This is a genomic window from Mycoplana ramosa (assembly GCF_041930185.1).
In the GTDB taxonomy this organism is placed as follows: Bacteria; Pseudomonadota; Alphaproteobacteria; order Rhizobiales; family Rhizobiaceae; genus Mycoplana; species Mycoplana ramosa.
This window is the reverse complement of record NZ_JBHEEW010000016.1, coordinates 55828-112587: the sequence shown is the minus strand read 5'-3', so window position 1 is coordinate 112587 and position 56760 is coordinate 55828. Positions and strand designations below refer to the sequence as shown.

At 63.6% G+C, this 56760-nt stretch carries 55 protein-coding genes and 1 pseudogene (2 of these 56 cut by a window edge); 34 read left to right on the top strand and 22 right to left on the bottom strand.

Annotated elements, in window-relative coordinates; genetic code table 11:
- From tdh to dnaG, 6 genes are all read right to left on the bottom strand, one after another.
- Positions 1–410: the 5' portion of an L-threonine 3-dehydrogenase gene (gene tdh, locus JNC62_RS18900; protein WP_374840762.1), read on the bottom strand. Its footprint begins 628 nt before the window's first position; 410 of the gene's 1038 nt are visible here — the first part of the coding sequence; the start codon lies at positions 408–410; its stop codon lies off the left edge, out of view.
- 33 nt (positions 411–443) lie between these two features.
- Positions 444–1646 (bottom strand): glycine C-acetyltransferase, encoded by a 1203-nt coding sequence (locus JNC62_RS18895; RefSeq protein WP_374840760.1) that lies wholly within the window; start codon positions 1644–1646, stop codon positions 444–446.
- 289 nt (positions 1647–1935) lie between these two features.
- Positions 1936–3804, bottom strand: a complete 1869-nt coding sequence (gene recQ, locus JNC62_RS18890) for a DNA helicase RecQ (protein WP_374840758.1) — start codon at positions 3802–3804, stop codon at positions 1936–1938.
- Between the two features lie 134 nt (positions 3805–3938).
- A complete protein-coding gene (locus JNC62_RS18885) occupies positions 3939–4412 on the bottom strand; it encodes a VOC family protein (protein ID WP_374840756.1) in 474 nt (157 codons plus the stop codon).
- A gap of 318 nt (positions 4413–4730) precedes the next feature.
- Entirely contained in the window at positions 4731–5021 is a 291-nt protein-coding gene (locus tag JNC62_RS18880; protein WP_374840754.1) for an HdeA/HdeB family chaperone, read from the bottom strand.
- A gap of 336 nt (positions 5022–5357) precedes the next feature.
- Entirely contained in the window at positions 5358–7367 is a 2010-nt protein-coding gene (gene dnaG, locus JNC62_RS18875) for a DNA primase (RefSeq protein ID WP_374840753.1), read from the bottom strand.
- Positions 7368–7548: 181 nt separating this feature from the next.
- Here dnaG and JNC62_RS18870 point away from each other — a divergent pair, with 181 nt between their 5' ends.
- Positions 7549–8442 (top strand): hypothetical protein, encoded by an 894-nt coding sequence (locus JNC62_RS18870; RefSeq protein WP_374840751.1) that lies wholly within the window; start codon positions 7549–7551, stop codon positions 8440–8442.
- A 99-nt stretch (positions 8443–8541) separates the two neighbouring features.
- Here JNC62_RS18870 and JNC62_RS18865 read toward each other — a convergent pair whose 3' ends face one another.
- A complete protein-coding gene (locus JNC62_RS18865) occupies positions 8542–8991 on the bottom strand; it encodes a GatB/YqeY domain-containing protein (RefSeq protein WP_374840749.1) in 450 nt (149 codons plus the stop codon).
- A gap of 336 nt (positions 8992–9327) precedes the next feature.
- Here JNC62_RS18865 and carA point away from each other — a divergent pair, with 336 nt between their 5' ends.
- On the top strand, positions 9328–10536 hold the full coding sequence (gene carA / locus JNC62_RS18860) for a glutamine-hydrolyzing carbamoyl-phosphate synthase small subunit (protein WP_374840747.1): 1209 nt from the start codon (positions 9328–9330) through the stop codon (positions 10534–10536).
- Between the two features lie 166 nt (positions 10537–10702).
- Here carA and JNC62_RS18855 read toward each other — a convergent pair whose 3' ends face one another.
- The 3 genes from JNC62_RS18855 to ypfJ all read right to left on the bottom strand — a co-directional run bounded on the left by JNC62_RS18855 (position 10703) and on the right by ypfJ (position 14579).
- A complete protein-coding gene (locus JNC62_RS18855) occupies positions 10703–12073 on the bottom strand; it encodes an MATE family efflux transporter (protein WP_374840745.1) in 1371 nt (456 codons plus the stop codon).
- A 183-nt stretch (positions 12074–12256) separates the two neighbouring features.
- Positions 12257–13507, bottom strand: coding sequence for an MFS transporter (locus JNC62_RS18850; protein WP_374840743.1), 1251 nt, complete (start codon positions 13505–13507; stop codon positions 12257–12259).
- 136 nt (positions 13508–13643) lie between these two features.
- Complete coding sequence (ypfJ, locus tag JNC62_RS18845; RefSeq protein ID WP_374840805.1) at positions 13644–14579, bottom strand: KPN_02809 family neutral zinc metallopeptidase; 936 nt, start codon at positions 14577–14579, stop codon at positions 13644–13646.
- Between the two features lie 354 nt (positions 14580–14933).
- Here ypfJ and carB point away from each other — a divergent pair, with 354 nt between their 5' ends.
- From carB to JNC62_RS18830, 3 genes are all read left to right on the top strand, one after another.
- Positions 14934–18416, top strand: a complete 3483-nt coding sequence (gene carB / locus JNC62_RS18840) for a carbamoyl-phosphate synthase large subunit (RefSeq protein ID WP_374840741.1) — start codon at positions 14934–14936, stop codon at positions 18414–18416.
- A 315-nt stretch (positions 18417–18731) separates the two neighbouring features.
- Positions 18732–19208, top strand: coding sequence for a transcription elongation factor GreA (gene greA, locus JNC62_RS18835; protein ID WP_374840739.1), 477 nt, complete (start codon positions 18732–18734; stop codon positions 19206–19208).
- A 10-nt stretch (positions 19209–19218) separates the two neighbouring features.
- Positions 19219–20313: a glycosyltransferase family 4 protein gene (locus JNC62_RS18830; RefSeq protein WP_374840737.1), complete on the top strand. Its 1095-nt coding sequence runs from the start codon at positions 19219–19221 to the stop codon at positions 20311–20313.
- A 15-nt stretch (positions 20314–20328) separates the two neighbouring features.
- On the opposite strand, the gene JNC62_RS18825 is transcribed toward JNC62_RS18830, so the two are convergent.
- The 3 genes from JNC62_RS18825 to JNC62_RS18815 all read right to left on the bottom strand — a co-directional run bounded on the left by JNC62_RS18825 (position 20329) and on the right by JNC62_RS18815 (position 22808).
- The gene (locus tag JNC62_RS18825; RefSeq protein WP_374840735.1) at positions 20329–21285 is read right to left on the bottom strand and encodes a glycosyltransferase family 92 protein; all 957 of its coding nucleotides are present in this window, start codon (positions 21283–21285) and stop codon (positions 20329–20331) included.
- Between the two features lie 100 nt (positions 21286–21385).
- Positions 21386–22294, bottom strand: coding sequence for a glycosyl transferase (locus JNC62_RS18820; protein WP_374840733.1), 909 nt, complete (start codon positions 22292–22294; stop codon positions 21386–21388).
- A gap of 46 nt (positions 22295–22340) precedes the next feature.
- Positions 22341–22808 carry an Lrp/AsnC family transcriptional regulator gene (locus JNC62_RS18815; RefSeq protein ID WP_108004002.1) on the bottom strand — a complete coding sequence of 156 codons (468 nt, stop codon included), beginning with the start codon at positions 22806–22808 and terminating at the stop codon, positions 22341–22343.
- Between the two features lie 232 nt (positions 22809–23040).
- Here JNC62_RS18815 and trxB point away from each other — a divergent pair, with 232 nt between their 5' ends.
- The 8 genes from trxB (at position 23041) to JNC62_RS18775 (ending at position 30587) form a co-directional block, all read left to right on the top strand.
- Positions 23041–24015 (top strand): thioredoxin-disulfide reductase, encoded by a 975-nt coding sequence (gene trxB, locus JNC62_RS18810; RefSeq protein WP_374840731.1) that lies wholly within the window; start codon positions 23041–23043, stop codon positions 24013–24015.
- A 120-nt stretch (positions 24016–24135) separates the two neighbouring features.
- Positions 24136–25032: a LysR family transcriptional regulator VtlR gene (locus JNC62_RS18805; RefSeq protein ID WP_192246320.1), complete on the top strand. Its 897-nt coding sequence runs from the start codon at positions 24136–24138 to the stop codon at positions 25030–25032.
- A 553-nt stretch (positions 25033–25585) separates the two neighbouring features.
- A complete protein-coding gene (locus JNC62_RS18800) occupies positions 25586–26041 on the top strand; it encodes a DUF6455 family protein (RefSeq protein WP_374840729.1) in 456 nt (151 codons plus the stop codon).
- A gap of 160 nt (positions 26042–26201) precedes the next feature.
- Positions 26202–26495, top strand: a complete 294-nt coding sequence (locus tag JNC62_RS18795) for an ArsR/SmtB family transcription factor (RefSeq protein WP_374840727.1) — start codon at positions 26202–26204, stop codon at positions 26493–26495.
- A gap of 47 nt (positions 26496–26542) precedes the next feature.
- Positions 26543–27661 carry an alkene reductase gene (locus JNC62_RS18790; protein ID WP_374840725.1) on the top strand — a complete coding sequence of 373 codons (1119 nt, stop codon included), beginning with the start codon at positions 26543–26545 and terminating at the stop codon, positions 27659–27661.
- Positions 27662–27804: 143 nt separating this feature from the next.
- The gene (locus JNC62_RS18785) at positions 27805–28773 is read left to right on the top strand and encodes a lytic transglycosylase domain-containing protein (RefSeq protein ID WP_374840723.1); all 969 of its coding nucleotides are present in this window, start codon (positions 27805–27807) and stop codon (positions 28771–28773) included.
- Between the two features lie 205 nt (positions 28774–28978).
- Positions 28979–29317 carry a hypothetical protein gene (locus JNC62_RS18780; protein WP_374840721.1) on the top strand — a complete coding sequence of 113 codons (339 nt, stop codon included), beginning with the start codon at positions 28979–28981 and terminating at the stop codon, positions 29315–29317.
- A 172-nt stretch (positions 29318–29489) separates the two neighbouring features.
- Positions 29490–30587: a calcium:cation antiporter gene (locus JNC62_RS18775; RefSeq protein WP_374840719.1), complete on the top strand. Its 1098-nt coding sequence runs from the start codon at positions 29490–29492 to the stop codon at positions 30585–30587.
- A 173-nt stretch (positions 30588–30760) separates the two neighbouring features.
- On the opposite strand, the gene JNC62_RS18770 is transcribed toward JNC62_RS18775, so the two are convergent.
- Positions 30761–31963, bottom strand: coding sequence for a pyridoxal phosphate-dependent aminotransferase (locus JNC62_RS18770; protein WP_374840717.1), 1203 nt, complete (start codon positions 31961–31963; stop codon positions 30761–30763).
- Between the two features lie 341 nt (positions 31964–32304).
- Here JNC62_RS18770 and JNC62_RS18765 point away from each other — a divergent pair, with 341 nt between their 5' ends.
- From JNC62_RS18765 to JNC62_RS18740, 6 genes are all read left to right on the top strand, one after another.
- Entirely contained in the window at positions 32305–33201 is an 897-nt protein-coding gene (locus tag JNC62_RS18765) for an EAL domain-containing protein (protein ID WP_374840715.1), read from the top strand.
- A gap of 240 nt (positions 33202–33441) precedes the next feature.
- Positions 33442–33879 (top strand): hypothetical protein, encoded by a 438-nt coding sequence (locus tag JNC62_RS18760; RefSeq protein WP_374840713.1) that lies wholly within the window; start codon positions 33442–33444, stop codon positions 33877–33879.
- A gap of 85 nt (positions 33880–33964) precedes the next feature.
- Positions 33965–35143 (top strand): PQQ-dependent sugar dehydrogenase, encoded by a 1179-nt coding sequence (locus JNC62_RS18755; protein ID WP_374840804.1) that lies wholly within the window; start codon positions 33965–33967, stop codon positions 35141–35143.
- Positions 35144–35316: 173 nt separating this feature from the next.
- Entirely contained in the window at positions 35317–36216 is a 900-nt protein-coding gene (locus JNC62_RS18750) for a DMT family transporter (protein ID WP_374840712.1), read from the top strand.
- 456 nt (positions 36217–36672) lie between these two features.
- Entirely contained in the window at positions 36673–36888 is a 216-nt protein-coding gene (locus tag JNC62_RS18745) for a cold-shock protein (RefSeq protein WP_374840710.1), read from the top strand.
- A 137-nt stretch (positions 36889–37025) separates the two neighbouring features.
- Positions 37026–37439, top strand: a complete 414-nt coding sequence (locus JNC62_RS18740; RefSeq protein ID WP_374840709.1) for a BA14K family protein — start codon at positions 37026–37028, stop codon at positions 37437–37439.
- A gap of 84 nt (positions 37440–37523) precedes the next feature.
- Here the strand turns inward: JNC62_RS18740 and JNC62_RS18735 are convergent, their stop codons facing one another.
- From JNC62_RS18735 to JNC62_RS18725, 3 genes are all read right to left on the bottom strand, one after another.
- The gene (locus tag JNC62_RS18735; RefSeq protein ID WP_374840802.1) at positions 37524–38165 is read right to left on the bottom strand and encodes an MBL fold metallo-hydrolase; all 642 of its coding nucleotides are present in this window, start codon (positions 38163–38165) and stop codon (positions 37524–37526) included.
- 115 nt (positions 38166–38280) lie between these two features.
- Positions 38281–38454: a hypothetical protein gene (locus tag JNC62_RS18730; protein ID WP_374840707.1), complete on the bottom strand. Its 174-nt coding sequence runs from the start codon at positions 38452–38454 to the stop codon at positions 38281–38283.
- A 138-nt stretch (positions 38455–38592) separates the two neighbouring features.
- On the bottom strand, positions 38593–39051 hold the full coding sequence (locus JNC62_RS18725) for an Lrp/AsnC family transcriptional regulator (RefSeq protein WP_374840705.1): 459 nt from the start codon (positions 39049–39051) through the stop codon (positions 38593–38595).
- Positions 39052–39183: 132 nt separating this feature from the next.
- On the opposite strand from JNC62_RS18725, the gene hppD reads away from it, so the two are divergent.
- The gene (gene hppD, locus JNC62_RS18720) at positions 39184–40293 is read left to right on the top strand and encodes a 4-hydroxyphenylpyruvate dioxygenase (RefSeq protein WP_374840703.1); all 1110 of its coding nucleotides are present in this window, start codon (positions 39184–39186) and stop codon (positions 40291–40293) included.
- A gap of 257 nt (positions 40294–40550) precedes the next feature.
- Complete coding sequence (locus JNC62_RS18715) at positions 40551–40820, top strand: hypothetical protein (protein ID WP_374840701.1); 270 nt, start codon at positions 40551–40553, stop codon at positions 40818–40820.
- A 52-nt stretch (positions 40821–40872) separates the two neighbouring features.
- On the opposite strand, the gene JNC62_RS18710 is transcribed toward JNC62_RS18715, so the two are convergent.
- Positions 40873–41760 carry a branched-chain amino acid aminotransferase gene (locus tag JNC62_RS18710; RefSeq protein ID WP_374840699.1) on the bottom strand — a complete coding sequence of 296 codons (888 nt, stop codon included), beginning with the start codon at positions 41758–41760 and terminating at the stop codon, positions 40873–40875.
- Between the two features lie 306 nt (positions 41761–42066).
- Here JNC62_RS18710 and JNC62_RS18705 point away from each other — a divergent pair, with 306 nt between their 5' ends.
- From JNC62_RS18705 to JNC62_RS18695, 3 genes are all read left to right on the top strand, one after another.
- Positions 42067–42501 (top strand): MarR family winged helix-turn-helix transcriptional regulator, encoded by a 435-nt coding sequence (locus JNC62_RS18705; RefSeq protein WP_374840697.1) that lies wholly within the window; start codon positions 42067–42069, stop codon positions 42499–42501.
- Positions 42502–42526: 25 nt separating this feature from the next.
- Positions 42527–43228: a response regulator gene (locus JNC62_RS18700; protein WP_374840695.1), complete on the top strand. Its 702-nt coding sequence runs from the start codon at positions 42527–42529 to the stop codon at positions 43226–43228.
- A 139-nt stretch (positions 43229–43367) separates the two neighbouring features.
- On the top strand, positions 43368–44753 hold the full coding sequence (locus tag JNC62_RS18695; RefSeq protein ID WP_374840693.1) for an ATP-binding protein: 1386 nt from the start codon (positions 43368–43370) through the stop codon (positions 44751–44753).
- Positions 44754–44845: 92 nt separating this feature from the next.
- Here the strand turns inward: JNC62_RS18695 and JNC62_RS18690 are convergent, their stop codons facing one another.
- From JNC62_RS18690 to JNC62_RS18675, 4 genes are all read right to left on the bottom strand, one after another.
- A complete protein-coding gene (locus JNC62_RS18690; protein ID WP_374840691.1) occupies positions 44846–45187 on the bottom strand; it encodes a tRNA-binding protein in 342 nt (113 codons plus the stop codon).
- Positions 45188–45315: 128 nt separating this feature from the next.
- Positions 45316–46134: a pyrroline-5-carboxylate reductase gene (gene proC, locus JNC62_RS18685; protein WP_374840689.1), complete on the bottom strand. Its 819-nt coding sequence runs from the start codon at positions 46132–46134 to the stop codon at positions 45316–45318.
- A gap of 2 nt (positions 46135–46136) precedes the next feature.
- Positions 46137–46637, bottom strand: a complete 501-nt coding sequence (locus JNC62_RS18680) for a type III secretion system chaperone family protein (protein ID WP_374840687.1) — start codon at positions 46635–46637, stop codon at positions 46137–46139.
- 391 nt (positions 46638–47028) lie between these two features.
- Positions 47029–47289: an accessory factor UbiK family protein gene (locus JNC62_RS18675; RefSeq protein WP_374840685.1), complete on the bottom strand. Its 261-nt coding sequence runs from the start codon at positions 47287–47289 to the stop codon at positions 47029–47031.
- Between the two features lie 233 nt (positions 47290–47522).
- Between JNC62_RS18675 and lgt the strand changes: the two genes are divergently transcribed.
- The 10 genes and pseudogenes from lgt to JNC62_RS18625 all read left to right on the top strand — a co-directional run.
- On the top strand, positions 47523–48338 hold the full coding sequence (lgt, locus tag JNC62_RS18670) for a prolipoprotein diacylglyceryl transferase (RefSeq protein ID WP_374840800.1): 816 nt from the start codon (positions 47523–47525) through the stop codon (positions 48336–48338).
- 1 nt (position 48339) lies between these two features.
- Positions 48340–49440 carry a class I SAM-dependent methyltransferase gene (locus tag JNC62_RS18665; RefSeq protein ID WP_374840683.1) on the top strand — a complete coding sequence of 367 codons (1101 nt, stop codon included), beginning with the start codon at positions 48340–48342 and terminating at the stop codon, positions 49438–49440.
- Positions 49441–49561: 121 nt separating this feature from the next.
- Positions 49562–50353, top strand: coding sequence for a peptidoglycan editing factor PgeF (pgeF, locus tag JNC62_RS18660; protein WP_374840681.1), 792 nt, complete (start codon positions 49562–49564; stop codon positions 50351–50353).
- Between the two features lie 9 nt (positions 50354–50362).
- On the top strand, positions 50363–51514 hold the full coding sequence (locus JNC62_RS18655; protein WP_374840679.1) for a M24 family metallopeptidase: 1152 nt from the start codon (positions 50363–50365) through the stop codon (positions 51512–51514).
- 109 nt (positions 51515–51623) lie between these two features.
- Positions 51624–52361, top strand: a complete 738-nt coding sequence (locus tag JNC62_RS18650; RefSeq protein WP_374840678.1) for a hypothetical protein — start codon at positions 51624–51626, stop codon at positions 52359–52361.
- A 172-nt stretch (positions 52362–52533) separates the two neighbouring features.
- Positions 52534–53466, top strand: a complete 933-nt coding sequence (locus JNC62_RS18645; RefSeq protein WP_374840676.1) for a ribose-phosphate pyrophosphokinase — start codon at positions 52534–52536, stop codon at positions 53464–53466.
- Positions 53467–53775: 309 nt separating this feature from the next.
- A pseudogene (locus JNC62_RS18640) lies at positions 53776–54276 on the top strand (Kazal-type serine protease inhibitor domain-containing protein); the annotation flags it as partial.
- Positions 54277–54529: 253 nt separating this feature from the next.
- On the top strand, positions 54530–55723 hold the full coding sequence (locus JNC62_RS18635) for a benzoate/H(+) symporter BenE family transporter (protein WP_374840674.1): 1194 nt from the start codon (positions 54530–54532) through the stop codon (positions 55721–55723).
- A gap of 192 nt (positions 55724–55915) precedes the next feature.
- Complete coding sequence (locus tag JNC62_RS18630; protein ID WP_374840672.1) at positions 55916–56530, top strand: 50S ribosomal protein L25/general stress protein Ctc; 615 nt, start codon at positions 55916–55918, stop codon at positions 56528–56530.
- A 173-nt stretch (positions 56531–56703) separates the two neighbouring features.
- Positions 56704–56760: the start of a putative bifunctional diguanylate cyclase/phosphodiesterase gene (locus tag JNC62_RS18625; RefSeq protein ID WP_374840670.1), read on the top strand. The gene runs 2328 nt beyond the window's last position; the window shows 57 of its 2385 coding nt (coding positions 1–57); its start codon is at positions 56704–56706; its stop codon lies off the right edge, out of view.

The window sequence follows — 56760 nt, the reverse complement described above, 5'->3', positions numbered from 1 at the left end:
ACGACGTTGTATTCGGGGATACAGACGAACTCGGCGAAGGAACCCGGGCGATTGACGCCGACGCCCTGGGTATAGTGGCAGAGGTGCCCGCGCCCGGCGCGGCAGTTGCGGCACTTGCCGCAGACGATGTGGCCCTCGCCCGAAACCCGCTCGCCGACGTGGTACTTGGTCACGGCCGAACCGATCTCGGCGATCTCGCCGACGAACTCATGGCCGACCACCATCGGCACGGGAATGGTCTTTTGCGCCCACTGGTCCCAGTTCCAGATGTGCACGTCGGTGCCGCAGATGGCGGACTTTTTCACCCGGATGAGGACATCGTTGGGGCCGGGTTCCGGCACCGGCACATTTTCCATCCACAACCCGACTTCAGGTTTGGATTTGACCAGCGCACGCATCATGTTCGACATCGAAAAATCTCCGCAAGGGATTCAGATGACTCTTCAAATCACGCCCAGTTCACGTCCGACTTCAGCAAAGACGGAAATTGCTTTCCTTACGTCAGCCTCGCCGTGTGCCGCCGACATCTGGGTGCGGATGCGGGCCTGGCCTTTCGGCACGACGGGGAAGGAAAAGCCGATAACGTAGACGCCCTGCTCCAGCATTCTTGCCGCCATCGCCTGCGCCAGCGCTGCATCGCCCAGCATGACCGGGATGATCGGATGACCGTCGCCCGCAAGCGTGAAGCCGAGCTTCGTCATCTCGGAGCGGAAGAGGTCGGCGTTCGCATAGAGGCGAGCGCGCAGCGCATCACCGTTCTCGATCAGGTCGAAAACTTTAAGCGATGCAGCGGCGATGACTGGCGCCAGCGTGTTGGAAAATAGATAGGGGCGCGAGCGCTGGCGGAGCCACTCGACCACCTCGGCGCTCGCCGACGTGTAGCCGCCGGAGGCGCCGCCGAGCGCCTTTCCGAGCGTGCCGGTGATGATGTCGATGCGGCCCTCGACGCCGCAATGCTCAGCCGAGCCGCGGCCGTGCTTGCCGACGAAGCCGACGGCATGGCTGTCGTCGACCATGACCATGGCGCCATGCTTCTCGGCAAGGTCGCAGACGCCCTGAAGGTTGGCGATGATGCCGTCCATCGAGAAGACGCCGTCGGTGGCGATCAGCTTGAAGCGGCTTCCTTCGGCCTTTTTCAGTTCCTCCTCCAGTGCCGTCATGTCGTTGTTGGCATAGCGGAAGCGCCTGGCCTTGGAGAGACGCACGCCGTCGATGATCGAGGCGTGGTTCAGCGCGTCGGAAATGATCGCGTCGTCCTCGCCGAGCAGCGTCTCGAACAGCCCGCCATTGGCATCGAAACAGGAGGAGTAGAGGATCGTGTCCTCCATGCCGAGGAAGGACGAAATCTTCGCCTCCAGCTGCTTGTGCTCCTCTTGCGTGCCGCAGATGAAGCGCACCGAGGCCATGCCGTAGCCGTAGCGGTCGAGCGCCTTCTTGGCGGCGTCCGCCAGTTCCTCGCTGTCGGCGAGGCCGAGATAGTTGTTGGCGCAGAAGTTGAGGACGCGCTGGCCATCACCTCCAGGGGGTCCGGCGACCTCGATCGTGCCCGCCTGCTTCGACGTGATGACCCGCTCGGACTTATAGAGGCCGGCAGCCTTCAAGCCTTCGAGTTCGGCGCGCAGGTGCGAAAGAAAGGCGGCGGTCATCGGTGGCTTCTCCGATAAGACAAGGTACCGTCGACGTCTTAGCACGGCGATTGCCGTCTTGCAGCCCCGACCAATAACGTCGTGGCCGCGCGAGGCCGGGTGTATCCGGCCCTCATCCGCTGGTCGAGGTGCAATTGCCCCTCATCCGCCTGCCGGCACCTTCTCCCCGAAGCGGGGAGAAGAAAAAACGCCGCGCGGCCTCCGTCCCCTCTCCCCGCTCGCGGGGAGAGGGTTAGGGTGAGGGGCAATCGCCACTATACCAGCGAGCGCCGCAACGCATGAGGTCGTGTTATAGCTCGACGTATTCTTCGATCACCCGCAGAAATGCCTTGCCGAACCGCTCGCGTTTGCTCTGGCCGATGCCGGGGATGTCCAGAAGTTCGTCCCAATCGCCCGGCCGCTCCTTGGCGAGCGCGATCAGCGTGGCGTCGGGGAAGACGACGTAGGGCGGGACGTCGAGGTCCTTGGCGATCGACAGGCGCTCGGCGCGCAGCTTTTCGAACAGTTCGAGATCGGAGCCGGCGAGATCGGCGCGCTCGCGGGCCGCCGCCGATCTCTGGTTTCGTGCCGCCTTGACCGAGACCGGCCGGTCCTTGCGGAAGCGCACCTCGCGCTCGCGGCGGAAGACGGCGCGCGCCTCGGGCTCCAGCTTCATCGCCCCGTAGGCCGTGTGGTCGATGCGGATCAGGCCCATGGCCAGCAACTGGCGGAAGACCGATTGCCAGGTGCGGGCCGCAATGTCCTTGCCGGCGCCGAAGACCGGCATGTCGACATGGCCAAAGCGCTCGGTCTTCTCATTGACGGTACCCATCAGCACATCGATGACATGGCCGGCACCAAAACGCTCGCCGGTGCGGTAGACTGCCGCGAGCGCGGTGATCGCCGCCTCCGTGCCGTCCCAGGTCTCGACCGGGTTGCGGCAGGTGTCGCAGTTGCCACAGCCGCCCGGATGGCCCTCGCCGAAATGGGCCAGGATCGCCTGCCGGCGGCAGGAGGCGGTCTCGCAGATGGCGAGCAGCGCGTTCAGCTTGGCGCGCTCGACGCGCTTGACCTCCTCGGCAGCGTCGCCTTCGTCGATCATCCGGCGGCGCTGCAGCACGTCCGCCATGCCGTAGGCCATCCAGACCTCGGACGGCTGGCCGTCGCGTCCGGCGCGGCCGGTTTCCTGGTAATAGGCCTCGACCGAGCCCGGCAGGTCGAGATGGGCGACATAGCGCACGTCCGGCTTGTCGATGCCCATGCCGAAGGCGACGGTGGCGACGAGGCAGAGGTTTTCGTCCTTGAGGAAGGCATCCTGGTGGGCGTCGCGAACGGCGCGGTCCAGTCCGGCATGGTACGGCAGCGCCCGAATCCCCTGCTTGTCCAGCCACTCGGCGGTGTCCTCCACCTTGGCGCGCGACAGGCAGTAGACGATGCCGCTGGCGTCCTTGTGGCGCGAGAGGAAACGAAGCAACTGCTGGCGCGGCTGGTCGCGCTCGACGATATCGTAGGAAATGTTCGGCCGGTCGAAGGAGGTGGTGAACACCCGCGCCGTTCCGAGCGACAGCCGCTCGATGATGTCGTCGCGGGTGTGCGGGTCGGCGGTCGCCGTCAGCGCGATCCGCGGCACGCCGGGGTAGCGCTCCGCAAGGCAGTCGAGCGCGCGGTACTCGGGGCGGAAGTCATGACCCCATTGGGAAACGCAATGCGCCTCGTCGATGGCAAAGAGCGCGATGCGGGCATTGCCGATCAACTCGGCAAAACCTTCGGTAACGAGGCGCTCGGGCGTGACGTAGAGAAGGTCGAGCTCGCCGGTGCGGACTGCGCGCATCACGGCGATCGCCTCGTCGCGCGACAGCGAGGAATTCAGGGCAGCGGCGCGCACGCCGAGCTGCTTCAGCGCTTCCACCTGGTCGCGCATCAAGGCGATCAGCGGCGAGACGACGATGCCGACGCCGTCGCGGCAGAGCGAGGGAATCTGGAAGCACAGCGACTTGCCGGCCCCGGTCGGGAACAGCACGACGGCATCGCCGCCGGCCGTCACATGCTCCACCACCTCCTGCTGCTTGCCGCGAAAGGCATCATAGCCGTAGACGCGCTTGAGCACGTCGAGCGGCGTGCGCCCAGCATCGAACAGGCGGTCTGTGGAGAATGGCGGGTCGGGTCTGTCGGGCGGCATCGGTCTCTTTCGGGGAATCGCCCGCGCATCATGGCCAGACGGCGCAGTGGCGCAAGAGGTGACGGCGTCTTCTGCCTCCTGATCCGGTCATGACCGTTCTGGCAGCGATTCAGGCCGCAAGACCCGATGGCGCGTCAACCGCGCCGCGCCGCCTCGATCGCGGCGACATCGATCTTCTTCATGGTCATCATGGCCTCGAACGCGCGCTTTGCCTCGGCGCCGCCGATCGCCAGCGCGTCCGTCAGGACGCGCGGCGTGATCTGCCAGGAAATTCCCCACTTGTCCTTGCACCAGCCACACGCGCTCTCCTGGCCGCCGTTGCCGACGATGGCATTCCAGTAGCGGTCTGTCTCTTCCTGATCATCGGTGGCGATCTGGAACGAGAAGGCTTCGTTGTGTGAGAATGCGGGCCCGCCGTTCAGGCCAAGACAGGGAATGCCCGCAACCGTGAATTCCACCGTCAGCACGTCGCCCTCCTTGCCGGACGGGTAATCGCTGGGCGCGCGGTGCACCGCCCCCATTCTGCTGTCCGGAAAGATCCCGCAGTAAAAGCGAGCGGCAGCCTCGGCGTCCTTGTCGAACCAGAGGCAAATCGTATTCTTCGCCATTGCCTGTTCCTTTCGGTAAACCTCGTACTGAAATTTTCCCAGAAGTACATGATGCATCTGGAATTCAAAACTTGCCTTGCGCTGGGTAGAAGGTACTCGCGCTTATATACGCGGGCCAATATGAGTGCCGCCAAGGCTGAAGAAGAAGTCTAGGCAAGCGATACCCCGCCTCAGAGCGAATACTCGGGGGCGGGGCCAATCATCAACAAGAAGGTGTTTGCGTCATTTGCGCTGGTTGCGTTTCCGGGGAAACATGCCGGAGGTTTACCAATGCGACGCCAGCGACATGTCGCCTAGACCATGCCTTCGCAGCTTCCGCTACGATTTTCCCATCGCCTCGAGTGCCTCCGCCATGGTGGCTCCGGGGTTGCTCTTGCAATAGGTGATAGCCTTTTCTGCGTTGGCGTGGGCCTTTTCGCCGTCAATCTTGGGATTGCCCGCTTTGCCGTGAACGTAGCCGCTCACCCACATGGCTACGGCAACCGTTCTGGCGGCAGGCATTGCTTCGACCTCCTTGCAGGTGAGCTTGGACATGTCCATCTCCGCGGCCAGTAACTGGCCAGAGAGACCGAAACCTACTGCGATTGCGATTGCGAGAAGGCGTTTCATAGTCGTCCTCCATAGGAAAACTCACCCACAGGTGGGGCAAATGGTTGCGCTTATTGGAGTTCGCTTCGAAGAATTGAACATGACAAGAACAACTCTTGCCAAAGTAATGCACCTTGCAAGTCAAAAGACTAGCACGATACTGCAGCAAAAGCTCGCCAAAACACCCGTGTTACGACAAATGTGATGCAGTCAGAATTGCTGCTTTGCTGCCACGCGGCGATCGGCTTTCTCCGTGCGTCTGGTCTCTGGCGCCAGATATCAGGCAATTGCCGTCTCGGGACAGGCATACGGTGCCCTTTTGCGCCAAAAGCGTGGTCGTGCAGGGGCCGTTGGCCGCTATCCCTTCGCCGGTCCCTTCACCCGGCCGGACATGACGCCGAAGCCGTCGATGATGGCCTCCTGGTTCTCCAGACGCGTGGTTTCCATCTGCACCTCCTGCAGCGCGCGCAGGATCTGCGGCACGCGCTCGCCGTCGCCATCTTCGGTCGCTTGCGCCAGTTCGCGTTCCAGTTCGCGGCGCTGCCAGAGCAGCGCGCGCGTGCGCTTGTGCAAGGCAAGCGCCTGAAGGTAGCCCTCGCGCGCGTCGGTGGCTGCGGCCTCCGCCGTCGCCGTCCACAGGCGGGAATTGCGGATCTGCTGGTCGAGCGCCTTCAGCATGGCGCCGAAGTCAGCCGCTTCCAGTTCCTCGACGAGACGGTCGCGGGTGAGGCGGTCGCCCGCCGACGCGGCGATGCCAAGCACCTCCGACCAGCAGCGTTGCAGATCGCGATTGTCGAATTCGATCGCAGCGACCTCGTCATATTCCTCGAACAGCAGTTGAGGATGATTGACGATCGTCAGCGCCAGAACGCTTTCGCGAAGCGCGGGAAGCTCCTGCGCGCCACCGCGCACCAGTGTCGACCGCGCCAGCCGGTCGGAGATCGTCGCAGGCGTGGAGGATTGCGTTCCGACCGCACCGCGTCCGCCCTCGCGGCGCTGCTGGCGGCCGCCAAAGCCGCGGCGCTCGCCGCCCTGGCGGGCCGCGGGTTGGAAGAAGGCGTTCAGCCGGTCGCGCATGTCCTGCTGGTAATGACGGCGCACGTTCTCGTCGGCGATCACCGAGACGATCTGCTTCAGCCGCGCCTCCAGTTCGGCGCGGCTTTCCGGCGTTTCGTAGCTTCCGCCAGCGGCCTCGCGGCTCCAGATCATTTCGGCCAGTGGCCGGGCGGAGGCGAGAACCGCATCGAAGGGCTCGCGCCCCTCGTGCCGCACTAGGTCGTCCGGGTCCTTGCCGTCGGGAAGAAGTGCGAAGCGCACGGTACGGCCGGGCTTGATATGCGGCAGCGCCAGTTCGGCGGCGCGGTTGGCGGCGCGGATGCCCGCCCCGTCGCCGTCGAAGCAGAGGATGGGCTGCGGGGTCATCTTCCAGAGCAACTCCAGCTGGTTCTCGGTGAGCGCGGTGCCGAGCGGCGCCACCGCGTTTTCGATGCCGGCCTGGTGCAGGGCGATCACGTCCATGTAGCCCTCGACGGCGATGATCGTGCCTGTCCCTCTTTCCTCCTGCGCGGCGTTGCCTGCGCGGCTGCCACCCTGCGCCGCCCTGCGGGCGCGGGCGAAGTTGTAGAGCACGTTGCCTTTGTGGAAGAGCTCGGTCTCGTTCGAGTTCAGGTACTTTGCCGGTGCATCCGGCGACATCGCGCGGCCGCCGAACGCGATCACCTTCTCCCGCGACGACAGGATCGGGAACATGATGCGGTCGCGGAAGCGGTCGTAGGACACCGGAATCTCCGGGCCGTGCACGACGAGACCACAGGCCTCGATCTGTTCCTTCGGCACGCCTTTGCCGGCCAGATGTTCCTTCAGCGCGTTGCGGCCGTCGGTCGCGTAGCCGAGCCGGAACGTCTCGATCGTCCGCCCTGTCAGCCCGCGGTCGCGCAAATAGGCGCGGGCGCGCGCCCCGGCAGCCGATTGCAACTGCTCCTGGAAATAGACCGTCGCCATCTCCATGACGTCGAGAAGCGAGGTGCGCTCCCTTTCGCGCCGCTCGGCCTGTGCATCGGGCTGGGGCATCGGCACGCCGGCCAGGTCGGCGATCTGCTGCACCGCTTCCGGGAAATTCAGGCCGTCAAGCTCGGTGAGGAAACGGAAGTGGTCACCCGAGACGCCGCAGCCGAAGCAGTGGTAGCGCCCCTTGCGATCCTCGCAGTGAAAACTCGGCGACTTCTCGCCGTGGAACGGGCAGCAGGCCCAGTAGTCGCCGCGCGAGACATTGGTCTTCTTCCGGTCCCAGGTGACGCGCCGGCCGACCACGGCCGATATCGGCACGCGATCGCGAAGCTCGTCGAGGAAGGAAGGGGAAAAGCGCATGATGAACCGTTGTCTCCGTCGCCGGGTGGGGGCAGCCCTCTATAGTGGGAAGGATGCGGAGGCAACAATAGGACAAGTTCCCGACCGGCGACAGTGCGAGGACGGAGCGATCAGCGCCAGTAGAATTGACAGAGGCGCCACACGCGGGCGATGAGAGGGCAACCTTGCCGTCAGGACCGCTATGCCGATCCCTTCTCCAGCGCTCGCCGCCGACTCGCGCTTTTTCTTCATCGTCCAGCAGGGAGCGCAGGCCCTCCTGCGGCTCCATGACCAGGATCCGCGCGTCGGTGCCCTCTTCTCTTCGCAGCAGCGCTGGCTAATGTGCCATGCGGGCTACGCCCTCGCCTGCACGAGCGAAGCGCTGCAGCCGGCCTTCAGTCTCTATGCCGCACGCTTCATCGATCTGATCACTGAAAACAACGTGGCGAGCCGCAACACGGCCGCCGATTTCATCAAAGAGATCATCGACATCGGCTTCGCGCGCCCTGTCGAGCAGCATGGCGATCGCCGCAAGCGGTTGCTGCAACTGACCGAGGTCACGCATCGATCGATGTCGCACTGGCTCGAACTGCACCTGTCGCTGCTGGACGGCATCGACGGGGGAAACCGCGCCGACAGCTTCCGCTCCGAACCGGCCATGATCCGTCGCCTGCAGCCGATGGTCGCCGGGAAGCTGCTTCAAGCACTCGGAGTGCGCACCCAGGGTCCCGCCTTCGACCTGTTCACCTGGACCAATGCCGGCGGGATGGTCATGGACCAACTGATTGCATCGATCGAGACGGGCGGTGAAGTCGAAAGTTTCGCGCCGGACCGCCTCCCCGCCGGTACCGTCTCGATCAACGGTATCGCGCGCCGTTTCAACATATCTCGGACCCATGTGAGGCGGCTGTTCGACAAGGCGACCGAGATGGGCGACTTCGGTTGGAACGCAGACCATGGAGAAAACGCCGCCTGGGTGTCCCGGCGACTGGTGCAGGAATACGTGCAGTATCAGGCGGAAAAGTGCGCGATCGTGGACTTAGCCTATCACGACGCCATGAACGGGACCGAGAACACGCAGACCCGATTGTCGTAACTGTGAGCCGATCCGGACAAAACGAAAACCGGCTGCCCACGGAGAGCAGCCGGCGAAAGCGCAATTGGTTTTGACCACGCCATAGGTCCGGATGGACAGTTACTTCAGCAGGTCCTTCACGATACCCGACGCCTTAGCGAAATCCATCTGCCCAGGATAACGTTCTTTCAGGACGCTCATGCACTTGCCCATGTCGCGCAACCCGTGTGCGCCGGTTTCGCTGATGACCTTTGCGCAGACTTCCTTCACCTTTTCCTCAGAGAACTGCTCGGGCAGAAAACCGTTGATGACGGCGATTTCTTCCCGCTCCTGCGCGGCGAGTTCCGGTCGGCCGTTGTCCTCGTAGATCTTCGCCGACTCCTCGCGCTGCTTGATCATCTTCGCCAGGATCTGCTTGATCCCATCGTCATCGACCGGATCCTTGCCGGCGCCGCGGTTGGCGATGTCCCGGTCCTTGATCGCCGCCTGGATCAGGCGCACCGTCGAAATGCGGCGCGTGTCCTTGGCCTTCAGCGCATCCTTGAGGCATTCTGCGAATTGCTCGCGCATCGTTTTCTCCGCTGGACGGTCACGCCCGCAGCCGGTCATGGCGGTCGGTTGTCGTCCGGTTAATTCTGTCGTTCGGGCGCTCTCATAGACCAGCAACATCCAAACAATCAAACTGATTGCCTAAGGCATTGAATTAAATGGATTTATATTTCCAATCAATTCACAGGGGGCGGTTGACCCCGCGACCCGCTTTGTCTATTTTCCGGCACCTGCACGAAATTTGCATGTGGTGGCCCTTCCGCGGTACGTCCGCGCGCCCACGCTTGCGACATTAAATGGCGGCTGACCCAACGCCTTTCAAGGCAGACCGGTCCGCCCGCCCGAAAAGGGATGACCATGACTTCAACCGCCCCCTGGACCACCGAAAAGCCGACAGCCCTGCTCGTTCTCGCCGATGGTACCGTGATCGAAGGCAAGGGCATCGGCGCGACCGGCAAGGTCCAGGCCGAGGTGTGCTTCAACACGGCGCTGACCGGCTACGAGGAGATCCTTACGGACCCCTCCTATCTCGGCCAGATCGTCACCTTCACCTTTCCCCACATCGGCAATGTCGGAACCAACGACGAGGACATCGAAGACCTGACGCCTGCGGCGCGCCACGGTGCGGTCGGGGTTATCTTCAAGGCCTACATCACCGATCCCTCGAACTACCGGGCCGTGAAGCACCTCGACGCGTGGCTCAAGGCGCGCGGCATCATCGGCCTGTGCGGCATCGACACGCGCGCGCTGACCGCCTGGATCCGCGAAAACGGCGCACCGAACGCCGTGATCGCCCACGACCCGGCCGGCGTCTTCGACATCGAGACGCTGAAGGCCGAAGCCAAGGCCTGGAGCGGCCTCGTCGGCCTGGATCTGGCCAAGGTCGCCTCCTCCGGCCAGTCCTCGCGCTGGAGTGAAGGGCCTTGGGTCTGGAACGAAGGTTTCGACGAGATGGCGGAAGGCGACGCCGGCTACAATATCGTCGCGCTCGACTTCGGCGTGAAGCGCAATATCCTGCGCCTGTTCGCCGGTCTCGGCTGCAAGGTGACGGTGATGCCGGCGACCTCCTCCAGCGAAGAGGTGCTGGCGCAGAAGCCGGACGGTATCTTTCTTTCCAATGGCCCCGGCGATCCGGCCGCGACCGGCGAATATGCGGTTCCCGTGATCCAGGACCTGATCAAGACCGGCATTCCCATGTTCGGCATCTGCCTCGGCCACCAGATGCTGGGCCTCGCGCTTGGCGCCAAGACCGAGAAGATGCACCAGGGCCACCACGGCGCGAACCATCCGGTGAAGGACCACACCACCGGCAAGGTCGAGATCGTGTCGATGAACCACGGCTTTGCGGTTTCCTCCGACTCCCTGCCGGAAGGCGTCGAGGAAACGCACGTTTCCCTCTTCGACGGTTCCAACTGCGGCCTTCGGCTCAGCGGCAAGCCGGTGTTTTCCGTTCAGCATCACCCCGAGGCTTCGCCCGGCCCGCAGGACAGCCACTACCTTTTCCGCCGCTTCATCAACCTCGTGCGTGAGAAGAAGGGTGAAGAGGCGATCCCCGAGCGGGCATAAGCGCATCGAGCTGCGCAGGAATTTTGAAAGGCCCGGAGTCAATGCTTCCGGGCCTTTCTCGTTCTTCGCGTCGACGAGACGGCCCCCCATCCTGCCGGTTGGGGGGCAATGGCGCCAAACGCTGTCCGGCGGGCGATCGGGTGGGGCTTGCGGACGCCCCTGCCCCTCAGCCCTGCCGAGCCAACATGCGGAAGTAGCGCCAGTTGAGCAGGATGGCCGCGGCGGCGAGGCCGCAGAGGAAGCCGAGCCAGACGCCGATGCCGCCGAGACCGAGCGGGAAGGCGAAGGTCCAGGCGCAGGCGAAGCCGATCGGCCAGTAGGCGATCAACGCCAGGATCATCGGCACGCGCGTGTCCTTCAATCCGCGCAAGAGGCCCGAGGCGATCGCCTGCAGGCCGTCGACGAGCTGGAAGATGCCGGCGATGACGACGAGCGGCCCGGCATAGGCGAGCACCTGCGCCGCCTCGGCCGAATGGCGGTCGAGGAAGATGCCGGCCAGCGCCGTCGGCGCGAGCGCGAAGAGGATCCCGCCCGACAGCGAGATCAGCGATGCGACGCCGATGACCGCCACCGAGGCCCGCTTGACGCTCTGATGGTCGCCCTTGCCGTGCGCCACGCCGACGCGCACCGTCGCCGCCTGCGCGAGGCCATAGGGGAACATGAAGGCGATCGAGGTGAGCTGGAGGGCGATGCCATGGGCGGCGAGTTCGATCGTGCCGATCGATCCCATCAGCAGCGAGGCGACGGTAAACAGGCTCACCTCGGCCAAAATGGTGAGGCTGATCGGCAGGCCGAGATGCAGCACCTCGAAGAAGGCCGGCCAGTCGGGGCGCCAGAAGCGGACGAACAGCTCGTAGCGGCGCATCTCCGGCCGGCTCTGGACGTAGACGACGATCAGCACGAACGACAGCAGGTTCACGCCGAAGGAGACGATCGCAGCCCCCTCCATGCCCAGCGCCGGCAGGCCGAAATGGCCGAGCACCAGCGCATAGGCGAAAATGGCATTGACCAAGAGGACGACGAGGGTGATCCAGAGGATGATGCCCGCCTTGCCATGCGCGCTGACCAGTCCGCGCAAGGTCATGAACAGTAGCGCCGGCGGCAGGCCCCAGTGGGCGATCGCCAGATATCGGTGCGCCAGGGCGGCGACCTCGGGCTTCTGGTCGGCGTAGAGCAGGATCTGCTCGGCGTACGAGAAGATCGGCACCGTCAGCAGCGAGTAGAGCAGCACGACCCACATGCCCATGCGCACCGATCGCCGCACCGAGACGACGTCGCCGCGGCCATAGGCCTGCGCCACCATCGGGATCACGGCGGTCGCGAACCCGGACCCGAAGATGAAGATCGTGAAGAAAAACTGCCCGGCAAGCACGATGGCCGCCAGGTGGGCCGCGCCCAGCCGTCCGAGAATGACGACGTCGGTCGTGTGGATGCCAAGTTGCGCCAGTTGCGCGCCGATCAGCGGGATGCCGAGGGCGAGCGTCGCGCGGACATGGGTCGCCCAGGAATTGTTTTCGCGCGCGGTGATTGCGTGCATGATTCTGCTACCTTTCGGTCGCTTCCGATCGCTTCGACGGGCCGATCGATCGAATAGCGTTGGTTCATCGACCAAAGGAAAGCAGCGCGAAAGCGCGCTCTTCCGATATCGACTTCGGTGGATTCAGGCAAAACGCACCTTCCGTTCCAATTTCTAGAGAAGAACGGGTGTGCGGGTGATGGCTCAGGTGGTCACTTCAGCGGCTTTCGCTCCTTCGCTCGGCCGCCGCCGCACCTTCAGCACGAACACCGCGACCCCCGAAAGCAGAATCATCGCGGCAAGCGCATAGGGTGCTCCAGCAAAGGTGACCGGGGCGTCAGGTTTCGTGAAATAGCCGAAAGTCTGGGTGAAGATCAACGCCCCTGCGATCGTGGTGATGCTCGAGAGGCTCGAGAGCGCCCCCTGCAGTTCGCCCTGAGCCGAGGGCGGAACCTTCGCTGCGGCAATCGAACGGAGTGGCGGGTCGGCCAGGTTCTCGATGGTCGTGAGCAGGATCACCGCGTAAACCATCCAGCCCTGCCAGGCGGCCGCATATCCGGCGAGCCCCAGCACCGAGAAGGAAAGGCCAAGCACCGCGGTGCGCCACTCGCCGAGCACCGGCACGACGCGCGGCAGCACGACCGCCATCACCAGAGCGGCGCCAATGCCGAAAATCCCGAGCGACAGACCGATCTGGCCCTCCGACCAGCCGTAACGATAGGCGCCGACAAAGGCCCAGACGGCGGGATAGACGGAATGGGCGAGCCAGTAGAGGAGGAAAACCAGCAGCACCCACAAGATACCGGGATAGATGCGCATCTGCTGCAAGGCGCCGAGCGGGTTGGCACGCGCAAGCTCGAAGCGGCGGCGATGCCTTGTCTCCAGGCTTTCCGGCAGCAAGGCCCAGGCGATCGCAAAGTTCAGGAAGGCGAGAGCTGCCGCACCGAAGAACGGGACGCGTGGCCCGAGTTCGCCGAGCAGCCCGCCGATGACCGGCCCGAGCGCAAAGCCGGTGCCGAAGGCGATGCCGATCAGGCCGAAATTCCTCGCCCGCGTTGCGTCGGTGGAGACGTCGGCGATGTAGGCGGCCGCCGTCCCGAAGCTCGCGCCGCTGATGCCGGCCAGCACCCGGCCGACGAACAGCATCCAGAAGCTCGTGGCGAGCGCGCAGATGAGATTGTCGATCGCAAAGGTGAAAACCGAAACGAGCAGGACCGGCCGGCGTCCGAAACGGTCGGACAGATTGCCGATGAGGGGCGCAAACAGGAATTGCATGGCGGAATAGACGAGCAGCAGCCATCCGCCATCGACCGCCGCCGTGCCGATGTCGTCGCCGGTCAGTTGGCCAAGATAGGCCGGCAGCACCGGCACGATGATGGCAATGCCGATGACATCGAGGAACATGACCATGAAGACGAGGGCAAGGCCCCGGCGGACGGCTTTTTCATCGTTCATCGGAGGTGTCCCGGCGGAAAACCGCGCGTAGAATTGGAAGTCTGCGTTCTAAAACAGGCGGGTACGAACCAATACGTGAATATTGCAAATTCCTGATGACGCGGACGCCCGTACCGGAAAGCATCAGGGCGTCGGGCTAGGGATTGGCGGTCTGGAACGTGTCGCAGTCCTGGACGCGGCCGCTGTCGAAACCACGCTTGAACCAGCGCTGGCGCTGCTCGGACGTGCCGTGGTTGAAGCTTTCCGGAACGACATAGCCCTGCATGCGCTTCTGGATCGTGTCGTCGCCGATCTGGACGGCGGCATTCAACGCTTCCTCGATGTCACCGGTCTCGAGCAGCCCCTTCTGCTCGGTGTATTTGCCCCAGATGCCGGCATAGCAGTCGGCCTGCAGTTCGACGCGAATCGACATCTGGTTGGCCTCCGCTTCGCTCATCGACTGGCGGGCGCGGTTGAACTTCGGCAGCACGCCGGTGAGGTTCTGGACATGATGCCCGACTTCGTGGGCAACCACATAGGCCTGCGCGAAGTCGCCGCTGGCGTCGAAGCGCTTGGCGAGCTCGTCGAAGAAGTTCATGTCCAGATAGACCTTGCGGTCGCCGGGGCAGTAGAACGGTCCGGTCGCTGCCGAGGCAAAGCCGCAGGCCGAATTGATGCTGCCGGAGAACAGCACGAGCTTGGGTTCCTCGTACTGGACGCCGTTCGCCTGGAAGATGCCGTTCCAGGTGTCTTCGGTCTCCGCCAGCACGGTCGCCATGAACTGTTTCGTTTCCTCCTGTTTCGGGGAATTGGCGCGGCTGGCGCTGTCCGTCTGCTCGAAGCCCGGCAGATTCACCTGGCCGCCGCCGCCCTCGCCCAGCACCTGCAAGAGATCCACACCCATCATCCGGAGAATGAAATAGAGCGCGACGAGGAAGATGATCGTGCCGAAGCTCAGCCCTCCGCCGGCGCGGCCCGGACCGCCGCCCATCGGGATGCGAAAGCCTCCGCCCCGGCCGAAGCCGCCCTGCTGCCCGCCGCTGCCGCGTTGATCCTCGACGTTGCTGGACTGACGGCGGCCCTTCCACTCCATGATCAGCTCCCTTGCCGCAACGGCATCCGCAATTTCGCGATTCATAGTATAGCGTCTTTACAGAACGCAAAAGTCCGCCATTGGTTGCCCGCACCGATCAGGCAGCGCCCTGTTCGCTGCCTTGGCGAACCGACGGCCGGCCAGCCACGGCGCAACGCGGTGTCGGTTGGGCGCTCAGGCAACGGTGGAAAGCGTTCATAGATTCTGCCATTTCCATCATTTTCGGGGTTTCGCTCGGTGCGGCATTTGCCTATAAGCCGCTTCTAGCCTTTAAAGACCATGCCTTTCGCGCCCCGGCCGGTGACCCTCCCACCCTGGCCGGTTTTTCGCGCAGGTACAAGAACGGATAGAGCCATGCCCAAGCGCCAAGACATTAAATCGGTCCTCATCATCGGCGCGGGGCCGATCGTCATCGGGCAGGCCTGCGAGTTCGACTATTCCGGAACGCAAGCATGCAAGGCGCTGAAGGAAGAAGGCTACCGCGTCATCCTCGTCAACTCCAACCCGGCGACGATCATGACCGATCCGGGGCTGGCGGATGCCACCTACATCGAGCCGATCACCCCGGAAGTCGTCGCCAAGATCATCGCCAAGGAGCGCCCGGACGCACTTCTGCCGACCATGGGCGGCCAGACGGCGCTGAACACCGCCCTCTCCCTCAAGCGCATGGGCGTGCTCGAGCGCTACAACGTCGAGATGATCGGCGCCAAGCCGGAGGCGATCGACAAGGCCGAGGACCGGGCGCTGTTCCGCGAGGCCATGGCAAAGATCGGACTCGAGACACCGAAGTCGATGCTGGCCAACGCCACCGACATCAAGGACGCCGACCGCAAGAAGCATGAGGCCGAGCGGGCCAAGCTGAAAGCGGAACTTTCCGGCGACGCGCTCGACAAGGCGCTCGACGAGCTGGAGAACCAGTGGAACCTCGGCGAGACCGACCGCAAGCAGCGCTACATGAGCCATGCGATGGCGATCGCCGCCACCGCGCTCGACGAGATCGGCCTGCCCGCCATCATCCGCCCGTCCTTCACCCTCGGCGGCACCGGCGGCGGCATTGCCTACAACCGCTCCGAATTCTTCGACATCGTCTCGGGCGGCCTCGACGCCTCGCCGACGACGGAAGTGCTGATCGAAGAAAGCGTGCTCGGCTGGAAGGAGTATGAAATGGAGGTCGTCCGCGACAAGGCGGACAACTGCATCATCATCTGCTCGATCGAGAACATCGATCCGATGGGCGTCCACACGGGCGACTCGATCACCGTCGCGCCGGCGCTGACCCTGACGGACAAGGAATATCAGATCATGCGCAACGCCTCGATCGCGGTGCTGCGCGAGATCGGGGTCGAGACGGGCGGCTCGAACGTGCAGTTCGCCGTCAACCCGGCCAACGGCCGTCTCGTCGTGATCGAGATGAACCCGCGCGTCTCGCGTTCGTCTGCTCTGGCATCGAAGGCCACCGGCTTCCCGATCGCCAAGATCGCCGCCAAGCTCGCGATTGGCTACACGCTGGACGAACTGGAAAACGATATCACCGGCGGCGCGACGCCGGCCTCCTTCGAGCCGTCGATCGACTACGTCGTCACCAAGATCCCGCGCTTCGCCTTCGAAAAATTCCCCGGCGCCGAGCCGACGCTGACGACCGCGATGAAGTCGGTCGGCGAGGTCATGGCGATCGGCCGCACCTTCGCCGAAAGCCTGCAGAAGGCGCTGCGGGGCCTCGAGACCGGGCTGACCGGGCTCGACGAGATCGAGATCCCCGGCTACGAGGACGGCGACGGCAGGAACGCCGTGCGTGCCGCAATCTCCACCCCGACGCCTGACCGCCTGCGCATGGTCGCCCAGGCGCTGCGCATGGGCTTTACGCCGGAAGAGGTGCACGAGGGGTCGAAGATCGACCCGTGGTTCATCGCCCAGTTCAAGGCGATCGTCGACATGGAGGCGCGCATCCGCGAGCACGGCCTGCCGACCGATCCGCAGAACCTGCGCATGCTGAAGGCGATGGGCTTCTCCGACGCCCGCCTCGCCACGCTTTCCGGCAAGCGGCCGAAGGAAGTGGCCGAACTGCGCAACAGCCTCGACGTCCGCCCCGTCTTCAAGCGCATCGACACCTGCGCGGCCGAGTTCGCCTCGCCGACCGCCTACATGTACTCGACCTACGAAGAGCCCTTTGCCGGCCAGACGCGCTCGGAAGCCGGCATTTCCGATCGCAAGAAGGTCGTCATCCTCGGCGGCGGCCCGAACCGCATCGGCCAGGGCATCGAGTTCGACTATTGCTGCTGCCATGCCGCCTTCGCCCTCAAGGATGCCGGCTATGAAGCGATCATGGTCAACTGCAACCCGGAGACCGTCTCCACCGACTACGACACCTCCGATCGCCTCTATTTCGAGCCGCTGACCGCCGAGGACGTCATCGAAATCCTGAAAGCGGAGCAGACCAACGGCACGCTCGTCGGCGTCATCGTCCAGTTCGGCGGCCAGACGCCGCTGAAGCTCGCCGAAGCCCTGGAAAAGAACGGCATACCGATTCTCGGCACCGCGCCCGACATGATCGACCTTGCCGAGGACCGCGACCGCTTCCAGAAGCTGCTGCAGAAGCTTGACCTGACGCAACCGAACAACGGCATCGCCTATTCGGTCGAGCAGGCGCGCCTCGTCGCCGCCGAGATCGGCTTCCCGTTGGTCGTGCGCCCCTCCTACGTGCTCGGCGGCCGCGCCATGCAGATCATCCATTCGGAATCGATGCTGCAGACCTACCTGCTCGACACCGTCCCCGGCCTGGTGCCGGAAGACATCAAGCAGCGCTACCCGAACGACAAGACCGGCCAGATCAACACGCTGCTCGGCAAGAACCCGCTGCTGTTCGACAGCTACCTGACCAACGCCGTCGAGGTGGACGTCGATGCGCTCTGCGACGGCGAGGACGTGTTCGTCTCCGGTATCATGGAGCACATCGAGGAGGCCGGCATCCACTCCGGCGACTCGGCCTGCTCGCTGCCGGTCCGCACCCTGTCCGCCGAAATGGTCGAGGAGCTGGAGCGCCAGACGAGGGCGCTGGCCAAGGCACTCAATGTCGGCGGCCTGATGAACGTGCAGTACGCCATCAAGGACGGCACGATCTACGTGCTTGAAGTGAACCCGCGCGCCTCGCGTACCGTGCCCTTCGTCGCCAAGACCATCGGCGCGCCGATCGCCAAGATCGCCGCCCGCGTCATGGCCGGTGAGAAGCTGGACGTGGCGATCGCGGCTTATGGCGAGAAGCCCGATCCGCGCAAGTTGAAGCACATCGCGGTCAAGGAAGCCGTGTTCCCGTTTGCCCGCTTCCCCGGCGTCGACACCCTGCTCGGACCGGAAATGCGCTCGACCGGCGAGGTGATGGGGCTCGACACCAGCTTCCCGCTCGCCTTCGCCAAGTCGCAGCTCGGCGCCGGCGTCGACCTGCCGCGCGACGGCGCGGTGTTCGTCTCGGTGCGCGACGATGACAAGGAGCGGGTGCTGCCGGCGATCCGCATCCTCACCGAGATCGGCTTCAAGGTTCTGGCCACCTCCGGCACGGCGCGCTTCCTCGGCGAGAACGGCATCGTGGCTATCAAGGTCAACAAGGTGCAGGAGGGCCGTCCGCACATCGAGGACGCGATCCGCAACCGCCAGGTCCAGCTCGTCATCAACACGACGGACGGCACCAAGGCGATCTCGGACTCCAAGTCCTTGCGCCGCGCCGCGCTGATGCAAAAAGTGCCCTACTACACGACCATGGCCGGTGCCGAAGCCGCCGCCCAGGCGATCAAGGCGCTGAAGGAAGGCCAGCTCGAGGTGCATCCGCTGCAGAGCTATTTCTGAGCCGCCATAACCTCGGTGGCGGCGCCTGGATGTAGAAATGCCAGCAACGCCTTTCGTCGCCAAGGTTGTCGGGCCTGTGCCGCAAGTTTGCCGGCAAAAGCCTAAGCTCCGTCGGCCGACGGCTGCCGGAAGCTCCAGGCTGTTCTCTGCACGGGCTCCGGCTGCGCTAATTGATCTGGCTTTTGTTCGCCGGTTTCTGCTATAAGCGCCGTTCAAACAGTTCTGCGGGTTCCGGGGCTAATCCCCCGGAAACCGTTTTATTTTGCGTGCGTGCCTGCGATGGACGGGGCGCCGCGATTGGAAGGACAGGGTAAAATGGTCGAAAAGGTTCCGATGACGCAGGGCGGATTCGTCAAGCTGCAGGAAGAACTGCGCTGGCGGCAGCAGGAGGAGCGCCCGAGAATCATCGAGGCAATTTCCGAAGCGCGCGCCCATGGTGACCTATCCGAAAACGCCGAATACCATGCCGCCAAGGAGGCGCAGAGCCACAACGAGGGCCGGATCACGGAACTCGAGGATCTCGTCGCCCGTGCCGAGGTGATCGACCTGTCGAAGATGTCTGGCGACAAGGTCAAGTTCGGTGCCAAGGTGAAGATCGTCGACGAGGACACCGAGGAAGAGAAGACCTACCAGATCGTCGGCGACCAGGAGGCTGACGTGAAGGCCGGCCGCATTTCGATCTCCTCGCCGATCGCGCGCGCGCTCATCGGCAAGGAAGTTGGCGATTCGATCGAGGTCAACGCGCCGGGCGGCTCCAAGGCCTACGAAATCCTCGCCGTCACCTGGGGCTGATCCGCCACAGATGACTGCATCTCCGGACATGGACGCCGCACGCGTCGACATCGCCGATGTCGATGTCATCGCGCCGAACTTCAAGCGGCGCCTGTCCGGCGTAACCTCGACGATCATCCAACTGATACCAACGCAGCGGGCACTCGGCCAGCGCGTTGCGGCGCTTGGTCCAGGACTGCCGGCGGACCTGCCGCATATCCGTTTCCGTGACCTCTTCTCGCTCTGGCGGCCGCCTGTGGGCCAAACGCATCGCGTCTGGCATGCGCGGCGCAACACCGAGATGCTGCCCGGGATCATCCTGCGCGACGTGCTGCGCATGCCGTTGAAGCTGCTCTTCACCTCGGCCGCCCAGCGCCGCCACAGCCGCTACACCAAGTTCCTGATTCGCCGGATGGACGCGGTGATCGCGACGAACGCGCGCTCGGGCTCCTTCCTCGAGGTTCCGCACACGGTGATCCGGCACGGCGTCGACCTTGAGCGCTTTCGCCCGCCAGCAGGGCCGGAGGACACGATCGCGGCGACGGGTCTGCCCGGAAAATATCTCGTCGGCTGCTTCGGCCGGGTGCGCCACCAGAAGGGCACCGACCTCTTCGTCCGCGCGATGATCGAGCTGCTGCCGCGCTTTCCCGACTGGACGGCCGTGATTTCCGGCCGCATCACCCCGGAACACAAAGCCTTCGGCGACGGATTGAAGGCCGAGATCGCAGCCGCCGGCCTCTCCGGCCGCGTCGTCTTTCTCGGCGAGGTGGACGACATCCGGCCGTGGTACCGGCGTCTGACGCTCTACGTCGCGCCCTCGCGCAACGAGGGCTTCGGCCTGACGCCGCTGGAGGCGATGGCCTCACAGACGGCGGTCGTGACCTCCGACGCTGGCGCCTACAGCGAAATGACGATCGAGGGCGAAACCGGCTCGGTGGTGCCGGCCGGCGACGGGGCGGCGCTGACCGCGGCGATCAAGCGCTATATGGCCGATCCGGAGCAAACCCTCGCGGCGGGTCGCAAGGCGCTCGACCACGTGCGGGCGGCCTTTGCACTTGAGAGAGAGGCGCTTGCGATCGGGCAAGTCTATCGGGGACTGCTCGGCAATGAAGCTGCGCTGCAATAGGGCGTCCGCAGGATCTTATGCCCCCTGTCGAACGACCCGCAGCCGAACGCTTTGCGGCTCGATGCCGAGGTCAATACCCTCCCGCTGTATCAGGTCTATCACGGCACGGTCTTCGACCGTGTCGGCCTCGATGTTCTTGACCGCGGACATGACGCGATTGCGGTAACGCTGATGCGAGGCGGTCGATGCCGCACCGCGGCTCAATTTCGCTTCAAGCTCGGCTTCCGACCGCGTGTAATAGTGATTGAGCTGCAGATTTTGCGCTGAATAGAACCCAGCGCCCTTGCGCCCATTCCGACTTGCCAAATGGCCGACATCATTGGCGCTGAACTCCCCATGCTTGCGCGTCTTGAACTGGTGAATACTGACCTCCACCACCTCGCACGGATCCACGATGCATTTGAAGTTGCTCGCGTTCTTCTTCCGGCTCATCGGATCGCGCGCGCGCCTCGTGTAGTTCATCAGCACGCCGCCCTCAGGCGGGGTCTTGTGCCCACTGGTTCCGAACATGTGCCATGGCAGCGAAATGTTCGGGAACTCATCGAGCCCCGCAATCGCTTCCTCAACCGTCTTCCCGTTCTTCGGCACCAGAAACTCGTCTGTGTCGATGAAGGCGATGCGCTTGTAGTCGTAGCCGAAGTTGTAAATGGCATGTGTGAAGGCGATGGCCTGGCTGTTGACCGTCGCCTTGCTCTCGGCATCGATCATTCGTCCGCGCCACGGGACGATAGTGACGTACTTGGGCGGGAGCGTTTCGGCGATAACCTCGCGCGTCCCATCGGTCGAACCGTCGTCATAGAGCACGAAATGCCGGATGCCGACCGCATGATGGTAGCGAAGCCATTCGGCAACGTAATTGGCCTCGTTCTTGATCATAGTCGCAATCATAATGCCGCTGCGCTCGGCCGCCGGTTCCGGCGGGGTGATCTCGAGATACTTGGTTAGTGGCAGTCGTTTGCGGAAGAGACCCATTCATATTCTCCTAGGGCAATACGCCCCGTACCTAGCGGTGTTGCCCCCTAGGGGCAACCTCGACGGACGTCGGAAGTAGTGCGAAATCCCCTGATCCAGCCTACTGGTGCCGGGAAAAGCGGGCATCGTAGGGATAGCCGCATTTCAGCAACGCAGAAACAGGGGAATGGCACACGGCTGAGATGCCTTTTTCATCGCAATAGCGTTTGGCCAGCGCAAAATGCGCGAGTATTCGCTCTTCCGCCCGGGCAATGCCGCTTCGCGCCATGTGGCCGTCTGTTTCGTAGAAGCGCGGCAGATTCGCATTAGAAATGTCGATTCCAACAAGGCCGATCCGACACGGCCGGCAGTGGATCGCAAACTGCACTGCAGAAACGGCAACGGATCCACCCTGAAACACACCGAGATCCGGCTCCGTCGAGAGCCCTGCGGCACTCCCGTCGGTATAGGCAAAAGGCAGGGCGGCCGCTTCAGCAAACGAACGCTTGCGCGCGCCGTAAGGCTTCCGAAGGTCATCGATGAGAATAACCCTGCGATTGGCCACCCACGCTGCATCGACCTCGCACAGCGCCCTCAGGACGCCAACAGAGAAAAGGCATAGCCCGTCGCCCCGGACATTCTCCCGCATGAGTTGATGATGGCGCCAGACAAAGCGCTCGTCCTCCACTGCAATTGCAAGCGGTTCTACTCCCTCCCCCGCCAAACCGATCGCGCCATTGAGGAGGATGGCCTGTCTTGGTTCAAGCGAGGTGAGATCGATGCCGCGCACAGATGGACCGGAACCGACGATGCAGATATCCGAACCAGCGGACGCGGTCAGCGCGCCGGACCCTTGCAGGGCGGCAATGCGCTTTCCCCGATAGCAGATCAGCCGATCCGGCGCCCCCGGAGCGCCGACTATGGATAGCCCGGGAAACCAATTGTGAGCATGGGAGTGGTCCCCGCCAAACAGTTGGAAGGCGGTCTTGATGATGGATCTTGCCAATGGACGCTCGGATGCAATTTTCACAGCGTCGGTCCTCGCGAAGATGGCATCGATTGCAAAGATCGAAATGTCACACCTCAACCAACCCCAATTTCTTCACCTGGCGGATCGTCAGCATCGTGCGCACCGTATCGACGTGTTCGTTGGCCGTCAGCACCTCGATGACGAAATCCTGGAAGCGGGTAAGGTTTTCCGCCACGCAGTGCAGCAGGAAATCGCTGTCACCGGAGACCATCCAGGCCTGGCGGACGAGCGGCCATTCGGCGGTGGCGGCGGCGAAGGCCTTGAGGTTGGCCTCGGACTGATGCTTCAGGCCGACCATGCAGAAGGCGACGAGGTCGAAGCCGAGCGCAGGCGCATTCAGCATCGCGTGGTAGCCCTCGATGATGCCGGCCTCTTCCAGCTTGCGCACCCGGCGCAGGCACGGCGGGGCGGAAATGCCGGCCTTTGCGGCCAGTTCCACGTTGGTCATGCGGCCGTCGGCCTGCAGTTCCTTCAGGATCTTGATGTCGATGGCGTCGAGTTCGGCGCGAAACACGGTGTTGCTTCCTTGATTGACTTGAGGGGCGCATTATCAGAAACGTCCGCGGAGCGTAAGATAATTGCATCGCCCTGAATAAAAATGTCGCGGCGGCGCCAAGCCTGTTGGCAAGTGCGGCCCTGCCCTTGAATATAAGCGGCCCGCACTCATAAATGAGCGTCAACGATCGACACAGTCCGCGCCGGCGCGCCCGCCGCCCGCCGGGCGCGCTACGCCAAGGAGAGCAGCCATGTCTGCCCGTCACGTCAAGGTTCTGATCATCGGCTCCGGCCCCGCCGGCTACACCGCCGCCATCTACACGGCGCGTGCGATGCTGGAACCCGTGCTGATCGCCGGCATGGAGCAGGGCGGCCAGCTGATGATCACGACCGACGTCGAGAACTATCCCGGCTATGCCGATCCGGTGCAGGGCCCCTGGATGATGGAGCAGATGCTCAAGCAGGCCCAGCACGTGGGCGCCGAGATCGTCAACGATCTCGTCACCGATGTCGACCTCGACGTGCGCCCCTTCCGCATCTCGACCGACAGCGGGACCGAATGGACTGCTGACACGCTGATCATCGCCACCGGCGCCAAGGCCAAGTGGCTCGGCATCGAGACTGAACACAAGTTCCAGGGTTTTGGCGTCTCCGCCTGCGCCACCTGCGATGGCTTCTTCTACCGCGGCAAGGACGTGATCGTCGTTGGCGGCGGCAATTCGGCCGTGGAAGAGGCCCTCTATCTCTCCAACCTCGCGAAGACCGTGACCGTCGTGCATCGCCGTGACGCGTTCCGCGCCGAAAAGATCCTGCAGGAGCGCCTGTTCGCCAAGCCGAACGTCAAGGTGATCTGGGATCACGAGGTGATCGAGTATCTCGGCGCCGAGGCGAAGCCGCCGATGCCGGCCTCGGTCAACGGCGTCCGGCTCCGCAACACCAGGACCGGCGCCGTCACCGACCTGGCGACCGACGGCGTCTTTGTCGCAATCGGCCATGCACCGGCCGTCGAGCTTTTCGTCGGCAAGCTGAAGCAGAAGCCGAGCGGCTATCTGTGGACGGCGCCGGACTCCACGGCAACCGACGTGCCCGGCGTGTTCGCCGCGGGCGATGTGACGGATGACGTCTATCGCCAGGCCGTGACGGCCGCCGGGATGGGCTGCATGGCGGCGCTCGAGGCGGAAAGATATCTGGCAGGTCATATGCCTGTCGCAATTGCGGCCGAGTAGAAGCCGCCAACAACGCGAGCGGGCTTCCGGCCCGCCATCGCGGGCGTGGGAACAGTTCATCAGCAACCGGGCGGGAAACCATGAGTTCCCCGCCCTAAGGACATATGGGGGAAAGACAGAATGGCGCTCGACTGGGACAAGCTGCGGATATTTCATGCCGCGGCCGAGGCCGGCTCATTCACGCATGCAGCCGACAAGCTGCACCTTTCGCAGTCCGCGATCAGCCGCCAGGTCAGCGCGCTGGAGCAGGACGTCGGCATCAAGCTCTTCCACCGCCACGCCCGCGGGCTGATCCTGACCGAGCAGGGCGAGATCCTCTATCGCACGGCGCATGAAGTGCTGATGAAGCTCGAAAGCGTGCGCGTGCAACTGACCGAGACGACCGAGAAACCGAGCGGCAAGCTGCGGATCACCACCACGGTCGGTCTCGGCCAGGGCTGGCTGACCGACAAGGTGCAGGAGTTCCTGGCGCTCTATCCGGACATGCAGGTGCAGCTCCTGCTCGACAACGAGGAGCTGGACGTCAACATGCGCCACGCCGACTGCGCGATCCGCCTGCGCGAACCGCAGCAATCGGACCTGATCCAGCGCAAGCTGTTCACGGTGCACATGCACGTCTATGCCGCGCCCTCCTACATCAACCGCTACGGCGAGCCGCAGTCGATCGACGATCTCGACCACCACAAGATCATCACCTTCGGCGAGCCGGCGCCGAACTATCTGCTCGATGTGAACTGGCTGCAGATCGCAGGCCGTGATTCCGACAATCCCCGGCCCTCGGTGCTGCAGATCAACAGTCTGACCTCGATCAAGCGTGCCTGCCTGCTCGGCATCGGCATCGCCATGCTGCCCGACTACATCGTCGGCCGCGATCCGGGGCTGCTGCAACTGGTCACGAATGCCGACGTTCCCTCCTTCGACACCTATTTCTGCTATCCACACGAAATGAAAAATGCGGCGAAGCTGAAGGTTTTCCGGGATTTCATCGTCTCCAAGGCACGCAACTGGAACTTCTGAATTCGCATTTCGCGCCGCTCCGCCGCCAGGAGTGCGCCTAATGCATGGCTGGCATGCACTTTAAATGATTGATGTCTGCTCAGAAAACCAGCATATCGCACGCAGCTGATGCACTTTGGTGGCTTTTCCTCCCAGTGCCACCGCAGCAGCTGTTCCCCTCTGGAGGTTTTTACCTTCATAACTATAAAGGGCCCAAGTTTATCTTGCGGCCCTCTTTTTTTTGCCTTGCTTATACTGCAGGTCCACGTTTCTCACTACTTTTCGCGATGCGGCATTTCGCTCCCTTGAAATGTCGATCCCCCTGCCCCATATCGCTCTCAGTCGACGCGCTTGGCGGTTTTCTCCTCCCAGTACCGCCGCGTCGGCTGTTCCCCTCTGGAGGTTTTTACCTTCACACCTATAGGGCCCAAGCTTCGCTTGTGGCCCTCTTTTTTTGTCCGGCTTGCTGCGGGACGATGACGGCGCTCGGTCGCGGCCTTGCGGCTCCGATTTGATAGCGCGCAAAGAGGGGTGGAGCCGATGCAGGCAGTATGCCTCCAGAAGGAGGAGTGCCATGACCAACGGTTCGATGCTGCACAACGTTCTGGAAATGATGGCCGCCCGCTGGAAGGGCTACCGCGACGGTGCGCGAGTGCATCGCAAGCTTGCCCAACTCGGCCCGCGGGAGAGCAATGCCATTGCCGCCGATTGCGGGCTGACATTCGATCAGTTGTGCGATGTGGTCGGACAAGGACCACGCGCCGCCGTCGAGCTCGAAAACGTGATGATGGCACTGGGCATCGACACCGAAGCCGTCCGGCACACGAACAGAACAGCGCTCAACGATATGACGCGCGTCTGTGCGGTGTGCTCCCACAAGGCGATCTGTCGGCAAAGCATCCGCAACGGAACGATTGCGACCGATCACGTCGCCTTCTGCAACAATTCCGACCGATTGGCGGACCTCCAGGGGGAATCCAGCGCGGTGCGGACACAATCAGGCGCATCAGCGGGCGTAGTGGCGCACTGATCTCTCGAACGGTGGCATCAAACTCCGGCGCGGCCGAACCGCTGGCCTGGGGACCAGCGCACCATACTCCTGTTGACATCCTCACGCGCTTGTGACTTTCCATATCGTCATTCATCGATATGAATATCGCTATATCGCGATGCGACGAAGCGAGACGACGATGGATGCCGACGAAATTCTCAAAGCCCTGGCCCACCCGACGCGCACGCAGATCCTGAACTGGCTCCGCGAGCCTGAACTGCATTTCAGCAGCCAGGAGCACCCCCTCGATATGGGCATCTGCGCCGGCCAGTTCGAACGCTGCGGCCTGTCGCAGTCGACCGTTTCGGCCCATCTCGCCGTCCTGCAGCGTGCTGGACTCGTCACCACCCGGCGGGTCGGCCAGTGGATCTTCTACAAACGAAACGAGGAAACCGTCGCGGCGTTCCTCAAGCACATCAACGACACCCTCTGAGCGCTTCTCCCAGGCGCTCCTTTCCACCAAACCGTAAAGGACCTCCCATGCCCAGTCTCCACGCGCCTACTGCAGTCGGCGACATCCAACTCGCCAACCGTATCGTCATGGCGCCGCTGACACGCAACCGCTCGCCGGATGCAGTGCCCAACACGCTGAACGTCGCCTACTACGAGCAGCGAGCCAGTGCCGGGCTTCTGATCACCGAAGGCACGGCAATCACCCAGCAGGGTCAGGGCTACGCCGACGTGCCGGGCCTCTACACGCCAGAGGCACTTGCCGGGTGGAAAGACCTGACGGACAGCGTCCATCGGGCCGGCGGCAAGATCGTCGTGCAGCTCTGGCATGTCGGCCGGGTCTCCCATACCAGCCTGCAACCAAATGGCGACCAGCCGGTCGGCCCCTCGGCCGTCGCAGCGAAAGCCAAGACCTACCTCCGCAACGAGGACTGCACCGGAGGCTTTGCGCCGACCTCCGAGCCGCGTGCCCTGGAAATCTCGGAGATCGCCGGGATCGTCGAGGACTACCGCAAGGCTGCACGGGCCGCGATCGACGTCGGTTTCGACGGCGTGGAGATCCATGCCGCCAACGGTTACTTGCTGGACCAGTTCCTGCGGTCCGGCAGCAATCATCGCACCGACGCCTATGGCGGCTCGATCGAGAACCGCGCGCGCTTCCTGTTCGAAGTCGTGAACGCGATCACCGGCGAGATCGGCGCCGGCCGCACGGCCATCCGCATCTCTCCCGTGACACCGGCAAACGATGCCTTTGATCCGGACCCCCAGCCGCTCTTCAACCATGTGGCTGCGGGCCTGCCGAACGACCTCGCCTATATCCACGTGATCGAGGGGGCCACCGGCGGCGCGCGCGATCACCAGCAGGGACCGGCAGCGTTCGACTATGCCGCGCTGAAGGCGGCCTATCGGGACAAGGGCGGCAAGGCCGCCTGGATGGTCAACAACGGCTACGATCGGGAACTGGCGGAAAAGGCCGTTGAGAGCGGCTATGCCGACCTCGTCGCCTTCGGCAAGCTCTTCATCGCCAACCCGGACCTCGTCGAGCGTTTGCGTGACCGTGCGCCGCTCAATACACCCGACAAGGCGACGTTCTACGGCGGCGGGGCAAAGGGCTATACCGATTATCCGGCACTGGATACCGCCGCTTGAGACCCACGGGGCGGATGCGTCGGACTGCCTCCGCCCCTTTCTGACACCAAGCCTGAGGACCGACTTTCGCCACTCGGTCTTCCACCTCCGGCCCAGTCGATGGTATCAAGTGGGATAACGTCTGAGCCTCGGGGGTCGAAGCGATGTCTGCGAAGGAGCGGCGGCGCAGAACTTCGTGCAGGAAAACCTTGTCGCCGCGGTGTGCGGTCTGGCTGACGGCGTTGCTCGCGGTGGCTCCAGTTGCTCCACGGCCCGCGGTCGGCCAGCCTGAATGGCGTGCACCGCCGCCTTGCCTCTATTCCACCGAGATGGCCAACGGAACGCGGCTCTGCGTGCGGCAGAAAACGTTCAATCGCGATATCTGCAAGGCCATCGAGGGCTTTGCGTCGGCCAATGCGCTGCCGCCGGAGTACTTCGCCCGGCTCATTTGGCGCGAGAGCCTGTTTCGCCCGAATGCCGTCAGTCCGAAGGGTGCGGAGGGCATCGCCCAGTTCATGCCGGGCACGGCCAAGTTGCGCGGGCTGAAGGACAGCTTTCATGCCCTGGACGCACTCGGCAAATCGGCGGAGTATCTGGCCGACCTGCGCGACCGGTTCGGCAATCTCGGCTTGGCAGCGGCCGCCTACAATGCCGGCGAAGGCGGGCTGTCAAACTTTCTCGCCAGCGGCAGCCTCCCCTTCGAGACGCGTGCCTACGTGATCGCGATCACCGCTCATACGGCCGAACAATGGAAGGACAGTCCGCCGGAGAAGCTCGATCTGGCACTCGACAAGAACAAGCCCTTCAACGAGGCCTGCATTGCACTGGCCGAAAGCCGGCAGATGAAAGAGATCATTTCCTCGACTGACGACGGGACCTGGGCGCCATGGGGCGTGCAGCTCGCCTCGCACTTCAACAAGCCGGCCGCCTATCGGCTGTTCATGATGGCGGTCGAGCGGCTGCCCTCGCCCTTGAATGCGGAAAAGCCATTTATCCAGCGCGAGCGCCTGCCCGGCTTCGGCACCCGGCCCCGTTACACCGCCCGCATCGGCCGGCAGACGCGGGAAGAGGCCGACGGCCTCTGCGACCGGATCCGCAAGGCCGGCGGTGCCTGCATCGTCTTCCGCAATTGATTTAGGCCAGCGCTACCGGGCTCAGCTGGCCCGCGCCTGTGCTGCCAGCGTGGCCGACAAGGCAAAAGCGGTGGTAAGATATCTTATCGCCTCGCAACTTTTCGACACCCCTCGCCGGCCGGGAGAAGTGGGCGTGACCAATAGCTGGATGCTTCGGACGCGCGACGTGTACGCTGTCCAATCATTGAAGACATGGAGGTGGCTCATGCCCCGTTTCCTTGCCGTTTACACCATGAAGCCCGAGGACCTCGCGTCTTTTCGAAGCCTGCCCAAAGCCGAGCAGGATGCTGTCGACACCATCGGCATCGGACAGTGGGCGGCGTGGGAGCAAAGAAACGCTGCGTCTATCCTTGATCGTGGCGGCATGGTGGGAAAGACGACGCGCATCACCAGGGATGGCGTCACCGAAGCGGTCAATCCATTCTGCGGCTACCTGGTGGTTGAGGCTGAAACCGCAGATGCCGCCGCAAGGCTTTTTCAGGACCACCCCCACATTACAGTCTTTCCCGGCGACGGCGTGGATATCATGCCCTTTTTAACATGATGTCATTGATGGAACCTCCCACGATAACGATCGGCGGGCGTCGGAGGTCTGCTTCAGGCCAAAAGCAGTCGCCGGCATGAGTTGTTAGCCGCCGTTGCCAATCGCTGCGTCAGCGTTATCTTGCCGAGGAAAGACGTTCGCCATTTGCTGATCGCAGGCACGGAAGCCGACCTTGACGAAACTCCGCCGCGCCAGACAGGAACACTTCCTTCTGCTCGCCCTGCTCGTAGCGATCGCCGCCTACGCGGCCGAGCACCACATCCTGGCGGCGGGACGCACCGTTGCCCTGATTGCCGCCTTCGCCCTCGTCGCGACGATCATCCTTGCCTCGACCAGGGTCGCCCACCACGCCGAGGTGCTGGCGGTCAAGGTCGGCGACCCTTACGGCACCATGATCCTGACGCTTTCGGCCGTCCTGGTCGAGGTTGTCGTGCTCGGGATCATGATGCAGTCCACGTCATCGCCGACGCTGGTGCGGGACACGATCTATGCCGCGGTGATGCTCGACATCAACGGCATCATCGGGCTCGCGGCGCTCCTGGGCGGGTTGCGCCACGGCGAGCAGCCCTACAACGACGATTCCAGTCGCACTTACGGCGTGATGATCCTGACGGCCATGGGAATCTCGATGATCGTGCCGGAGTTCGTGCCGCGCGAAAGCTGGAAGTTCTATTCCGCCTTCACCATCGGCGCGATGGTCGCGCTCTACACGCTCTTCCTGCGCCTGCAGGTCGGCCGACACAGCTATTTCTTCAGCTATGCCTATCCACGCGCCGATCAGAGCAGGCCGTTGGACAAGCATCCCCAGGCCGATGAGCCCGCCCTGCCCTCGATCCTCATCATCCTCGCCGGCGTCGTCATCATCGGCGCGCTTGCCGAGGTGATGGCGGCCACGTTCAACAGCGGCCTTGAAGGCAGCGGCGCGCCGCCCGCGCTGATGGCCGTCATCGTCGCCGCGATCTCGGCCGCCCCGGAAATCCTGACCGCAATGCGCGCAGCGCTCGCCAACCGGATGCAGTCGGTCGTCAACATCGCCATGGGCGCCTCGCTCTCGACCGTCATCCTGACCGTACCGGTGATGGAGGCGATCGCGCTCTACACCGGCCAGCCCTTCATCATGGCGATGACGCCGGTGCAGAGCGTCATGGCTGCCGTCACCCTTGTTGTCGCAGCGATCAACCTCAACGACGGCATGACCAACGCGATCGAGGGCATGACCCACTTCATCCTCTTCGCCACCTTCGTCATGCTGACGGTGATTGGGCTTTAGCAGCAACATTTCAAAGGCTTGCAAGCAGGCGCTGAATCGCAGCGGGAGACACTTGAATCGAATTGGCAGGGCGAAAGCCACCCCTCGCCGTCGCCCCTGCCGGCCCGCACTCCGCCATCAAAAAACCCGCCATCGCTGGCGGGTTTTGCAGGGCTTCGCCGAGGTCGTCCGTGTTACTTGCAGGCGGCGCAGAAGCGCTGGATGCGCTTGCAGGCTTCCTCGAGCAGGGCCTCCGACGTCGCGTAGGAGATGCGGAAGTTCGGGCCGAGGCCGAAGGCCGAGCCATGGACGACGGCGACGCCTTCGGCTTCGAGCAGCTCGGAGACGAAATCCTCGTCGGTCCCGATCACCTTGCCCGACGGCGCCGTCTTGCCGATCAGGCCCTTGCAGGACGGATAGACGTAGAAGGCACCCTCCGGCGAGGGGCACTCGATGCCCTTGGCCTGGTTGAGCATGGAAACGACGAGGTCGCGGCGGGCCTCGAAGATCTTCTTGTTTACCGGGATGAAGTCCTGCGGACCGTTCAGCGCCTCGACGGCGGCCCACTGGGCGATCGAGCAGGCGCCGGAGGTCTGCTGGCCCTGGATCATGTCCATCGCCTTGATCAGGCTCAGCGGGCCGGCGGCATAGCCGATGCGCCAACCGGTCATGGCATAGGCCTTGGAGACGCCGTTCATCGTCAGCGTGCGATCGTAGAGCTTCGGCTCGACCTCGACCGGGGTGGCGAACTTGAAGTCGCCATAGGTCAGGTGCTCGTACATGTCGTCCGTCAGGATCCAGACGTGCGGATGCTTCAGGAGCACGTCCGTCAGCGCCTTCAGTTCGTCATGCGTATAGGCCGCGCCCGAAGGGTTCGACGGCGAATTGAAGACGAACCACTTCGTCTTCGGCGTGATCGCCCGGTCGAGGTCTTCCGGCCTCAGCTTGAACCTGTTTTCCTGGGTGGTGGCGACGAACACCGGCGTACCGCCGCACAGCGACACCATCTCCGGATAGGAGACCCAGTAAGGCGTTGGGATAACGACTTCATCGCCCGCATTCATGGTCGCCATGAAGGCGTTGAAAAGAATCTGCTTTCCACCGGTGCCGACGATCGTCTGTGCCGGGGTGTAGTCGAGGTTGTTCTCACGCTTGAACTTCCTGGCGATGGCCTCCCGCAGCTCGGGGATTCCGGAGACGGGGGTATACTTCGTCTCCCCGCGGTTGATCGCCTCGATCGCCGCCTGCTTGATGTTGTCGGGCGTATCGAAATCCGGCTCGCCGGCTCCAAGGCCGATCACATCGCGACCCTTGGCTTTCAGATCGCGCGCTTTCTGCGAAACGGCGATGGTGGCGGAAGGCTTCACACGGGAAAGGGCATCGGCAAGAAAGGCCATGGTCGGTTGTCCGTTTTCGGGTTCAAAGACAGCGTGAGGCCATGGGCGCCTGTCGAAGGGTCCATAGCGGTTAGGTCTATGGCCAAACTAGCCTGGCCTTGCAAGGCTCGGCGGCGAAAAAACCCGCACCCCATCCCGCCCGGGACGTCCGGCGGAAGAATTGCATCGGCGGAATCGACGGCAGGATCGTCTTGTGCACGACCATTACCTCAAAGCGCCGCGGGCGACGGCAACTCCGCAAACATCCGGCATTTGAGCCGAAATCTTTAAGACAGATTAACAAGTCCGGCATTATCGTGAGGAAGCGCTCCGGCTGGCCGGGGCGTACCGGATGACCGCAGATGACAGAACCCAGCATTTTCTCCAACCTCACCAGGGACACCCACGGAAACGTTTCCGCTCTGCATGGGCCGTATCTTCTCCAGTCGGCACTCCAGCCGATTGTGCGCGAGACAAGCGAGGGCGTGCTCGAGCTCGAGGCAATCGAAGGCTTGGTTCGTGCAAGCCGCGACGGCGTGCAGATCCCACCTTGCGAACTCTTCTCGCTGATCGACGAGGATGATCGACCGGTGGTGGACAGCCTCTGCCGCAGCCTCCACATTCTCAACGCCGGCCTTCTGGGGCGGAGAGACATGACGCTGCTGGTAAATTCACAGCCCGGCCTGTTCACGTCTCCTCATGCGATCCGCCAGGAAATCGACCGGATGCGACTTGCCGCCCACGAGGCGGGAATGGCGCCGTCGCGGATCGCCTTCGAGATCCGCGAGCGCCCCGGTGACGACCTCGAGGCATTGGCGCCCTTTGCCAGGCAATTGCACGAGGCGGGCTTCCTCGTGGCGATCGACGCGTATTCGGCAACGGACCACGATTTGATCCGGCTGTCGCGGCTGCGGCCGGACTTCCTGAAGTTCGATCCAATCTGGATGCAACGGTTCACCGGCAATGCCGCCGGCATCGCGCTGATGCGGGTGATCGTCGCGCAACTCGAACGCGAGGGGATCCACCCGATCGTACCGAGCGTCGAGGCGGCCGCACAGGTGGATCGCTGCCGGGAAATGGGAATGCCGCTGATGCAAGGCTACCTGCTGGGCCGGCCACAGATCGTGCCGACGTCGCTCAATCTCGACTTCCCGAAGGCTGGCGACACCGCCCGATCCGCCACCCCCATTTCTCGCCTCGCAACGCCAGCAAGCCGAGCGCCGCGGACCGCTCCGCGGTTTGGGCGCCGCTTCGCCTGAGGAGGAGCGCTCCGCCGCGTCGCCCGAGTGTGGCCGCCTGGACGGGTCAAACCGGACCGTCCATTCACGAACTTCGGCGTATGGTGCGGCCTTCTGCAACCGCCATTTTTTGACCACAACAACTGTCGGGAAGTGCCGCATTTCAGTCCCCCTGCGGCCGATTTGAGGGTGCCTTCTGCGCTCGCAACCGGGCGGCCGGGCGCCAAGCTCGGCGGACGCGAGAGCCAGGGGACCGGAGACATGTTCATCGACGACGAAAAGCCGGCAAGGAACGACAGGAGAAGGGAAGGCCGAGCGGTCTTCTACATCACCGTGACGGCGCTTGCGGCCTGCGTGCTGATGCTGTTTGGCCTGATGAACGTTGCCCAGGCCGACCTCATTGACGACGATGGCCTGGTCATCCAAGGAGAGATCGGCGACACGCACGTTCTGCTCGCCGTGAGTCTGGATCATGCTGCTCAGCCTCAAAAGGCCAACACGGCGCTTGAGAACAAGGGCACCATCGACCCGACAACGACAGCAAGCACAGCCCCCAAAGCAGACGCCGCATCGACGATCGACCACCGAATGACGGTCGCGCTCTTCCTTGCAGGCTTTATCGTCCTGGCCGGTATCGGCCGGTTGATGAATCGCGGCACCCGACACACGCCGCCGCCCCCCTGGCGCAGTGAAGCCTGAGGCCGATCCGTGAAAGTTGGCCGTACGGCGCAGCCATCTTGAAAATGCAGGTCGCCCGTCGCAGTTATACGACATGGGCGAAGTGATGCGATTGACCGGCAAATGGATGAGGAAGGCTTTGCGATGTGCCGCTCGGCTGGCTGCCACCACGCTCATCCTGCTTGCATTGCCACTTGGCCCCGCAGCGGCTGAGCCGCAGGAATTTACCAGCAAGAAGGCGAACTTGCTGGTGGAAACGCTGGCCACCGGTCTCGACCATCCCTGGTCCGTCGAGGTGCTTGCGGAAGGCGCCTATATCGTGAGCGAACGGCCGGGCGCCTTGCGCATCATCCGCGACGGCAAGGTGTCGGCGCCGATCCAAGGCCTCCCGCGCGTCTTCGCCCGCGGCCAGGGCGGGTTGCTCGACCTGGCGCTTTCGCCCAACTTCGCCACAGACCGCACCTTGTTCCTGACCTACAGCGCCCCCGGCCGCGGCGGCGGGGGAACGGCCGTCACACGCGCGCGACTGTCGCCCGACGAAAAGAGCCTTGAGGATGTCACGCGCATCTTCACCATGAACCACTTCAGCCGGGCTGGGATGCATTTCGGATCCCGGATTGCCATTGCAGGCGACGGCAGCCTGTTCTTCGGCATCGGCGACCGCGGCGAGCGGGATCGCGCCCAGAATCCGCGCGACCACGCCGGGTCGATCCTGCACATCAATGCCGATGGCGGCATTCCGGCCAGCAATCCCTTTGCCGGCCATAGCGGCGGACTGCCGGAGATCTGGTCGAAAGGGCACCGCAACCCCCAAGGCATCGACATCGACCCGAAGGACGGCCGGCTTGTTACCGTCGAACACGGCGCGCGCGGCGGCGACGAAGTCAATTACCCGTTGCCGGGCAAGAACTACGGCTGGCCGGTCATTACCTACGGCAAGGATTATTCCGGGGCGGAGATCGGCGAAGGAACGGCCAAGGACGGCTACGAGCAACCGGCCTACTACTGGGATCCCTCGATCGCGCCCGGGGCCATCGCGGTCTATCGTGGCGCGATGTTCCCGGAATGGGACGGCAATCTTCTGGTTGCCGCCCTCAAATACCAGATGCTTGTCCGGCTGGAGCGCGACGAGGCGGGCGCCATCGTCGGAGAGGAGCGGATGCTCGACGGCAGTTTCGGCAGGCTGCGCGACGTCAAGGTCGCACCCGACGGGGCGGTGTTGATGCTGACGGACGGGGACAACGGACAACTGCTTCGCATTTATCGCGCGCCCTCCTCTCAGTAGCGCACGCGCCTCCCACCGGCGTAACGGGCCGCCTCCGCAGCGGCGTGCTCGGGACTTGCCCGCGGTTTGGCCGTCTGCTAACGGAACGCCACTGCGTTCCTCGTACACACCAAGTATAGCCAGCAACAAGCACGTCCTCCCGCACCCCACTCCATTCGAAACTCAGGACCATCATGTCGCGCGTCCAGGCGAACCTCCTCCTTTTGATTGCTGGTGCCATCTGGGGTGCGGGGTTCATCGCGCAGTCGACGGCGATGGAAACGCTGGGGCCGATATGGTTCATCGGTTTGCGGTTCGCGATTGCAACGCTTGTCGCCCTGCCCTTCGCCCTGGTTGAGAAGAAGCGCGCCGTGGCGCCGGTGCGGTCGGGGGATCGCATGGGATTCCTGTTCACCGGGCTTGCGCTTTTCCTGGCTGCCATCTCGCAGCAGGTGGGGCTTCTCACCACCTCGGTGACCAATTCCGGCTTTCTCACCGGCCTGTACGTGGTGTTCACCCCGATCCTGACCGTATTCGTCCTGCGCAAGCGGCCGCATTGGATCATCTGGCCGACCGCGGCCATGTCGACCGCAGGCATCTTTCTCCTGAGCGGCGGCGCGTTCTCGGCCCTGACGACGGGCGATTTGCTGACGATCCTGTGTGCGCTTCTGTGGTCCGTCCAGATGATCAGCGTCGGCGCCTTCGCCGGCCGCTCGGGGCGGCCGATGGCCCTGTCCGTCGTGCAGTTTGCGGTCTGTGCGCTGCTTGGCTGCACGGTGGCCGCCCTACTGGAGCCGATCAGCCTCTCTGCGGTGAAGGGAGCCCTGCCGGAAATCCTCTATGCCGGTTTCTTCTCGAGCGGACTTGCGTTCATCTGCCAGAACGTCGCGCAGCGTTACACCACTGCGCCGCAGGCTGCCATCTTCCTCTCGAGCGAAGCACTGTTTGCCGCTCTCTTCGGGGTGCTCCTGCTGGGCGAGAGCATCAGCCCCGCCGGCTATGCCGGATGTGCCATCATCTTCGTGGCGATGCTCGCGACGGAGCTCGTTCCCGAACTGCTGAAGGACAAGGAACGCGCCGCCGCTGCGGCATAGTCCGGCGCAATACTGAACATGCGAATGAAATAGACCGGCTCTATGCTGTTTCGCACGCAACCGGTGGCGGAACCTAATCAATATAGTTCGCAAGAAACGCCGGAGACTATACCGGAATGGCTGCGGCCTTTTTGTGCAACGGCCTGAAATTTGGTCGAATTGAGACCGCATATCAGAAGATTGAAACTTTTGCTTGCCAATTCCGAATAAACACAGCACTCTTTCGCTGTTCGGGCAATTTGCGAACACGGGAAGACCTTGAATAATAGCGCGCCGGAGACGCGACAAAAATTCCGGGCGGCCATGCTGATGAGTTCCATTGGACCACCAGTTGGCGCTGCGGTGAAAACAGGACCCTTTCCTCACATCGAAACTGCCTGCCTCACGCCCCTTGGGGCATACTGGAAATGCTGCCCGCCGCCAAACTTATCGGGCAGAGAGAAAAGGACCTGACGCATGGCCGAGACTGGCACTGTAAAATTCTTCAACACCGAAAAGGGCTTTGGCTTCATCAAGCCTGACAACGGTGGCGCCGATATCTTCGTACACATTTCTGCCGTGCAGGCTTCCGGCCTGAACGGCCTCGCCGAAAACCAGAAGGTGAGCTACGAAACGGAACCCGATCGCCGCGGCAAGGGCCCGAAGGCGGTCAACCTGCAGATCTCCGGCTGAGGGATCTTCAGTTCCGATGTTCTTCAGGCCCGGCATTTTTGCCGGGCTCTTTTTGTTCAGCAGGCATTCATCCGGTCCCGGATAAACTCCGTACCATTGAACGGTTCGGCCTTGCCGACCAAAATCGGGACCACACGATGAACAAGTTCTTCAAGACGGTAGTGCTTGCCGCAGGAATAGCCGCAGCCACGCTGACCAGCGCCGGCCTGGCCGAGGCGCGCGACCGCCACCATCACCACAACAACAACGACGCAGCATGGGCGGCCGGCGCCGCAGGCCTCGTCACCGGCGTGATCGTCGGCAGCGCGATCGCCAATTCCGGCCCGACCTACTACGATGACGGCTACTACGCACCGCGCCGCGTCTATGTGGAGCCGGAATACCGACCGGTGCGCCGCGTCTATCGCGCTCGTCCGGTCTACGTGGGCGCCTACGAGCCCTGGACCCCGGGCTGGTATCGCTACTGCGAGGATACCTACCGGTCCTTCAACCCGCGCACCGGCACCTTCCGGGGCTATGACGGTCTGGAGCACTTCTGCGTCGCCGGTTGAGGCGAACAGCCCACCTGCACGAGCATCAAAGGCGGATGGGATCCATCCGCCTTTTTGCATGTTCGAGCCAAAAACGCGTGTCCATCAAATCCCGCGCAGGAAGGGGTTCGTCAGGCGCTCCTCGCCGATCTTGCCACCCGGCCCGTGGCCGCAGATGAAGCCGACGTCATCACCCAAGGGCAGAACCTTGTCGCGGATCGAATCGAGCAGGACCCGCTCGCTGCCCCCGGGAAGGTCGGTGCGGCCGACCGATCCGCGGAACAGCACATCGCCAAGATGGGCGAACCTTTGGGCACGGTTGAAATAGATCACATGGCCCGGCGCATGACCCGGGGTGTGGTAAACCTCGAACTCGTGCTCGCCGAAGGCGACGCGGTCGCCGTCCTCCAGCCAGCGGTCGGGCACGACGTTCTGCACTTTCATGGCGACGCCGAATTTCTCGGCCTGGGTCTCGAGGCGCTGCAACAGCGGCAAGTCGTCCTTATGCGGGCCGATGATCTCCAGGCCGAGCGCGTCCTTCAGTTCCTTCGCCCCGCCGGCGTGATCGATATGGCCATGGGTGAGCCAGATTGCCTTCAGCGTAATGCCATTCTGCTTGACGACGTCGAGGATCGTCCCGACGTCGCCGCCCGGATCGACGATCACGCCCTCCTTCGTGTCCATGTCGAAAAGAATGGTGCAGTTCTGCTGGAAGGGGGTTACGGGAATGATGCCCGCCTGAAGCATACCCATGGGGTCCTCGCTAGGAAATGATCGTGGCCCCCATATAGAGGCTCGATCAACCTGATGCCATGTTTCCTCGCAGTTCCGCCAGAATACGTCAATCCAGACCGAAACAGCGCTAGCGCTGCGCGACCTCTTGAGTGCCGACCGCCCAACCGGCCTGCGCCGAAGGCGTCAGGGTGACGGTCGACAACAAGAGGGCTGCAACGGCGACGTTGGCGGCGACATAAGCGCAGACCACGGCGCGCAGGTCTGCGGCCAGGTGTGCCTCGGCAGGCTTCCGATCGTCCATCGTAGCGTCCTTTCCGCTCGTTGGCGTTGTCGATTGCAGGACCGCAACCTACAATGCCCGCACGCGCCATTCTGTTCCGCGGGGAACAGGGGCGAGAGCGGCGGACAATTCGCCGGACACGAAGCTCTTGTGCTGCGCCTAGACCGGGAGGGCGGTGGTCTCCTTCAGGGTATCCAGCACGATCGCCGTCTTCACATGGGCCACCGACTCGTGTGGCAGAAGCACGTCGTTGACGAAGGCCGAAAGCGCCTTCAGGTTCGGCACCACCACCTTGATGATGTAGTCCATTTCCCCGGTCAGCGAAAACGCCTCCAGCACCGCCGGCAGGTTCGTGATCAGCCGGGCGAAACGCTGGGCGTTGTCGCGATTGTGCGTGGCAAGCGTCACGGTGACGATGATGACGATGCCGAGGTCGAGCTTCTCGCGGTCGAGTTCGGCCCGGTAGGCGCGGATGATCCCCTCCTCCTCGAGCCGGGCACGGCGCCTCGAGCATTGCGACGGCGACAGGTTGATGCGCTCGGAAAGCTCGTTGTTCGTCAAGCGCGCGTCCTGCTGCAGAAGCGCCAGCAATTTACGGTCGAACGCGTCCAGCTGCACGAATTGCTCTCTTTAGTGACGATAAACGCAAGAATACGTCATCAAGGTGCGAATGGCCACGCACTTTGCAAACATCATGCAGCAGCTCCGGCGCATACTTGCATTCTGTCAAGACACGCGGAGGAGAACGCCATGGGACCTTTCCCGCATGATGCCCCACCGGCCGAGATCAACGCCGAAAATCCGGCCGGAACCGATGGTTTCGAGTTCGTGGAATTTGCCCATCCCGAGCCGGAGAAGCTCGAGGACCTGTTTGCCCGTATGGGCTACACGAAGGTCGCAAGGCACCGCACGAAAGACATTTCTCTCTGGCGTCAAGGCGACATCAATTACATCGTGAACGCGGAAAAGGCCTCGTTTGCCGAGCGCTTCGTCGAGAAGCACGGCCCATGCGCCCCGTCGATGGCCTGGCGGGTGGTCGACGCGCAGCACGCGCTGACGCACGCCGTCAGTATGGGCGCGGAAGCGTACACGGGCAGCGACAAGTGCATCGACGCACCGGCGATCGTCGGCATCGGCGGGTCGCTGCTCTACTTCATCGACCGCTACGGCGCGAAGGGTTCGGCCTATGACGACGAGTTCGAGTGGCTCGGCGAGCGCGACCCGAAACCGGCCGGCGTCGGCTTCTACTATCTCGACCACCTGACCCACAACGTCTTCCGCGGCAACATGGACAAGTGGTGGGCGTTCTACCGGGAACTCTTCAATTTCCGGCAGATCCATTTCTTCGACATTGCCGGCAAGATGAGCGGCCTCGTCTCCCGCGCCATCACCTCCCCGTGCGGCAAGATCCGCATTCCGCTGAACGAATCGACCGACGACAAGAGCCAGATCGAGGAATACCTGCGCAAGTACAACGGCGAAGGCATCCAGCACATCGCCGTCGGCACCGAGGCGATCTACGACGCCACCGACAAGCTGGCGGCGAACGGCCTGAAGTTCATGCCCGGGCCACCGGAGACCTATTACGAGAAATCGCACGAGCGCGTGCATGGCCACGAGGAGCCGATCGACCGGCTGAAACGGCACGGCATCCTGATCGACGGCGAGGGCGTGGTGGAGGGCGGCACGACGAAGATCCTGCTGCAGATCTTCTCCAAGACCGTGATCGGGCCGATCTTCTTCGAGTTCATCCAGCGCAAGGGCGACGAGGGTTTTGGCGAGGGCAACTTCAAGGCCCTGTTCGAATCGATCGAGGAAGACCAGATCCGCCGCGGGGTTTTCAACGACGCGGCCGAATAGAAACCATGCCTGGCTGCCCCCCGGCGGCCGAAATCCTCCGAAGCGGCCCGAGTTCGGGCCGCATTCGCGTTGAAACCCTGGATCCGGTGGGCAACTTCCCGGTCAAATTGACAGTTGCCACAATTACAACCACCTTGGGCGCGCCGAGGGATTCGGCGCTGGTGAGTCGCCCGCGCATCTGCCGGCCACGCCAGTTCACGTGTCATCGCCGGACGGCTCAAGACGCGCTTCCGGCACGACCATACGGGGGAGTGTACATGGAAGCATTGACGCCACTCATCACTCAACTCATCAGCGGCGCGATCGGCGGAAACGCGGTCGGCGCCATGCTCAAGCAGCAGGCCACCAGCGTGATTGTCCGCACGATTGTCGGCGCGATCGGTGGCATCGGCGGCGGCCTTCTTATGCAGGCGTTCGGCGGCGAGGCGGGCCTCTCCAACCTCGTTGCGAACGGCCTAGGCGGCCTGATCGGCGGCGGTGTGCTGCAGGCGATCGCCGGCATGGTGCTCAGCCGCAAATCGGCTTGAGGCGGACCACAAACAGAAGGCGGCGAGCAACCTCGCCGCCTTTTTGGTCGAGTTATTCCGCGGCAACGGCCGCCGGATAAACTTCCTGCATATAGTCGTTCATCAGCGTCTCGCAGATCGAAGCTGGGGTGAAGCGATAGGGGCCGATCTCTGAGACAGGCGTCACTTCCGCGGCCGAACCGGTGAGGAAGCATTCGCTGAAGGTGGAAAGCTCCTCGGGCATGATCGCCCGCTCGACGACCTGGTAGCCGCGCCGCCTGGCGAGCTCGATCACGGTCTGGCGGGTGATGCCGTTGAGGAAGCAGTCCGGGGTCGGCGTATGGATGACGCCGTCCTTGACGAAGAAGATGTTCGCCCCGGTCGCCTCGGCCACCTGGCCGCGATAGTCGAGCATCATCGCGTCCGCATAGCCCTTCGCCTCGGCGGCGTGCTTGGAGATCGTGCAGATCATGTAGAGACCGGCGGCCTTCGACTCGCAGGGTGCCGTCTTCGGGTCCGGCCGGCGGTATTCGGCGATGTCGAGGCGGATACCCTTCAGCTTTTCCGCCGGGTTGAAGTAGCTGCCCCACTGCCAGATGGCGATGGCGACGTTGATGCGGTTGTTCTGCGCCGAAACGCCCATCATTTCCGACCCGCGCCAGGCGATCGGCCGGACATAGGCTTCTGAAAAGCCCTGGCGCTTCAGGAGTTCGATGCTGGCGGCATCGAGCGCCTCGACGCTGTAGGGGATCTTGAACCCAAGGACTTCGGCGGAACGATGCAGACGGCGGTTGTGCTCGGTCAGCTTGAAAATCCGCCCGCCATAGGCGCGTTCGCCCTCGAACACGGCGCTTGCATAGTGCAGGCCATGGGTCAGCACGTGGATCTTGGCGTCCTTCCAATCCACAAACTCGCCGTTGAACCAGATCTGGCCATCCATTTGGTCAAAGGGAACCGCCATGGTGTTTTCCTCCTGCGCGAAGCGCCGTTCTTGATGTTGCTTGTTGCGCCCGATACGGTCTAACCAGAAGCAGGCGTGCCCTGCGACGGCCGGCTGCGGACGGCGGAGCGATGAGAAGCACCGCCGCGACTGCCCCACGCCGGCGACAAGGTGTGGACAAGCGGTAACAAGGGTGTAAAAATATGTCAACAACGCTGACTTATTTTTGCGGATGTTGCGTGCAGCGCCCGCGCCAGGAAAGGAAATGACCGCGTGGGACGACAAACGCCGGAACGGAAGAACACGATCGAGTTTCATGACCAGCCGTTGACCGACGAAGGCGGGATCGACTTCGAGGTCATCGAGGGCTTCTTCTTTGCCTATCGTGACTTCATTTCCGACCCCGATGCGATTCTGGAAAAGAGCGGCTTCGGCCGTGCGCATCACCGGGTGGTGCACTTCGTCAACCGCGAGCCGGGCATGACGGTGGCCGATCTGCTCGATACGCTGAAGATTACCAAGCAAAGCCTTGCTCGGGTTTTGAAACAGCTCATCGATTCGGGCTATATTTGCCAGGTGGCAGGCCCCGAGGATCGCCGTCAGCGCCGGCTCTACCCGACCCGCAGCGGCCGGGACCTGGCTTTGGCGCTCGCCGAGCCGCAGCAGCAACGGATCGCACGCGCCTTCGAGGGGATGACGGCTGACGATCGCAAGGCCGTATTGCGTTTTCTTGCCGGCATGCAGAACGCGCGCAGAGAATGAACGGAACAGCCAGGACTGGATCGCGATGACGACGGTTGAGAAGCTCTCTGATGACGCCGCACATCTCCTGATCGTGGATGATGACAAACGCATCCGCGAGCTCTTGAGCCGCTACCTGACCGGCGAAGGCTTCCGCGTGACGGTGGCCAGCGACGCCGACGAGGCGCGCCGCAAGCTGCAGGGGCTCGACTTCGACCTGATCATCATGGACCTGATGATGCCTGGCGAAAGCGGGCTGCAACTGACCCAGAGCCTGCGCTCCATTCGCACCGTGCCCATCATCATGCTGACGGCGTTGACCGAGACCACCGCCCGCATCGAGGGGCTGGAGGCCGGCGCCGACGATTACCTGGCAAAGCCGTTCGAGCCGCGCGAACTGGTGCTGCGCATCAACAACATCCTCAAGCGCAACGCCCAGCCGACCACGCCGAAGATCGAGCAAGTCATGTTCGGGCCATACACCTTCTCTATCGTTCGCAAGGAACTCAAGCGCGGTGGCGATCCGATCCGGCTGACTGATCGCGAACAGGAAATCATGCTGCTTTTTTCGCTGCGCGCGGGCGAGACAATTCCACGCCACGAACTGATCGGCGAGGAAACGGACGTGGGCGAGCGGACGATCGATGTCCAGATCAATCGCCTGCGGCGCAAGATCGAAGACGACCCGACCAACCCCGTCTGGCTGCAGACGGTGCGTGGTATCGGATACCGGCTCAGCACCGACTGAGGCATGGCGCGCTCGGGTGCGCGGCTGTTTGGAGATGACGTGTTGGACAAGCTGAGCAAGGCGTACGCGGCCCCAGTCTCGCGCGACACGCTTTAGGAACGGGACGAGCCAGGCGAGACGCAACGAGCGCGATGCAGAAATGACGACACTCGAAACCCTCAAGCGCGACCTCGAGCAGGCGCCACTGGCTGGCTGGCGGCGGTTCGCCAAATGGCTGCGCCGGCAATTGCCGACTGGTCTTTACACCCGCTCGCTCCTGATCATCATCATTCCAATGGTGCTGCTGCAGTCGGTGGTTGCCTTCGTGTTCATGGAGCGCCACTGGCAACTCGTCACGCAGCGCCTGTCGATGGCGGTCACCCGCGATATCGCCGCGATCATCGACCTGATCGACACCTTCCCGGATGACCGCGACGATGCCGAAATCATCCGGATCGCTCGCGAGCGGATGGACCTCAACATCGCCATCGAGAAGGGTGACGACCTGCCCCCGCCGCGGCCGAAGCCGTTCTTCAATATCCTCGACCAGATCCTCAGCGAGCAGATCACAAAGCAGATCAAGCGACCGTTCTGGATCGACACGCTCGGCGACAGCAATCTCGTCGAGATCCGCATCCTGGTCGACAATGACAAGACGCTGCGCGTCTATGCCCGACGCAGCCACACCTATGCATCGAACACCCATATCTTCCTGGTCTGGATGGTGGGGACCTCGCTGGTGCTGCTCACGATCTCGATCCTCTTCCTGCGCGGGCAAATCCGTCCGATCCTGGCGCTGGCATCGGCTGCCGAGAGCTTCGGCAAGGGGCAGAAGATGCCCGAGGATTTTGCCCCCCGCGGGGCCGACGAGGTCCGGCGCGCGGGCCTCGCCTTCATGCTGATGCGCGAGCGCATCGAGCGCCAGATGGAACAACGCACCGCGATGCTGACGGGTGTGAGCCACGACCTGCGCACCATCCTCACCCGCTTCAAGCTGCAACTCGCGCTGGCCGGAAAGAATTCCGATCTGGACGCCCTGAACAAGGATGTCGAGGATATGCAGAGCATGCTCGAAGGCTATCTCTCCTTCGCCCGTGGCGAGGCCGAGGAGGATGTCGGCCGGCTGAACCTGAGCGACCTGTTCGACAAGTTCGAGATGGAAGCGGAACTCCACAACAAGGAACTGACGAGTGAAATCGACGGGGCGGACGAGGTGATGGTGCGGCCGCACGCGTTCTCACGTCTGCTGGGCAACATCGTTTCGAACGCGCTACGCTATGCAAACAAGGTGCATCTCGATGCCCGCCACAACGCCAAATGGCTGACAATCGCGGTGGACGACGACGGGCCCGGGATCCCGGAACGGTCGCGCGATGACGTGTTCAAGCCCTTCTTCCGTCTCGACGAGGCGCGCAATCTCGATTCCTCCGGCACCGGCCTCGGCCTGGCTATCGCCCGCGACATCGCCCGCAGCCACGGCGGCAACGTGACCTTGTCGGACAGTCCCCTCGGGGGCCTGAGGGCGACGGTGCGGATCCCCCTCTGAGTTGCGGCGCACGCTGGAGTGGCGATCGCCGGCCGCGCGGTGGGAATGGCGTTTCTTCCCCGGCGACGGACACGCGTATCGGAGAATCCCGATCAGTGCAGCCTTGCCCCGTTCGGAACCGGACGCTCCGTCGCAGCCAGCACGACGGCGCCTGCCTCGTCGGTGAAACCGAGCGTCAGCACCTCGGAGCGCACCGGACCGATCTGCCGCGGCGGGAAGTTGACGACGGCCAGCACCTGGCGGCCGACCAGCCGTTCCGGTGAGTAATGCACAGTGATCTGGGCGGACGATTTCTTCACGCCGATCTCCGGGCCGAAATCGATCAGAAGCTTGTAGGCGGGCTTGCGCGCTTCCGGAAACTCGGCCGCCTCGACGATCGTGCCGACGCGGATGTCGACCCGTTCGAAATCCGCATAGGAAATGGTTTCGGACATCTGGAACTCCAAAAGACTCAAGGCGAATGGCTGCGCCGGTCGCGCAAGATCGGGAACGAGGATGATTTCCTCCGCAGAAGAGACCGGCCGCACTTCTCCGCCGTTTCGGAAATGCGCCAAGCGCGTCTTCAGCCGGCCAGTTCCTCGGCCCGCTTGCGGGCGGCGGCAATGGCGCGGTCGAAGATCGGCTGAATGCCGTCTTCGGCCATCAGCACCGACAGGGCAGCAGCGGTGGTGCCGCCCGGCGACGTGACGTTCTGGCGAAGCTTCGCGGCGTCTTCGGGGGACTGATGAAGTAGCTCACCAGCCCCCGAGACGGTTTCCCGCGCAAGACGCATGGCGAGGTCCGCCGGCAGGCCGAGCTTGCGGCCTGCCTCCGCCATGCACTCCACGAGATAGAAGACATAGGCCGGGCCGCTGCCGGAGACCGCGGTCACCGCGTCGATATCGGCTTCGCTCGCCACCCACTCGACGGGGCCGCTGACCTCCAAGAGCGCATGCACCTGGTCGCGCTTGGCGGCGCTGACGCGGTCATTGGCAAAGGCGCCGGTGACGCCGCGCCCGACCATCGCCGGCGTGTTCGGCATCGCGCGCACCATGGAGGCCTGACCGAGATGTGCCTCGAGTTTGGCAAGGGTTGTGCCGGCCGCGACCGAGACGACGACCGTTTCCGATCCGACGAGGTCCTTCAACGGCGGCAGCACTGCGTCCATCATCTGCGGCTTGACGGCGATGAAGAGGACGCCGGCCTTGAGGCCTGCGGGGGCGGCCGTCTCATGGCGCACCCCGTCGTCGGCGATCAGCTTCAGCATGGCCGGCGACGGGCCGGTATCGAGAACGAGAACCGAGGACCCGGAAATGCCGCTCTTCAGCCAGCCGGCGAGCATCGCGCCCCCCATGTTGCCGGCTCCGACCAGTACGATGGGCCCCACAGCTTCCACGCTCATGACTACGCTTCTCCAACCGTCTCGAACATGACCGCATCGACGGCGGCCTGCGCCTCCATACCCGACCAGACGACGAACTGGAATGCCTGAAAATAGGCCTCGCAGGTTTCAAGCGCGCTCGAGAGCAGGACTTCGACCTGCCGGTTCGTCGGCTCGGCGCCGCCGGCGAGCAGCAGCGACTGGCGGAAAATCACCACGTCCTCCTGCCGCCAGAGGTCGAAATGCCCCATGAGGACCTGACCATTGACGTGCGACAGCAACCGGATGACTTCATTGACACGGCTTTCGGGCACCTTGATGTCGAAGGCGCAGGCGAGGTGCAACGCCTCGAACTCCTCCATCCAGGAGAAGGAAACATGATAGTCGGCCCACCTGCCCTCGACCGTCATGGCGATTTCGTCCTCGCCGGAACGCTCGAACGACCAGTCGTTGTTCGCTGCGACGAATTCGATCATGTCGACCGGGTTCGACTGGCGTACGATTTCCAATTCCATCAGGCTCATGCGGCACCCTCTAGACCGGGGGACGCGCGTCGACGCGATCACGCACGACACGAACGCGGCAACCCACCCGGAACCAACACTGAATGATTGCGCGACTACGCCAGAACCTGACTTACTAACCCTGCCCCAAGCTGACGTCGCCGGTCTCGAATCATCATTTAAAATCAGTCTATAACGGCGGAGTCGCGACACCAGCCCCCATGCGGCTATTTTGTCGCTGACGCTGTGGACAGACGTTGTCAAAATGATTCAGCCCGGCACCTTAACCGACCCTGCGATAAGGCTTTTTTAACGATGTCCACAGGGGCGAAAAAACGCCCCAAAAAAAGAGGCCGGCGCGAAGCAGATCGCGCCAGCCTCACGTTACGGAAGCGAAGGGACCGGAAGCGGCCTATTTCTTGTCCGAAGCCAGTCGCTCCTCGAGCGCCTCGATGCGTTTCAGGAGTGCGTCGTTCTCGTCGCGCGCCTTCACGGCCATTTCCCGGACGGCCTCGAACTCATCGCGCTTGACGAGATCCATCCCGTTGAGGAAACGCTCGGCCTGGGCATGGAAGATCGTCTCCATCTCCTTGCGCACGCCCTGCGCCGCACCGGCGGCGTCGGTCATCAATTTGGCGAAATCGTCAAGAATTCGATTGGTTCCGGTTGCCATCGCCCGGCCTCCTCCGCTTGCAGATCTATGCTGGCGGCCTGTGCCGCGTCCTGTTTCTCAGGTAGGGGGACAAATCTTTCGATGCAAGCGGAATCACATCCAACCCCATCCAAACCGTCGGCAGTATTGGCGAAACCGCAAAAGCGCTTGACCATCCCATGGCCGGGCGCCATCTTCCGGCCAAGCCAACCGGACCCGAACCCTTGATCCCAGCTGCCGAACTCTTCGCCGTCATGGCCTTCCCGAACATCGACCCCGTCGCGTTCTCGATCGGCCCCCTCGCCGTCCACTGGTACGGGCTGGCCTATGTGGCGGGCATCCTGCTCGGATGGTACTATGCCCGCAGGCTGGTCACCCGCGCCGATCTCTGGGCGAAGGATACGCCGCCGATGACGGTGGCCCAGCTCGACGACTTCCTCGTCTGGGCCGCGCTCGGCATCGTGCTCGGCGGCCGCATCGGCTATATCCTCTTCTACGATTTTGCAGCGATCGCGGACAATCCGCTGCGCGCCATCGAGATCTGGAACGGTGGCATGTCGTTCCATGGCGGCCTCACCGGGACGGCGATCGCCATCATCCTGTTTGCGCGCAAACACAGGATCGCACTCTGGAGCCTGTTCGACGTCGTTTCCGCCGTCGCCCCGATAGGGCTTTTCTTCGGCCGCGTCGCCAATTTCGTCAACGGCGAACTCTGGGGCAAACTGTCCGGCGCACCATGGGCCATTGTCTTTCCGAACGCCGGCCCCTTCGCACGCCATCCGAGCCAGCTGTACGAAGCCGTTCTGGAGGGACTCGTCCTCCTGTCCGTGCTCGCCGTCGCCGTCTACGGGTTCAAGGCACTGAAGCGACCCGGCTTTGTCACCGGGCTGTTCGTCGCCGGCTATGCGCTCTGCCGCATCTTCGTCGAATTCTTCCGTGAGCCCGACGCCCAGATCGGCTATCTCTTCGGCGGCTGGCTGACGATGGGCATGCTGCTGTCGCTACCGATGCTCGCGCTCGGCCTTTGGGCCATGCTGCGCGCCCGCCGGGTCGCCGTCTACGAGGGCTGACATGTCGACACCACTCGCCCGCAAGATCAAGGCGCTGATCCACACCCACGGGCCGATCAGCGTCACCGACTATTTCTCGCTATGCCTCGCCGATCCTGAGCATGGCTACTACCGGACGCGCGAGCCTTTCGGGCGCGAGGGCGATTTTGTCACAGCGCCCGAGGTCAGCCAGCTTTTCGGCGAAATGCTCGGTGTCTTCATGGTGCATGCCTGGCAGAAGCACGGCATGCCGCAAGGCGTACGCTTCGCCGAAATCGGCCCCGGCCGCGGCACGATGATGGCGGACATGCTGCGCGTCGTCGCCAGGCTCGCGCCCGCCCTCTACGACAGCGCCAGCTTCCACCTGATCGAAACGAGCGAGCGCCTGCGAGCCGTGCAGAAGCAGACGCTGGGAACCCACGCCGAACGTGTCACCTGGCACGACAGCTTCGACCAACTGCCGGTCGGGCCGCTGCTTCTTGCGGCAAACGAACTGTTCGACGCCATTCCGATCCGCCAGTTCGTCCGCACGCAGAATGGATTTCGCGAACGGATGGTCGGCCTCGACGCCGACGGCGAACTCGCCTTTGCTGCCGGCGTCGCGGGCATCGATCCGGCACTGCTGCCGGAGGGCCACAAGAGCCAGCCCATCGGGGCGATCTTCGAGTATGCGCCGGCCCGCGAGGCAGTGATGGCGGCCATCAGCGAACGGCTGCGCGATCACGGCGGCACGGCGCTTGTCATCGACTACGGGCATGTCGCCAGCGGCTTTGGTGACACGCTGCAGGCGGTGCTGCGCCATGGTTTTGACCCGCCCCTCGCCCATCCCGGCGAGGCGGACCTGACCAGCCACGTGGACTTCGAACGGCTAGCCGCAGTGGCTCGCGAGGCGGGCTTGCATGTCCACGGTCCGCAGCCCCAGGGCGATTTCCTGATGGGGCTCGGACTGGCGGAAAGAGCCTCTGCGCTCGGCCGTGGGCGGGACGAAGACCTGCAAAGCCAGATCATCGCCGATGTCGAGCGCCTGGCGGGGTCGGGCTCCGGAAACATGGGCGACCTGTTCAAGGTTCTTGCCGTCACGAGCGCCGACGAGCCGCTCGCCCCGTTCCGCCGGACGGATTGACAGCCCCAATCGCGGCGGTCAACATCGCCGCGATCCGAATCGGACACCCGCATTGTCCGCAGCCCACCGAAGCGCCCGGGCCCATTCTAGGATGCTTCGAAGCGATGAAGGATGATGCCCTGTGCTTTCCCCCGTCCAGAGCCCGCTGATCGCTCGCTCCACAGGCAGCTCCGTTCTGCACGGTTTTTTTACCCGCCGTGGTGGCGTCTCCGACGGCATCTATGCGGGCCTCAATGTCGGCCTCGGCTCCGCTGATGACCGGGAACGCGTCATCGAAAACCGTGCCCGCGTCGGCCAATGGTTCGGAGCGATCCCTGACCGGCTGGCGACCGTCCATCAGGTCCATTCGCCGGACGTCGTCACCGTCGACGAAAACTTTTCGGGCGAGCGGCCGACCGCAGACGCGCTCGTCACGGCGACACCCGGCCTCGTCATCGGCGTGTTGACCGCCGACTGCGGGCCGGTGCTTTTCGCCGATCCGGATGCCGGTGTCATCGGCGCGGCCCACGCCGGCTGGAAGGGCGCCCTCGCAGGCGTTCTGGAAAACACGGTCGCCGCCATGGAGAAGCTGGGCGCTTCCCGCAGTCGCATCGTCGCCGGCCTGGGGCCATCGATCAGCCGTCGTCATTATGAAGTCGGACCCGAATTCGTCGAGCGCTTCCTTGGAACAAACCCGGCCTATGCGGAATTCTTTTCTCCGTCCGAGCGGCAGGGCCACGCCATGTTCGACCTGCCGGGCCTGACCCTGAAAAGGCTTGCCGAGGCCGGCATCGAGGCCGAGAATCTCGACATCTGCACCTATCCGGCCGAAGCGGATTATTTTTCCTATCGGCGAACCGTGCATCGCAAGGAGCCGGACTACGGGCGGCAGATCTCGGCGATCATGTTGCGGTCGGACCCAGAACTGGACTAGGAGCAAAGCATGGCACTGCAATTCGACAGCGAGGAATACGCCAACAGGCTGCAACGTCTGACCGCAAGGATGCGCGACGAAAAACTCGACGCCATGCTACTCTTCGCCCAGGAAAGCATGTACTGGCTGACGGGCTATGACACCTTTGGCTACTGCTTTTTCCAGACGCTGATCGTCAAAGCCGACGGCGACATGGTGCTGCTGACCCGCTCCGCCGACCTGCGGCAGGCCCGCCAGACATCCAACATCGCCAAGATCGAGATCTGGGTCGACCGCGCAAACGCCGATCCGGCAATGGACCTGAAAAACCTGCTGTCGGATATGGATTTGCTCGGATGCCGGCTCGGCGTCGAGTACGACACGCATGGATTGACCGGCAAGAATGCCCGGCTTCTCGACAATCAGTTGCAGAGCTTTGGTGATCTGGTCGACGCCTCGGGGTTGGTCAGCCGCCTGCGGCTGGTCAAGAGCCCGGCGGAACTGGCTCATGTCGAGAAGGCCGCTTGCCTTGCCGACGACGCGCTGGACGCCGCGTTGCCTCTGATCGGTCCCGGGGCCGGCGAGGCGGCGATCCTCGCGGCGATGCAGGGCGCGGTGCTTGCCGGCGGCGGCGACTATCCGGCAAACGAGTTCATCATCGGCTCGGGGATCGACGCGTTGCTGTGCCGCTACAAGTCCGGCCGGCGCCGGCTCGACGCCAACGACCAGCTCACCCTCGAATGGGCGGGCGTCAGCGCGCATTACCACGCCGCGATGATGCGCACCGTCGTCATCGGCGAGCCGACCAACCGCCACCGCGAGCTCTACGGTGCCTGCCGCGACACGATCCAGGCCATCGAAACGGTTCTGCGCCCCGGCAACACCTTCGGCACGGTGTTCGACACCCATGCAAGGATCATGGACGAGCGCGGCCTCGCCCGCCATCGCCTGAATGCCTGCGGCTATTCGCTCGGCGCCCGCTTCTCGCCCTCGTGGATGGAGCACCAGATGTTCCACATCGGCAACCCACAGGAGATCCTGCCCGACATGTCGCTTTTCGTGCACATGATCATCATGGATTCCGACAGCGGCACTGCAATGACACTGGGGCAGACCTATCTCACGACCACCGATGAACCGAAGGCACTGTCGCGCTACGGCCTCGACTTCATCAACGTTTGAACAGGTGGTTGCCCCCTCCACGATCCTGCAATTGACACGCCGCATCGCGGCACAGCATAAATTTGCCTGGGAAGGAACAACGCAACCTCCGGCACACGGACGGAAACGGATGTATCAGTTGAAGCCATGGCTGGCTTTCGTCGGCCTACTCCTGGCGCTCGCGGGCTGCAACAGCACGGATGCGCTGATCCCACAGGTCGATGTCGGCAGCGGCACGCTCAAATCCTCGCCCGTCACACAACGCGATCTCGATCAGGTGAGCGCTTATAGTCAACCCGTGGGCAGCGCGCAGGCGGATGCGATGGCCGGCCACTCGACATCGGCCGGCACGCTGGAGGCGCAAGCCGACGCGCTGGCCAACAACCAGGCCAATCCCGCCGCGAGCGGCGAAGGCGGAATGGTCGTGGGCGGGTCTCAGACCGAACGGACATCGTCCCCAGCGCCGCAGGCACAGACCGCCGCCCTGACGCCTGCCACCGACGGCGAGAGCGTGCGGTTTTTGCCGATCATCGGCGCGCCGGTCGAGGCCGTGACCCCGCTGTCCAGGCAACTCGGGGCGCAGGCCCGGGCCAACGGCCTGACGATCAAGAGTTCCTCCGATAATACCAGTCGGTACATCCTGAAGGGCTATTTCTCCGCCACGCAGGATGGGGACAGGACGATCGTTGTCTACGTCTGGGACGTGCTGGACAGCTCCGGCGGCCGGCTTCACCGCATCCAGGGCCAGGACAGTGTCAATGCGACCGCCGCCGATCCGTGGCGTGCCGTGCCGGCGACCACCATGGAAGCCATCGCTCAACGAACGATCGAGGGGTATATGAGCTGGCGCAAACAGGCCGGTGGCTAGGACGCCGTGCGTGTCCACGGGTGATCCCGAACCGGGCCTGTCCACCCCTGCTGCCTGCTGCACCTGCGAAAGATTGGGAAAACCGTGCGGCACGGGACTTGCATTCACGCTCGGGAACGCTAAAAGGCAGCCCATCAGCATTCTCTTAGGCCATCAGACAGGCGGACCATAGATGAAGGTTTTCGCGGGCAACTCGAACCGGCTGCTGGCCGAAGCGATCTGCAACTATCTCAATGTTCCCCTGGGCCGCGCCAGCGTGCGCCGCTTCGCCGACCAGGAGATCTTCGTCGAGATCCAGGAGAACGTGCGTGGCGAGGACGTGTTCGTCGTCCAGTCGACCTCGTTTCCGACGAACGACCACCTGATGGAGCTGCTGATCATGATCGATGCGATGCGGCGCTCCTCGGCCCGGCGCATCACCGCCGTGATCCCCTACTTCGGCTATGCCCGCCAGGACCGCAAGCCCGGTCCGCGCACGCCGATCTCCGCGAAACTCGTCGCCAACCTGATCACCGAAGCCGGCGCCGATCGCGTTCTGACGCTCGACCTGCACGCCGGTCAGATCCAGGGATTCTTCGACATCCCGACCGACAACCTCTACGCCGTGCCGATCCTGGCCCGCGACGTGAAGGAGAACTACGACCAGAAGAACGTGATGGTCGTTTCCCCCGACGTCGGCGGCGTGGTGCGCGCCCGCGCGCTTGCCAAGCGGCTCGACTGCCAGTTGGCGATCGTCGACAAGCGTCGCGAACGCGCCGGCGAATCCGAAGTGATGAACGTCATCGGCGATGTGACCGGCAAGGACTGTATTCTCATCGACGACATCGTCGATTCCGGCGGTACGCTCTGCAACGCGGCCGAAGCGCTGCTGAAGAACGGCGCCACGAGCGTCACCGCCTACATCACCCACGGCGTTCTCTCCGGTGGTGCCGTCGCCCGCGTCACCTCGTCGAAGCTGAAGGAACTGGTGATCACCGACTCGATACAGCCGACGACGGCCGTTCAGTCCGCGCACAACATCCGCGTGCTGACCACGGCGAACCTGCTGGGCGAAGCGATCAACCGCACGGCCGCCGAAGAATCCGTTTCCAGCCTCTTCGATTGAGGCCGGCTCCAGGGACATCAAATCCTAGAGTGTACGGCAGTCTCGATAGACTGGGTTGCCGTTCGCGCGATTGCTGATGGCGCCGCCTCCCCTTCCCGAAGGGGCAGGCGTCCAGTCGACCCTCATTTCTAGCGCATTGCTCCAGACCTTGAATGCCCTCTATACCGCAAAGGTGACGGTGAGGTCGGCAGCGCCGCACGAGTTGAAACGCCGGACAGTGACGGGACGCAAGGAGGACGAGCTATGCTGATGGGACACCGAATTTCCAGGTTCGTCACCAAAGTGCCCGGCTTGCTGCGCAAGACGCGCATGTTTTCTGCGCTTCTCCTGCTGCCGCTGGTCGCTGCCTGTACTGTGGAAACCTCCCCCGGCTATGTCGGCGGCGGACGACCAATGCCGCGCCCCCCTGTTTGCACGATGGAGTACGCCCCCGTCTGTGGTGAGCGTGGCGGACGTCTCCAGACCTTTGCCAACGCCTGCGAGGCGCGCAGCCGCGGCTTTGATGTCGCCCATCGTGGCCAATGCCGTCGGGAACCGATCCCCGAGCGCGCGTGCACGCGGGAATATGATCCCGTCTGTGCCGAGCGCGGTGGGCGTCGGCAGACTTTCGCCAATGCCTGCATGGCACGTAGCGACGGCTTCCGCGTCGTCAGCCGCGGCGAGTGCAGACGCGAGCCGACGCCAAGCCGCGCATGCACGATGGAATATGCACCGGTCTGTGCCGAACGCGGCGGCCGCCAGCAAACTTTCGCCAACGCCTGCACGGCCAGGAGCGACGGCTTCCGCGTCGTCAGCCGCGGCGAGTGCCGACGCGAGCCAGCGCGCGACCGCGCCTGCACGCGCGAATTTGCCCCCGTTTGCGCAGAGCGGAACGGCAGCCGGCGCACCTTTGCCAATGCCTGCGAGGCGCGGACGGCGGATTTTCGGGTCGTGCGCCAAGGCGAATGCCGCCGCTGACGGTCCCGTCGATCGCTTGAAGGCGGCGGCGGCAGCGGGATAGTTTCGCTTCAGCACGAAGTTGTGCTAGGAACGCGGCTCCCGTCCACCAACCCCGCCTCACGCAATGCTACGCGATTTCTCCGCCCAAGCGCTCTTCATGGGCCTTCTGACCGCTTTCGTCGGCTTCGCCAGCTCCTTTGCCGTCGTGCTGCACGGCCTCACCGGTGTCGGCGCGAGCGAGGCACAGGCGGCCTCGGGTCTGATGGCGCTGTCGATCTCCATGGGCCTGTGCGCGATCGTACTCAGCATCTGGACCCGGCTGCCCGTCTCAATCGCCTGGTCGACGCCCGGCGCGGCGCTGCTTGCCAGCTCTGGCGCCGTCGAGGGCGGCTTTTCCGCCGCCGTCGGCGGCTTCCTTGTTTGTGCAGTACTGATCGTCGTCGCAGGCCTGTGGAAGCCACTCGGCCGCATGGTTGCAGCCATCCCTGCCCCACTCGCCAATGCGATGCTGGCCGGTGTCCTGCTTGGTCTTTGCTTCGCCCCGGTCAAGGCGGTCGCGTTCGATCCCCTCCTCGGTCTGCCGATCGTTGCAGCCTGGGTCGCGGTCGGTGCGGTGAACCGTCTCTATGCGGTACCGGCGGCGCTCGTCGCCTTCGTGCTGGTGCTCGCCTTTGGCGTCGACATTCCCGAAGGCGCCTTGAATGAGATCGCCCGCGACCTGTTGCCAAGACCGGAATTCGTCGCCCCGGCCTTCAATCTTCCCGGTCTCGTCAGCATTGCGCTGCCCCTCTTCATCGTCACCATGGCCTCGCAGAACATCCCCGGCATCGCCGTGCTGAAGGTCAATCAGTACGAGCCTACCCCCGGACCGCTGTTTGCCGTCACCGGCCTCTTTTCGATCCTGAGTGCGCCCTTCGGCGGCCATGCCGTCAATCTCGCCGCGATCACCGCGGCGATGTGCGCGGGTGAGGATGCCCACCCCGACCCCCGCCGGCGCTACTGGGCGGCTGTCAATGCCGGCATGTTCTACATAGTTTTCGGACTGCTGGCCGGCGCCGTGACGACCCTTGTCGGCCTCGCCCCGCCGATCCTCATCCAGGCGGTGGCCGGCCTCGCCCTGATCAACGCCCTCGCCGGCTCGGCGATGAACGCCTTCAAGGAACCGGAGACGCGTGAGGCGGCTGCCCTGACCTTCCTGACGACCGCCTCGGGCGTCAGCTTCGGCGGCATTTCCGGCGCCTTCTGGGGCCTCGTCGCCGGCGGCCTGATGATGGGGCTGAACCGCCTCGTCGCAGTTCGCAAGGCGCGCAAGGTATAAGACCGCCGCGGCGGCTCACAAACCCAGCAGACCCTTGCATTTTCCGGGATTCTCCGCTAAGCGACCCCGTCCGCGCAGACACCCTTGGAGGCAACGCGGATGAGGTTTCCATCAGAAATCCTCAAGTTTTGACGGCCGGGGCGGAAGCTGCGACCGGCGGGACTCTCCAGTAACACTTGAAAGGTCAATGCTATGAGCAACGCATCCTACGAGCTCAAGGCCCAGACGCGCGAACGGGTTGGTAAGGGGTCCTCCCGCGAACTTCGCCGCAACGGTCTTATCCCGGCTGTCATCTATGGTGACAAGAAGGCCCCGCTTTCGATCGCCCTGTCGACGAAGGAAGTCACCCAGCGCATCCACGCCGGCGGCTTCATGACGACGGTCGCGACGATCGACGTCAACGGCGAGAAGATCTCCGTCCTGCCGAAGGAATACCAGCTCGATCCGGTCCGCGACTTCACGATGCACGTCGACTTCCTGCGCGTCTCGGCCAACAGCAACGTCACCGTCCAGGTTCCGGTTCACTTCATCAACGAAGAGAAGTCCCCGGGCATCAAGATCGGCGGCATGCTGAACATCGTCCGCCACGAGATCGAACTGCACTGCCCGGCCAACGCCATTCCGGATGCCATCACCGTAGACCTCGACGGTCTGAAGATCGGCGACAGCGTTCACATCTCGCAGGTCAAGCTGCCGAAGGGCACGAGCCCGGTCATCGCCGACCGCGACTTCACCGTCGCGACCATCGTCGGCACGGCTGCCGCCAAGGAAGAGGAAGCGGCCGAAGGCGAAGCATCGGCCGAGTAATCCACCGGCGCATGTCCGCTGCACTTGGATCCGCCTTCGGAAACGGAGGCGGATTTTTCGTATTTGCGCCGCCCGCTTTCAACAACATTTAAGAAATGGGTGAAATGCTGATCTACTGATCGGAGAAAGCGCAGCGTGCCGGCAATCGTGGACAAAACCGTGGAGGCCACGGGATGAGGATGCACTCGGTGGAGAACCGGTTCATCGCCATCGTCATTGGCGCGCTCCTC

Bases quoted from the DNA above. Each gene is read 5' to 3' on its own strand.
- JNC62_RS18895 (WP_374840760.1), bottom strand. From the start codon at position 1,646: ATGACCGCCGCCTTTCTTTCGCACCTGCGCGCCGAACTCGAAGGCTTG.
- recQ (WP_374840758.1), bottom strand. From the start codon at position 3,804: ATGCCGCCCGACAGACCCGACCCGCCATTCTCCACAGACCGCCTGTTC.
- JNC62_RS18885 (WP_374840756.1), bottom strand. From the start codon at position 4,412: ATGGCGAAGAATACGATTTGCCTCTGGTTCGACAAGGACGCCGAGGCT.
- JNC62_RS18880 (WP_374840754.1), bottom strand. From the start codon at position 5,021: ATGAAACGCCTTCTCGCAATCGCAATCGCAGTAGGTTTCGGTCTCTCT.
- dnaG (WP_374840753.1), bottom strand. From the start codon at position 7,367: ATGCGCTTTTCCCCTTCCTTCCTCGACGAGCTTCGCGATCGCGTGCCG.
- JNC62_RS18870 (WP_374840751.1), top strand. From the start codon at position 7,549: ATGCCGATCCCTTCTCCAGCGCTCGCCGCCGACTCGCGCTTTTTCTTC.
- JNC62_RS18865 (WP_374840749.1), bottom strand. From the start codon at position 8,991: ATGCGCGAGCAATTCGCAGAATGCCTCAAGGATGCGCTGAAGGCCAAG.
- carA (WP_374840747.1), top strand. From the start codon at position 9,328: ATGACTTCAACCGCCCCCTGGACCACCGAAAAGCCGACAGCCCTGCTC.
- JNC62_RS18855 (WP_374840745.1), bottom strand. From the start codon at position 12,073: ATGCACGCAATCACCGCGCGCGAAAACAATTCCTGGGCGACCCATGTC.
- JNC62_RS18850 (WP_374840743.1), bottom strand. From the start codon at position 13,507: ATGAACGATGAAAAAGCCGTCCGCCGGGGCCTTGCCCTCGTCTTCATG.
- ypfJ (WP_374840805.1), bottom strand. From the start codon at position 14,579: ATGGAGTGGAAGGGCCGCCGTCAGTCCAGCAACGTCGAGGATCAACGC.
- carB (WP_374840741.1), top strand. From the start codon at position 14,934: ATGCCCAAGCGCCAAGACATTAAATCGGTCCTCATCATCGGCGCGGGG.
- greA (WP_374840739.1), top strand. From the start codon at position 18,732: ATGGTCGAAAAGGTTCCGATGACGCAGGGCGGATTCGTCAAGCTGCAG.
- JNC62_RS18830 (WP_374840737.1), top strand. From the start codon at position 19,219: ATGACTGCATCTCCGGACATGGACGCCGCACGCGTCGACATCGCCGAT.
- JNC62_RS18825 (WP_374840735.1), bottom strand. From the start codon at position 21,285: ATGGGTCTCTTCCGCAAACGACTGCCACTAACCAAGTATCTCGAGATC.
- trxB (WP_374840731.1), top strand. From the start codon at position 23,041: ATGTCTGCCCGTCACGTCAAGGTTCTGATCATCGGCTCCGGCCCCGCC.
- JNC62_RS18805 (WP_192246320.1), top strand. From the start codon at position 24,136: ATGGCGCTCGACTGGGACAAGCTGCGGATATTTCATGCCGCGGCCGAG.
- JNC62_RS18800 (WP_374840729.1), top strand. From the start codon at position 25,586: ATGACCAACGGTTCGATGCTGCACAACGTTCTGGAAATGATGGCCGCC.
- JNC62_RS18795 (WP_374840727.1), top strand. From the start codon at position 26,202: ATGGATGCCGACGAAATTCTCAAAGCCCTGGCCCACCCGACGCGCACG.
- JNC62_RS18790 (WP_374840725.1), top strand. From the start codon at position 26,543: ATGCCCAGTCTCCACGCGCCTACTGCAGTCGGCGACATCCAACTCGCC.
- JNC62_RS18785 (WP_374840723.1), top strand. From the start codon at position 27,805: ATGTCTGCGAAGGAGCGGCGGCGCAGAACTTCGTGCAGGAAAACCTTG.
- JNC62_RS18780 (WP_374840721.1), top strand. From the start codon at position 28,979: ATGCCCCGTTTCCTTGCCGTTTACACCATGAAGCCCGAGGACCTCGCG.
- JNC62_RS18770 (WP_374840717.1), bottom strand. From the start codon at position 31,963: ATGGCCTTTCTTGCCGATGCCCTTTCCCGTGTGAAGCCTTCCGCCACC.
- JNC62_RS18765 (WP_374840715.1), top strand. From the start codon at position 32,305: ATGACAGAACCCAGCATTTTCTCCAACCTCACCAGGGACACCCACGGA.
- JNC62_RS18760 (WP_374840713.1), top strand. From the start codon at position 33,442: ATGTTCATCGACGACGAAAAGCCGGCAAGGAACGACAGGAGAAGGGAA.
- JNC62_RS18755 (WP_374840804.1), top strand. From the start codon at position 33,965: ATGCGATTGACCGGCAAATGGATGAGGAAGGCTTTGCGATGTGCCGCT.
- JNC62_RS18750 (WP_374840712.1), top strand. From the start codon at position 35,317: ATGTCGCGCGTCCAGGCGAACCTCCTCCTTTTGATTGCTGGTGCCATC.
- JNC62_RS18745 (WP_374840710.1), top strand. From the start codon at position 36,673: ATGGCCGAGACTGGCACTGTAAAATTCTTCAACACCGAAAAGGGCTTT.
- JNC62_RS18740 (WP_374840709.1), top strand. From the start codon at position 37,026: ATGAACAAGTTCTTCAAGACGGTAGTGCTTGCCGCAGGAATAGCCGCA.
- JNC62_RS18735 (WP_374840802.1), bottom strand. From the start codon at position 38,165: ATGCTTCAGGCGGGCATCATTCCCGTAACCCCCTTCCAGCAGAACTGC.
- JNC62_RS18730 (WP_374840707.1), bottom strand. From the start codon at position 38,454: ATGGACGATCGGAAGCCTGCCGAGGCACACCTGGCCGCAGACCTGCGC.
- hppD (WP_374840703.1), top strand. From the start codon at position 39,184: ATGGGACCTTTCCCGCATGATGCCCCACCGGCCGAGATCAACGCCGAA.
- JNC62_RS18715 (WP_374840701.1), top strand. From the start codon at position 40,551: ATGGAAGCATTGACGCCACTCATCACTCAACTCATCAGCGGCGCGATC.
- JNC62_RS18710 (WP_374840699.1), bottom strand. From the start codon at position 41,760: ATGGCGGTTCCCTTTGACCAAATGGATGGCCAGATCTGGTTCAACGGC.
- JNC62_RS18700 (WP_374840695.1), top strand. From the start codon at position 42,527: ATGACGACGGTTGAGAAGCTCTCTGATGACGCCGCACATCTCCTGATC.
- JNC62_RS18695 (WP_374840693.1), top strand. From the start codon at position 43,368: ATGACGACACTCGAAACCCTCAAGCGCGACCTCGAGCAGGCGCCACTG.
- JNC62_RS18690 (WP_374840691.1), bottom strand. From the start codon at position 45,187: ATGTCCGAAACCATTTCCTATGCGGATTTCGAACGGGTCGACATCCGC.
- proC (WP_374840689.1), bottom strand. From the start codon at position 46,134: ATGAGCGTGGAAGCTGTGGGGCCCATCGTACTGGTCGGAGCCGGCAAC.
- JNC62_RS18680 (WP_374840687.1), bottom strand. From the start codon at position 46,637: ATGAGCCTGATGGAATTGGAAATCGTACGCCAGTCGAACCCGGTCGAC.
- JNC62_RS18675 (WP_374840685.1), bottom strand. From the start codon at position 47,289: ATGGCAACCGGAACCAATCGAATTCTTGACGATTTCGCCAAATTGATG.
- lgt (WP_374840800.1), top strand. From the start codon at position 47,523: ATGGCCTTCCCGAACATCGACCCCGTCGCGTTCTCGATCGGCCCCCTC.
- JNC62_RS18665 (WP_374840683.1), top strand. From the start codon at position 48,340: ATGTCGACACCACTCGCCCGCAAGATCAAGGCGCTGATCCACACCCAC.
- JNC62_RS18655 (WP_374840679.1), top strand. From the start codon at position 50,363: ATGGCACTGCAATTCGACAGCGAGGAATACGCCAACAGGCTGCAACGT.
- JNC62_RS18650 (WP_374840678.1), top strand. From the start codon at position 51,624: ATGTATCAGTTGAAGCCATGGCTGGCTTTCGTCGGCCTACTCCTGGCG.
- JNC62_RS18645 (WP_374840676.1), top strand. From the start codon at position 52,534: ATGAAGGTTTTCGCGGGCAACTCGAACCGGCTGCTGGCCGAAGCGATC.
- JNC62_RS18635 (WP_374840674.1), top strand. From the start codon at position 54,530: ATGCTACGCGATTTCTCCGCCCAAGCGCTCTTCATGGGCCTTCTGACC.
- JNC62_RS18630 (WP_374840672.1), top strand. From the start codon at position 55,916: ATGAGCAACGCATCCTACGAGCTCAAGGCCCAGACGCGCGAACGGGTT.